The organism is Streptomyces sp. H27-H5, assembly GCF_026627505.1.
GTDB lineage: Bacteria > Actinomycetota > Actinomycetes > Streptomycetales > Streptomycetaceae > Streptomyces.
The window spans coordinates 1-48,160 of sequence record NZ_JAPNLK010000065.1 but is presented as its reverse complement, the minus strand read 5'-3'; the positions used below and the strand labels follow the sequence as shown (position 1 = coordinate 48,160).

Annotated in this window: 47 protein-coding genes; 20 read left to right on the top strand and 27 right to left on the bottom strand. The window is 72.4% G+C overall.

Features of this window, described 5'->3' with window-relative positions; all coding sequences use genetic code 11:
* Positions 1-713 precede the first annotated feature (713 nt).
* Positions 714-1,712, top strand: a complete 999-nt coding sequence (trpS, locus tag OTB19_RS28305; protein ID WP_267801328.1) for a tryptophan--tRNA ligase — start codon at positions 714-716, stop codon at positions 1,710-1,712.
* A 50-nt stretch (positions 1,713-1,762) separates the two neighbouring features.
* Here the strand turns inward: trpS and proC are convergent, their stop codons facing one another.
* The 5 genes from proC to OTB19_RS28280 all read right to left on the bottom strand — a co-directional run bounded on the left by proC (position 1,763) and on the right by OTB19_RS28280 (position 5,272).
* Positions 1,763-2,572, bottom strand: coding sequence for a pyrroline-5-carboxylate reductase (gene proC, locus OTB19_RS28300; protein ID WP_053677118.1), 810 nt, complete (start codon positions 2,570-2,572; stop codon positions 1,763-1,765).
* Between the two features lie 104 nt (positions 2,573-2,676).
* Positions 2,677-3,414, bottom strand: coding sequence for an ABC transporter permease (locus tag OTB19_RS28295; RefSeq protein WP_267801327.1), 738 nt, complete (start codon positions 3,412-3,414; stop codon positions 2,677-2,679).
* Positions 3,411-4,214, bottom strand: a complete 804-nt coding sequence (locus OTB19_RS28290) for an ABC transporter ATP-binding protein (RefSeq protein WP_267801326.1) — start codon at positions 4,212-4,214, stop codon at positions 3,411-3,413. The genes OTB19_RS28295 and OTB19_RS28290 overlap by 4 nt, the downstream gene beginning before the upstream one ends.
* Positions 4,215-4,294: 80 nt before the next feature.
* On the bottom strand, positions 4,295-4,825 hold the full coding sequence (locus tag OTB19_RS28285) for a hypothetical protein (protein WP_267801325.1): 531 nt from the start codon (positions 4,823-4,825) through the stop codon (positions 4,295-4,297).
* Between the two features lie 147 nt (positions 4,826-4,972).
* Entirely contained in the window at positions 4,973-5,272 is a 300-nt protein-coding gene (locus tag OTB19_RS28280) for a peptidase (RefSeq protein ID WP_267801324.1), read from the bottom strand.
* A gap of 106 nt (positions 5,273-5,378) precedes the next feature.
* Here OTB19_RS28280 and OTB19_RS28275 point away from each other — a divergent pair, with 106 nt between their 5' ends.
* Positions 5,379-7,544: a protein kinase domain-containing protein gene (locus tag OTB19_RS28275; RefSeq protein ID WP_267801323.1), complete on the top strand. Its 2,166-nt coding sequence runs from the start codon at positions 5,379-5,381 to the stop codon at positions 7,542-7,544.
* A gap of 34 nt (positions 7,545-7,578) precedes the next feature.
* On the opposite strand, the gene ilvD is transcribed toward OTB19_RS28275, so the two are convergent.
* From ilvD to OTB19_RS28255, 4 genes are all read right to left on the bottom strand, one after another.
* The gene (ilvD, locus tag OTB19_RS28270; protein ID WP_267801322.1) at positions 7,579-9,429 is read right to left on the bottom strand and encodes a dihydroxy-acid dehydratase; all 1,851 of its coding nucleotides are present in this window, start codon (positions 9,427-9,429) and stop codon (positions 7,579-7,581) included.
* Positions 9,430-9,566: 137 nt separating this feature from the next.
* Entirely contained in the window at positions 9,567-10,187 is a 621-nt protein-coding gene (locus tag OTB19_RS28265; protein ID WP_267801321.1) for a TetR family transcriptional regulator, read from the bottom strand.
* The gene (locus OTB19_RS28260; RefSeq protein WP_267801320.1) at positions 10,184-11,023 is read right to left on the bottom strand and encodes a sugar phosphate isomerase/epimerase family protein; all 840 of its coding nucleotides are present in this window, start codon (positions 11,021-11,023) and stop codon (positions 10,184-10,186) included. The genes OTB19_RS28265 and OTB19_RS28260 overlap by 4 nt, the downstream gene beginning before the upstream one ends.
* Before the next feature lie 181 nt (positions 11,024-11,204).
* On the bottom strand, positions 11,205-12,134 hold the full coding sequence (locus OTB19_RS28255) for a Ppx/GppA phosphatase family protein (RefSeq protein ID WP_267801319.1): 930 nt from the start codon (positions 12,132-12,134) through the stop codon (positions 11,205-11,207).
* Positions 12,135-12,197: 63 nt separating this feature from the next.
* Here OTB19_RS28255 and OTB19_RS28250 point away from each other — a divergent pair, with 63 nt between their 5' ends.
* Positions 12,198-13,025, top strand: coding sequence for a hypothetical protein (locus OTB19_RS28250; protein WP_267801318.1), 828 nt, complete (start codon positions 12,198-12,200; stop codon positions 13,023-13,025).
* A gap of 56 nt (positions 13,026-13,081) precedes the next feature.
* Here the strand turns inward: OTB19_RS28250 and OTB19_RS28245 are convergent, their stop codons facing one another.
* Complete coding sequence (locus OTB19_RS28245) at positions 13,082-14,830, bottom strand: BACON domain-containing protein (protein ID WP_267801317.1); 1,749 nt, start codon at positions 14,828-14,830, stop codon at positions 13,082-13,084.
* Positions 14,831-15,123: 293 nt separating this feature from the next.
* Between OTB19_RS28245 and radA the strand changes: the two genes are divergently transcribed.
* Complete coding sequence (gene radA, locus OTB19_RS28240; RefSeq protein WP_267801316.1) at positions 15,124-16,542, top strand: DNA repair protein RadA; 1,419 nt, start codon at positions 15,124-15,126, stop codon at positions 16,540-16,542.
* 184 nt (positions 16,543-16,726) lie between these two features.
* Positions 16,727-17,851 carry a DNA integrity scanning diadenylate cyclase DisA gene (gene disA / locus OTB19_RS28235; RefSeq protein ID WP_053678377.1) on the top strand — a complete coding sequence of 375 codons (1,125 nt, stop codon included), beginning with the start codon at positions 16,727-16,729 and terminating at the stop codon, positions 17,849-17,851.
* A 63-nt stretch (positions 17,852-17,914) separates the two neighbouring features.
* On the opposite strand, the gene OTB19_RS28230 is transcribed toward disA, so the two are convergent.
* A complete protein-coding gene (locus OTB19_RS28230) occupies positions 17,915-18,724 on the bottom strand; it encodes a hypothetical protein (RefSeq protein WP_267801315.1) in 810 nt (269 codons plus the stop codon).
* Positions 18,725-18,884: 160 nt separating this feature from the next.
* Here OTB19_RS28230 and OTB19_RS28225 point away from each other — a divergent pair, with 160 nt between their 5' ends.
* The 7 genes from OTB19_RS28225 (at position 18,885) to OTB19_RS28195 (ending at position 25,286) form a co-directional block, all read left to right on the top strand.
* Positions 18,885-19,493 (top strand): phosphatase PAP2 family protein, encoded by a 609-nt coding sequence (locus OTB19_RS28225; protein WP_267801314.1) that lies wholly within the window; start codon positions 18,885-18,887, stop codon positions 19,491-19,493.
* 29 nt (positions 19,494-19,522) lie between these two features.
* Positions 19,523-20,440, top strand: coding sequence for an A/G-specific adenine glycosylase (locus OTB19_RS28220; RefSeq protein WP_267801313.1), 918 nt, complete (start codon positions 19,523-19,525; stop codon positions 20,438-20,440).
* Between the two features lie 219 nt (positions 20,441-20,659).
* On the top strand, positions 20,660-21,220 hold the full coding sequence (locus OTB19_RS28215) for a SigE family RNA polymerase sigma factor (RefSeq protein WP_053678383.1): 561 nt from the start codon (positions 20,660-20,662) through the stop codon (positions 21,218-21,220).
* Positions 21,221-21,231: 11 nt separating this feature from the next.
* A complete protein-coding gene (locus OTB19_RS28210; protein ID WP_420716927.1) occupies positions 21,232-21,909 on the top strand; it encodes a hypothetical protein in 678 nt (225 codons plus the stop codon).
* A 13-nt stretch (positions 21,910-21,922) separates the two neighbouring features.
* On the top strand, positions 21,923-22,627 hold the full coding sequence (gene cseB, locus OTB19_RS28205) for a two-component system response regulator CseB (RefSeq protein WP_267801312.1): 705 nt from the start codon (positions 21,923-21,925) through the stop codon (positions 22,625-22,627).
* On the top strand, positions 22,624-23,937 hold the full coding sequence (gene cseC / locus OTB19_RS28200; RefSeq protein ID WP_267801311.1) for a two-component system sensor histidine kinase CseC: 1,314 nt from the start codon (positions 22,624-22,626) through the stop codon (positions 23,935-23,937). Before cseB ends, cseC begins: the two co-directional genes overlap by 4 nt.
* Positions 23,938-24,056: 119 nt before the next feature.
* Positions 24,057-25,286, top strand: a complete 1,230-nt coding sequence (locus OTB19_RS28195; protein WP_267801310.1) for a LamG domain-containing protein — start codon at positions 24,057-24,059, stop codon at positions 25,284-25,286.
* Between the two features lie 63 nt (positions 25,287-25,349).
* On the opposite strand, the gene OTB19_RS28190 is transcribed toward OTB19_RS28195, so the two are convergent.
* A complete protein-coding gene (locus tag OTB19_RS28190; RefSeq protein WP_267801309.1) occupies positions 25,350-25,976 on the bottom strand; it encodes a M23 family metallopeptidase in 627 nt (208 codons plus the stop codon).
* 702 nt (positions 25,977-26,678) lie between these two features.
* A complete protein-coding gene (locus OTB19_RS28185; RefSeq protein ID WP_267801308.1) occupies positions 26,679-29,204 on the bottom strand; it encodes an ATP-dependent Clp protease ATP-binding subunit in 2,526 nt (841 codons plus the stop codon).
* Positions 29,205-29,666: 462 nt separating this feature from the next.
* Here OTB19_RS28185 and OTB19_RS28180 point away from each other — a divergent pair, with 462 nt between their 5' ends.
* Positions 29,667-30,269, top strand: a complete 603-nt coding sequence (locus OTB19_RS28180) for an SCO3374 family protein (protein ID WP_267801307.1) — start codon at positions 29,667-29,669, stop codon at positions 30,267-30,269.
* Here the strand turns inward: OTB19_RS28180 and OTB19_RS28175 are convergent.
* From OTB19_RS28175 to OTB19_RS28155, 5 genes are all read right to left on the bottom strand, one after another.
* Positions 30,251-30,586: a histone-like nucleoid-structuring protein Lsr2 gene (locus OTB19_RS28175; RefSeq protein WP_267801306.1), complete on the bottom strand. Its 336-nt coding sequence runs from the start codon at positions 30,584-30,586 to the stop codon at positions 30,251-30,253. The genes OTB19_RS28180 and OTB19_RS28175 overlap by 19 nt on opposite strands.
* A gap of 176 nt (positions 30,587-30,762) precedes the next feature.
* A complete protein-coding gene (locus tag OTB19_RS28170) occupies positions 30,763-31,293 on the bottom strand; it encodes an amino-acid N-acetyltransferase (RefSeq protein WP_267801305.1) in 531 nt (176 codons plus the stop codon).
* A 10-nt stretch (positions 31,294-31,303) separates the two neighbouring features.
* Positions 31,304-31,792 carry a BlaI/MecI/CopY family transcriptional regulator gene (locus OTB19_RS28165; RefSeq protein WP_420716926.1) on the bottom strand — a complete coding sequence of 163 codons (489 nt, stop codon included), beginning with the start codon at positions 31,790-31,792 and terminating at the stop codon, positions 31,304-31,306.
* 171 nt (positions 31,793-31,963) lie between these two features.
* The gene (locus OTB19_RS28160; protein WP_266948012.1) at positions 31,964-32,131 is read right to left on the bottom strand and encodes a hypothetical protein; all 168 of its coding nucleotides are present in this window, start codon (positions 32,129-32,131) and stop codon (positions 31,964-31,966) included.
* Positions 32,132-32,144: 13 nt separating this feature from the next.
* Positions 32,145-32,762, bottom strand: a complete 618-nt coding sequence (locus OTB19_RS28155; RefSeq protein ID WP_267801303.1) for a hypothetical protein — start codon at positions 32,760-32,762, stop codon at positions 32,145-32,147.
* Between the two features lie 149 nt (positions 32,763-32,911).
* Here OTB19_RS28155 and OTB19_RS28150 point away from each other — a divergent pair, with 149 nt between their 5' ends.
* The gene (locus OTB19_RS28150) at positions 32,912-33,307 is read left to right on the top strand and encodes a hypothetical protein (RefSeq protein ID WP_267801302.1); all 396 of its coding nucleotides are present in this window, start codon (positions 32,912-32,914) and stop codon (positions 33,305-33,307) included.
* On the top strand, positions 33,304-33,615 hold the full coding sequence (locus tag OTB19_RS28145) for a winged helix-turn-helix domain-containing protein (protein ID WP_267801301.1): 312 nt from the start codon (positions 33,304-33,306) through the stop codon (positions 33,613-33,615). The genes OTB19_RS28150 and OTB19_RS28145 overlap by 4 nt, the downstream gene beginning before the upstream one ends.
* Before the next feature lie 88 nt (positions 33,616-33,703).
* On the opposite strand, the gene OTB19_RS28140 is transcribed toward OTB19_RS28145, so the two are convergent.
* The 7 genes from OTB19_RS28140 to OTB19_RS28110 all read right to left on the bottom strand — a co-directional run bounded on the left by OTB19_RS28140 (position 33,704) and on the right by OTB19_RS28110 (position 40,425).
* Positions 33,704-33,901 carry a DUF397 domain-containing protein gene (locus OTB19_RS28140; protein WP_267801300.1) on the bottom strand — a complete coding sequence of 66 codons (198 nt, stop codon included), beginning with the start codon at positions 33,899-33,901 and terminating at the stop codon, positions 33,704-33,706.
* A gap of 98 nt (positions 33,902-33,999) precedes the next feature.
* Entirely contained in the window at positions 34,000-34,752 is a 753-nt protein-coding gene (locus OTB19_RS28135; protein ID WP_267801299.1) for a GntR family transcriptional regulator, read from the bottom strand.
* A 198-nt stretch (positions 34,753-34,950) separates the two neighbouring features.
* Positions 34,951-35,760 carry a type III pantothenate kinase gene (locus OTB19_RS28130; protein WP_053678414.1) on the bottom strand — a complete coding sequence of 270 codons (810 nt, stop codon included), beginning with the start codon at positions 35,758-35,760 and terminating at the stop codon, positions 34,951-34,953.
* 3 nt (positions 35,761-35,763) lie between these two features.
* On the bottom strand, positions 35,764-36,717 hold the full coding sequence (gene nadC / locus OTB19_RS28125; protein WP_267801329.1) for a carboxylating nicotinate-nucleotide diphosphorylase: 954 nt from the start codon (positions 36,715-36,717) through the stop codon (positions 35,764-35,766).
* A gap of 44 nt (positions 36,718-36,761) precedes the next feature.
* Positions 36,762-38,492, bottom strand: a complete 1,731-nt coding sequence (locus tag OTB19_RS28120) for an L-aspartate oxidase (protein WP_267801298.1) — start codon at positions 38,490-38,492, stop codon at positions 36,762-36,764.
* The gene (gene panC, locus OTB19_RS28115; RefSeq protein ID WP_267801297.1) at positions 38,489-39,484 is read right to left on the bottom strand and encodes a pantoate--beta-alanine ligase; all 996 of its coding nucleotides are present in this window, start codon (positions 39,482-39,484) and stop codon (positions 38,489-38,491) included. Before panC ends, OTB19_RS28120 begins: the two co-directional genes overlap by 4 nt.
* The gene (locus OTB19_RS28110) at positions 39,481-40,425 is read right to left on the bottom strand and encodes a Rossmann-like and DUF2520 domain-containing protein (protein ID WP_267801296.1); all 945 of its coding nucleotides are present in this window, start codon (positions 40,423-40,425) and stop codon (positions 39,481-39,483) included. The genes panC and OTB19_RS28110 overlap by 4 nt, the downstream gene beginning before the upstream one ends.
* Before the next feature lie 97 nt (positions 40,426-40,522).
* Between OTB19_RS28110 and OTB19_RS28105 the strand changes: the two genes are divergently transcribed.
* A complete protein-coding gene (locus tag OTB19_RS28105) occupies positions 40,523-41,647 on the top strand; it encodes a threonine aldolase family protein (RefSeq protein ID WP_267801295.1) in 1,125 nt (374 codons plus the stop codon).
* A 116-nt stretch (positions 41,648-41,763) separates the two neighbouring features.
* Here the strand turns inward: OTB19_RS28105 and OTB19_RS28100 are convergent, their stop codons facing one another.
* A complete protein-coding gene (locus tag OTB19_RS28100; RefSeq protein ID WP_267801294.1) occupies positions 41,764-41,973 on the bottom strand; it encodes a hypothetical protein in 210 nt (69 codons plus the stop codon).
* Between the two features lie 164 nt (positions 41,974-42,137).
* On the opposite strand from OTB19_RS28100, the gene OTB19_RS28095 reads away from it, so the two are divergent.
* Entirely contained in the window at positions 42,138-43,262 is a 1,125-nt protein-coding gene (locus OTB19_RS28095; protein ID WP_267801293.1) for a DUF5937 family protein, read from the top strand.
* 186 nt (positions 43,263-43,448) lie between these two features.
* Positions 43,449-44,999 (top strand): M28 family metallopeptidase, encoded by a 1,551-nt coding sequence (locus tag OTB19_RS28090; RefSeq protein WP_267801292.1) that lies wholly within the window; start codon positions 43,449-43,451, stop codon positions 44,997-44,999.
* Between the two features lie 43 nt (positions 45,000-45,042).
* Here OTB19_RS28090 and OTB19_RS28085 read toward each other — a convergent pair whose 3' ends face one another.
* Positions 45,043-46,041, bottom strand: coding sequence for an SAM-dependent methyltransferase (locus OTB19_RS28085; RefSeq protein ID WP_267801291.1), 999 nt, complete (start codon positions 46,039-46,041; stop codon positions 45,043-45,045).
* Between the two features lie 107 nt (positions 46,042-46,148).
* On the opposite strand from OTB19_RS28085, the gene OTB19_RS28080 reads away from it, so the two are divergent.
* Together OTB19_RS28080 and OTB19_RS28075 are read left to right on the top strand one after the other, a co-directional pair.
* Positions 46,149-47,351 (top strand): sensor histidine kinase, encoded by a 1,203-nt coding sequence (locus OTB19_RS28080; RefSeq protein ID WP_267801290.1) that lies wholly within the window; start codon positions 46,149-46,151, stop codon positions 47,349-47,351.
* A 17-nt stretch (positions 47,352-47,368) separates the two neighbouring features.
* Positions 47,369-48,037, top strand: a complete 669-nt coding sequence (locus OTB19_RS28075) for a response regulator (protein ID WP_053678436.1) — start codon at positions 47,369-47,371, stop codon at positions 48,035-48,037.
* The last annotated feature ends 123 nt before the right edge of the window (positions 48,038-48,160 follow it).

The window sequence follows — 48,160 nt, the reverse complement described above, 5'->3', positions numbered from 1 at the left end:
TCAACTTTTGGCGTTGATTTTTGGCACGCTGTTGAGTTCTCAAGGAACGGACGCTTCCTTTGTACTCACCCTCTCGGGCTTTCCTCCGGGCGCTTCCTTCGTTCTTGCGTTTCCGACTCTATCAGAGCCAGTCTCGCTTGTTTTCCGCCTCCCAGGTTCTTCGCTTTCGCGTTTTCCCTTTCCGGCGAGTCCGACTCTATCAGAACCTTTCGGGCCTGACTCCCAGTCAGCGGGTTTCGCTGCTTGGGCTGTTGGGCCCTTGCGGCGAGTGAGACAGTAGCGGATTCCCTGTCCCCGAACCTAATCGGCGACTGCGTCCTGGAACGCGGATTCCTCATTCGCATATACGCATGAAAACGAGACGACAAAGTGCGTCGTTCGTTCGAATGTGTGTGATGCGGGATGGCTGTCCGGGGACCGACCGGGGTCGGCGCTCACTGCGGACAACTCGAAGAACCTTACGGACCGGGCCAAGGTGTGTCAACTCTGGGACAGGCGTCCCCCGGAGGGTTAGCCTGGCTCCCATGACCACGCATGCGCACACGCTCAACCTGTGCTGGTGGGCCGCCTGACGGCGGCCGACCCTCCACACGAGCACGCATGCGCTCACGGCCGCCGCCTCGGCGGCCGTTTCTGTTTCTCCCCTCCCGGGAGTGGCTCGGTCGCCCGACGCGGTGGCACCGACATGACAGCCACACAGCAGGGAGACGGACATGACGAGGATCTTCAGCGGGGTCAAGCCCACCGGGCATCTGACGCTGGGCAACTACCTGGGGGCCGTGCGGCAGTGGGTCGCCGCCGACCAGGAACCCGACGAGGCGTTGTTCTGCGTGGTCGACCTGCACGCGCTGACCGTGGAACACGACCCGGCGCGGGTCCGCCGGCTCAGCAGGCAGGCCGCGACACTGCTGCTGGCCTCGGGACTGGAACCGGCGAGGTGCACGCTCTTCGTACAGAGCCACGTGGACGAGCACACCCGGCTGGCGTACCTGCTGGAGTGCACCGCGACCGACGGGGAACTGCGGCGGATGGTCCAGTACCGCGAGAAGGCGACGCGGGCGCGGGACGCCGGGGAAGGGGTGCGGCTGTCGTTGCTCACCTATCCCGTGCTGATGGCGGCCGACATCCTCGCCTACGGGACGGACCAGGTGCCGGTCGGTGAGGACCAGCGGCAGCACGTGGAACTGACGCGGGACCTCGCGGTGCGGTTCAACCAGCGGTACGGGCACACCTTCGCGGTACCCGAGGCCACGCATCCCGTCGTGGCGGCGCGGGTCATGGACCTCCAGGATCCGACCTCCAAGATGGGGAAGTCCGGGGACGCCGGGCCCGGGGTGGTGTTCATGCTCGACGAACCGGCGGTGGTGACGAGGAAGGTGATGCGGGCCGTCACCGACAGCGGGGACGGCGGCGTGGTCCTGGACCGGGAGAACCGGCCCGGGGTCGCCAATCTGCTCGACATCCTCGCCGCCTGCACGGGCGGCGATCCCGCGGCGCTGGCCGACGGGTACCAGGGCTACGGGGCGTTGAAGCGGGACGTCGCCGAGGCGGTGGTGGAGAGGCTGCGGCCGGTGCGGGAGCGGCACGCCGAGCTGGCGGCCGACCCCGGTGGGGTGGAGAAGGTGCTGCGGGCCGGGGCCGAGCGGGCGCGCGGCCTGGCGCGGCCCGTGGTGGACCGGGCGTACCGGGCGATCGGGCTGTTGGAGCCCTGAAGGGCCCGCGGCGGTACGGGTCCCCCGCGCGGGGGACCCGTACCGCCGGGTCAGCTGTTGCCGGAGGCGAGCTCGCGGCTGCGGTCGCGGGCCGCTTCGAGGGCGGCGATCAGGGCCGCCCGTACGCCGTGCTTCTCCAGCTCGACGATGGCGTTGATGGTCGTGCCGGCCGGGGAGGTCACGGCCTCGCGGAGCTTGACCGGGTGCTCGCCGCTGTCGCGGAGCATCACGGCGGCTCCGATGGCGGCCTGGACGATGAGGTCGTGCGCCTGGGCGCGGGGCAGGCCGAGGAGGATGCCGGCGTCGGTCATCGCCTCGACGAGGAAGTAGAAGTAGGCGGGACCCGAGCCGGAGAGGGCGGTCGCGGCGTCCTGCTGCGACTCCGGAACGCGCAGGGTCTTGCCGACGCCGCCGAAGATCTCTTCGGTGTGCAGGAGGTGCGCGGCGGTGGCGTGGCTGCCGGCCGAGATGACGGACATGGCCTCGTCGACGAGGGCGGGCGTGTTCGTCATGACGCGGACGACCGGCGTGCCCGGGGCGAGCCGCTCCTCGAAGAAGGAGGTGGGGATGCCGGCGGCGCCACTGATGATCAGGCGGTCGGTGGGGACGTGGGGGGCGAGTTCTTCGAGGAGCTTGCCCATGTCCTGCGGCTTGACCGTGAGGATCAGGGTGTCGGCGCGCTTGGCGGCCTCGGCGTTGGTGACGGCCTCGACCCCGTAACGGGTGCGCAGTTCCTCGGCACGCTCGGGGCGGCGGGCGGTGACGAGGAGCTTCGCGGCGGGCCATCCGCCGCGGATCATCCCGCTGAGCAGGGCCTCGCCGATCTTGCCGGTACCGAGGACTGCGACTGTCTGGGTCATGCCCGATTCACCTCGCCGAACGATGCGTGCGTGGAGGCGTGCCGCCTCCACCTCCTCATCCTTGCACCCGGGGGCGTGGGGGCGAGGGGGTGTCCGGAGTGCGGTCAGGGGGTGCGGCGGCGCAGGGTGGCCGCGCCGAGGGCGAGGACGAGCAGGGCGCAGCCGGCCACGACGACGGCGTCGCGGAGGAAGTCGGCGGTCATGTCGGTGTGGGTGAGGACCTGGGTCATGCCGTCCACGGCGTAGGACATGGGCAGGACGTCGGAGAGCCCTTCGAGGACCGGCTGCATGGTGTCGCGGGGTGCGAAGAGTCCGCAGAGCAGGAGCTGGGGGAAGATCACCGCCGGCATGAACTGCACGGCCTGGAACTCGGACGCGGCGAAGGCGGAGACGAAGAGGCCGAGCGCGGTGCCGAGGAGGGCGTCGAGGAGGGCGACGAGCAGGAGCAGCCACGGGGAGCCGACGACGTCGAGGCCGAGGACCCACAGGGCGAGGCCGGTGGCGAGGAGGGACTGGACGATGGCCACGGCGCCGAACGCGAGGGCGTAGCCGGCGATGAGGTCGCCCTTGCCCAGGGGCATCGCGAGGAGGCGTTCGAGGGTGCCGGAGGTGCGCTCGCGCAGGGTGGCGATGGACGTCACGAGGAACATGGTGATGAGGGGGAAGATCCCGAGGAGGGAGGCCCCGACGCTGTCGAAGGTGCGGGCGCTGCCGTCGAAGACGTAACGGAGCAGGGTCAGCATCAGGACGGGGACCAGCAGCATCAGTGCGATGGAGCGCGGGTCGTGGCGGAGCTGGCGCAGGACGCGCGCGGCGGTGGCGAGGGTGCGGGCCGTGTTCACGAGTGCTGCTCCTGGGTCTCCCGGGCGAGGGCGTCGGCGTCGTCGACGAGGCGGAGGAAGCCCTCCTCGACGGTGGTGGAGCCGGTGCGGTCCCGCAGGGCGTCGGGGGTGTCCTGGGCGAGGATGCGGCCCTCGCGCATGAGGAGGAGGTCGTGGCAGCGTTCGGCCTCGTCCATGACGTGTGAGGAGACGAGGATCGTGGCGCCGCGGTCGGTGGTGAGGTCGTGGAAGAGGTTCCACAGGTCGCGTCGCAGGACGGGGTCGAGGCCGACGGTCGGTTCGTCGAGGACCAGCAGCTCGGGGGTGCCGAGCAGGGCGACGGCGAGGGAGACGCGGCTGCGCTGGCCGCCGGAGAGGTTGCCGGCGAGGGCGCCCGCGCGTCCGGTGAGGTCCACGTCGGTGATGGCGCGGGTGACGGTGGCGGCCCGGCGGTCGGCGGCGGCGCGGCCGGGGTCGAGGACGGCGGCGAAGTAGTCGAGGTTCTGCCGGACGGTGAGGTCGTCGTAGACCGAGGGCGCCTGGGTGACGTAGCCGATGCGGGAGCGCAGTGCGGGGTGGCCGGCGGGGCGGCCGAGGACGTCGAGGGTGCCGGTGACGTGGGCCTGGGTGCCGACGACGGCGCGCATGAGGGTGGACTTGCCGCAGCCGGAGGGGCCGAGGAGACCGGTGATGCGGCCGCGGGGGACGTCGAAGGCGAGGGCGTCGAGGACGGTGCGGGGGTGGCGTCCGGCGCCGCGGCGGACGGTGAGGCCGCGGGCGTGGACGGCGGCCGGGGCTCCGTCCGGCGAGTTATTCATCATGTGATGAATAATGCTCCCGGCTGTGCCGGGGCGTCAACCGGGCGGACGGGTGCGGGGTCCGGGTCCGGACCCCCGGTGGGTTACCGCTTGCGCTTGGGGCGGCGGGCGGCCGGGTTGCCGGTGCGCGAACCGCGGCGGCGGGCGAACTCGGCCTTCGCGCGCTCGTACTCGGTGCGGCGCAGCTTCTCGCCGGGCGCCTCGACGAGGCAGCGCAGGAAGTACGCGATGAGGGAGCCGATGAAACCGATCGTCTTCAGGCCCTTGAGCGCGGCCTCGTCGGACGAGGGGCGGGGGCGGGTCCCGAAGGACTCCCAGGTCTTGGCGAAGGCGATGGCACTGGCGATCGCGAAGAGGACGACGACGGAGATGCTGAGGAACGGACCGACGTCGCCGATCTCCAGCCCCTCGTAGGCCATGCGCAGCAGGAACGCGGCGGCGAAGGCGGTGACGAGCGAACCGGCGGCCATGCCGACGCGGCGCAGGGCGTAGCCGCCGTCGTGCTCGACCCAGGTGGTGCCGAAGAACTTGATCGGCTCGGGCTCGGGGCCGGGCGCCGCGGGGGCGGCGGGCGGGGTGGGCCGGCTCTGGTCTCGCTGGTCGTTGTCGCTCACACCGGCGATTATCCCCCGGCGGGCCGGCCGGGCCGGGTGCGTCTCACGTGGCGGGCGGGGCGGTCCCCGGGCCGGCACCGCCCGGGCACGGGGCCCGGCCGGCCCGGAGTCGTCCGGCGCTCGCGCGCGGCCGTGTCGATCGCGGTGTCAGCCGCACTGCCCCGTGACGTAGCCGTCGACACCCGTCTTCACGTACGCGTCGGAGACGAACTCGCCGTTGCCCACGCAGTCCCAGATGTCCGACGTCCCGTACGGACCCGAGACGGTCGTGCCCTCGCACTGGCAGCGGATCTGGACGTACGCGCCCAGCGGGAGCACCCGCGAGACCGAGTAGTTGGTGCCGGGGCCGCTGCGGACGTTGACGCGGTAACCGGGCGCCACGGGAAAGGTCGGGAAACCCGACCCGGAGAGGCTCTGAACCTGGCTTGAATCGTTCTCAACAGACATGCGGAAAGTCCCCCTTTGAGTGTTGCTCTGCGCAACGCGCGAAGGGTAGCAAGCCCTTGGAGATTCGCATGGGCCATCGACTAGGCTCCGGCGGGGGTGATGAGTGGTGCGTTCGCTGCGCGCGACGGACTGTGCGGGGTTTCCGGAGTACGCCGGGCAGTACCGGCTCGAATCCGTACTCGGCTCCGGCGGCATGGGCGTCGTCCACCTGGCCACGTCCGGCGCGGGGCTGAAACTCGCCGTCAAGGTGGTGCACGCCCAGCACGCGGTGGATCCGGAGTTCCGGGCGCGGTTCCGGCAGGAGGTCGCGGCCGCGCGGCGGGTGAGCGGGGCGTTCACCGCCCCCGTCGTGGACGCCGATCCGGACGCCGAGCGCCCCTGGATGGCCACCTCCTTCATCGACGCCCCGACGCTGTCCGAGCGGGTACGCGAACGGGTGCTGGACCCGGTCGAGTTGGTGCGGCTCGCCGCCGGGCTGGCGGAGGCCCTGCGGGACATCCACCGGGCCGGGGTGGTGCACCGGGACCTGAAGCCCAGCAACGTGTTGATGGCCCCGGACGGGGTGCGCGTCATCGACTTCGGGATCTCGCGACCGGCCGACAGCGACCTGCGGACGGAGACCGGGAAGCTGATCGGGACGCCGCCGTTCATGGCGCCCGAGCAGTTCCAACGCCCCCGGGACGTGGGCACGGCCGCCGACGTCTTCGCGCTGGGCGCGGTGCTGGTGTACGCGGCGACGGGGCGCGGGCCGTTCGACTCCGACAGCCACTACCTGGTGGCGTACCAGGTCGTGCACAGCGAGCCCGACCTGACCGGGCTGCCGGCGCGGCTGGTGCCGCTCGTGGCCCGGTGCCTGTCGAAGGAGCCGGAGGAACGGCCGACCGCCGACGAACTGATCACCGAGATGCGGGCGCTGGCCTACCCGACCTCCGAGGACACCCAGTCCTTCGTCCCCCGGCCCCGGCGGCCCGAGCGGGTCGAGGTGGGCGAGGTGGTCACGCACCGGCGGGAGCGCATCGGCACGGACCCCCCGGCCGACCCGCTCCCTCCCGGACGGCGCCCGAGGCCCCGGACCCGGACGGCCTTGGCCGCGGGAGTGGCGCTCCTGATCGGGGCGGGCGCGGTCGTCGGCCACCTGTACTCCGGATCGGACGGCGACGCGGCGGCCCGCGCGGCGGCGAGGAGTGCCGCCGCCTCGGAGGGGCGGCCCCCGGCCTTCGCCCCGTGGACCGCCTCGGTCGGTGAGCGGGGGGCGGGGCGGCGGACCGTGTCCTGCTCCGCGGACACGGCGGCCCTGTACTGCTCGGGGCCCGGGGTGGCCGCGGCGAAGCTGGACCCGGCGAACGGGTCGGTGCTGTGGTCCGTGCCGGGTTCCGCGTCGACGCGGTTGGCCGCGCGCGACAACACCCCTTCGCACGCGGGCGGGCTCGTCCTCGCGGTGGCATCGGGCAGTGAGGTGCTGGAGGCCCTCGACCCCGCGAGCGGGACGCGGCGCTGGCGCCACGAGCTGCCGGACGGTGCGCGTGTCGTGCCGGTCGGGGCACGGGTGTTGATCGTCGCGCCGAACGGGAACGTCGCGGCCCTGGACGCGGCGACCGGGGCCACCGGCTGGACGAAGCAGATCGGCGGTGTGGGTTCCGTCTGGACCGCCGGCCCGGGGCCTTCGGGGGAGCCGGTGCTGTACGTGTCGACGACGGACGGCGCGGGCGGTTCCACGCAGCTCTCCGAGGTGGACCCGGCGAGCGGATCGGTACGCCGCCGGGTGCGCGTACCGGGAATGCTGCAACCCGTCGGCGCGGCGCGCGGCGGGCTGTACCTGCTGGACAACGACGTGCGGACCGCGACGGAGGCGGTCGTGCGGGTCGACCTGGACACGTACGCCGTGCACCGGGTGCGGCTGGCGAGGCCGCTGTACGAGACGCAGGCGACGGTGAGCCCGGAGGGCGTCGTGTACGTCATCGGGACCGCGGGCGGGCTGGCGGCCGTGGGTCCGGTCAAGGAGGAGTGGCGGCTGGAGACGGGGGCGGCCGTCGCCTCGCGGCCGGTGTTCGCCGGCGGGCGGGTCTACCTGACGGCGGCCGACGGACGGCTGTTGGCCGTCGACGCTGCCGCCGGCCGGCCGGTCGGGCAGACGAAGCCGGGCGCGGGCGGCGGGCAGGGCACCTTCGCCGCCACCCTGGCCGCCCCGGTCGTCCGCGACGGCCGGGTGTACGCGTCGACACCCGACGGGACCGTCTTCGCCGTGGACGCGGCGAACCCCGCCGGGTGGTGACACGACCGGCGGGGTTCGGGGGGACTCGGCGGGCTCAGCCCAGGAGGGAGACGTCGCGGACCGCGCCCTTGTCGGCGCTGGTGGCCATGGCGGCGTAGGCGCGCAGGGCCGCGGAGACCTTGCGTTCGCGGTTCTTCGGGGCGTAGACGCCGCCGAGGGCCTCGCGGCGGGCGGCCAGGTCCTCGTCGGAGACCAGCAGCTCGATCGAGCGGTTCGGGATGTCGATGCGGATGCTGTCGCCGTCCTCGACGAGGGCGATCGTGCCGCCCGAGGCCGCCTCCGGGGAGGCGTGGCCGATGGAGAGGCCCGAGGTGCCGCCCGAGAAGCGGCCGTCCGTGACGAGGGCGCAGGCCTTGCCGAGGCCGCGGCCCTTGAGGAAGGACGTCGGGTACAGCATCTCCTGCATGCCGGGGCCGCCCCGCGGGCCCTCGTAGCGGATGACGACGACGTCGCCCTCCTTGATCTCCTTGCGGAGGATCTTGTCGACGGCCTCGTCCTGCGACTCGCAGACCACGGCCGGGCCCTCGAAGGTCCAGATCGACTCGTCCACGCCGGCGGTCTTCACGACGCAGCCGTCGACCGCGATGTTGCCGCGCAGGACGGCGAGGCCGCCGTCCTTGGAGTACGCGTGCTGGACGGAGCGGATGCAGCCGCCCTCGGCGTCGAGGTCGAGGGTGTCCCAGCGCTCGGACTGGGAGAAGGCGGTCGCGGAGCGCTTGCAGCCGGGGGCCGCGTGCCACAGCTCCATGGCGGTGTCGGACGCCGTGCCGGAGCGGGCGTCCCACTGCGCGAGCCAGTCCTCCAGGTTGTCGGAGTGCACGGAGGTGACGTCCTTGTTGAGGAGGCCGCCGCGGTGCAGTTCGCCGAGGATGGCGGGGATGCCGCCGGCCCGGTGGATGTCCTCCATGTAGTACGTGCCCCCGGGCGCCACGTTCGGCGCGACCTTGGACAGGCAGGGCACGCGCCGGGAGACGGCGTCGATGTCGGTGAGGTCGTACTCCAGGCCCGCCTCCTGCGCCGCCGCCAGCAGGTGCAGGATCGTGTTGGTGGAGCCGCCCATCGCGATGTCGAGCGCCATGGCGTTCTCGAAGGCCTCGCGGGTGGCGATGTTGCGCGGCAGGACGGACTCGTCGCCGTCCTCGTAGTAGCGCTTGGTGATCTCCACGACCGTGCGGCCGGCGTCCTCGTACAGGGCGCGGCGGGCGGTGTGCGTGGCGAGGACCGAGCCGTTGCCCGGGAGGGCCAGGCCGATGGCCTCGGCGAGGCAGTTCATGGAGTTGGCGGTGAACATGCCCGAACAGGAGCCGCAGGTCGGACAGGCGTTCTCCTCGATCCGCAGCACGTCCTCGTCCGAGACGTTCTCGTTGGCGGCGTCGACCATGGCGTCGATCAGGTCGAGCTTGCGGACGGTGCCGTCGACGAGGATGGCCTGGCCGGCCTCCATCGGACCGCCGGAGACGAAGACGACCGGGATGTTGAGGCGCATGGCGGCCATCAGCATGCCGGGGGTGATCTTGTCGCAGTTGGAGATGCAGATCAGGGCGTCGGCGCAGTGCGCCTCGACCATGTACTCCACGCTGTCCGCGATCAGGTCGCGGGAGGGCAGGGAGTACAGCATGCCGCCGTGCCCCATGGCGATGCCGTCGTCGACCGCGATGGTGTTGAACTCGCGCGGGATCGCGCCCGCCTCGCGGATGGCGTCGGAGACGATCCGGCCGACCGGCGCCAGGTGGGTGTGCCCGGGGACGAACTCGGTGAAGGAGTTGGCCACCGCGATGATCGGCTTTCCGATGTCCGCGCTCGCTACGCCCGAGGCGCGCATCAGCGCACGTGCGCCTGCCATGTTGCGGCCGTGGGTGACGGTGCGGGACCTCAGCTCGGGCATCGGGTTCACTCCCCATGAGTGCGGCGGCGCCGGAGAGGCCTGCCGCGACTGTGGATATGGCTGTTTACGAGGCTACGCCTCTCGCCCGCGATGCGGACACGGTGTCCGCATCTCGGGACGGCCGGCTCAGCTTTCGGTCACTGTTCGGTGAGGTAGCGCTGGAGGGTCGGGGCCACGAGGGCGACGATCTCCTCCGGGTCGGCGGACGCGAGGGGCTCGATCTGGACCACGTACCGCAGGATCGCGATGCCGATCATGTGCGAGGCCGCCAGCTCGGCGCGGAAGGTGGGGTCGGGCACGTCGAGGTCGGCGGCGACCCGCTCCAGGACCCGGCGCAGGATCAGCCGGCGCAGTACGGCGGCGGCGGCCTCGTGGGTGAGGGCGGAGCGGATCACGGCGAGGAGCGGGGCGCGGGTGGCCGGGTTCTCCCAGATGCCCAGGAAGTAGCGGGCCAGGCGCTCGCCGATGCCGTCCGGGCCGGAGCCGACGATCTGCGGGACGACCAGGGCCGGCTCCAGGCTGACCTCGATGGCGGCGGCGAACAGGTCGTCCTTGCTGCCGAAGTAGTGGTGCACCAGCGCCGGGTCCACGCCGGCCGCCTTCGCGATCCCGCGTACGGAGGTCTTGTCGTAGCCGCGCGCCGCGAACTCCGAACGGGCCGCGAGACGGATCCGCTCCTGCGTGCCGGGGCCGTCGTCGGCCTCGTCCTGGCGGGGGCGACCGGGGCCGCGGCGGGGCTTGCCGACCGGGTCCGTCATGGCCGGCGGGCCGGGCTGTCGCTGGTCGCGGCCGCGAGGTGCTGCCGCGTGAAGGCCAGGGCCTCGGCCAGGTCGGCCTCGCGCTCCGCGGAGGACATGGCCCGGCGGGTGTTGACCTCGATGACGACGTGACCGTCGAAGGAGGTACGGGCCAGGCCGCGCAGCAGTTCGGCGCAGGGCTGGGTGCCCCGGCCGGGGACGAGGTGCTCGTCCTTCGCGGAGCCGTTGCCGTCGGCGAGGTGGATGTGGGCGAGCCGGTCGCCCATCCGGTCGATCATCGCGTTGGCGTCGGTGCGGGCGGTCGCGGTGTGCGAGAGGTCCACCGTGAAGTGCCGGTAGTCGTCCTTGGTGACGTCCCACTCGGGCGCGTACGCGAGCATCTCGCGGTCGCGGTAGCGCCAGGGGTACATGTTCTCGACGGCGAACCGGACGTCGGTCTCGTCGGCCATGCGCCAGATGCCGGAGACGAAGTCGCGGGAGTACGCGCGCTGCCAGCGGAACGGCGGGTGCACGACCACCGTGCCCGCGCCCAGTCGCTCGGCCGCGGCCTGGGCGCGCCGCAGCTTCGTCCAGGGGTCGGTCGACCAGACGCGCTGGGTGATCAGGAGGCAGGGGGCGTGGATCGCGAGGACCGGGACCCCGTGGTGGTCGGAGAGCCGGCGCAGGGCGTCGATGTCCTGGCTGACCGGGTCCGTCCAGACCATGACCTCGACGCCGTCGTAGCCGAGGCGCGCGGCGATCTCGAAGGCGGTCGCCGTGGACTCCGGATAGACGGAGGCGGTGGAAAGGGCGACCTTGGGCCTTGGGGTCGGGGTCTTGGGGCGGGGTTCTGCCACGGGGACAGGTTACCGATGCCGGTGACCCGGCCGGGCGGGGTGGGGGGATCCGCCCGGTTCGGGCCCCCGGGGCCCCGGCCCGACAGGGCCGCGCACGGGCTCGGGCCGGTACGACCGGTGGCGCCGCGCACGGGCTCGGGCGGTGCCGGTCACCGGTCCGGACGGGAGAACCGGTCACCGGTCAGGACGGGAGGTGGTCCAGGCGGCGGAGGATGACGCCCTCCCGCAGGGCCCAGGGGCAGATCTCCAACTCCTCGACGCCGAGGAGGTCCATCGTGCCCTCCGCGACCAGCGCCCCGGCCAGGAGTTGTCCGGCGCGGCCCTCGGAGACGCCCGGGAGGGTGGAGCGCTGTGCGGTGGTCATCGCCGCCAGGCGCGGGACCCACTCCTCCAGGGACTTGCGGGTCAGGTCGCGCTGGACGTACAGCCCGTCGGCCGAGCGGGCCGCGCCCGCGATGCGGGCCAGCTGCCGGAAGGTCTTGGACGTCGCGACCACGTGGTCCGGTGCTCCGAAGCGGCTGAACACACTCACCGAGCGGGCGATCTGGGCCCGGGCGTGCCGGCGCAGCGCCCTCACGTCGGCCGGGTCGGCGGGGTCGCCGGGGAGCCAGGCCGAGGTGAGGCGGCCGGCGCCCAGCGGGAGGGACACGGCCGCGTCGGGTTCCTCGTCGATGCCGAACGCGATCTCCAGCGAGCCGCCGCCGATGTCGAGGACCAGCAGCTTGCCCGCCGACCAGCCGAACCAGCGCCGGGCGGCGAGGAACGTCAGTCGCGCCTCGTCCTCGCCGCTGAGGATGGGCAGGTCGAGGCCGGTCTCGGCCTTCACCCGGGCCAGGACCTCGTCCGCGTTCGTGGCCTCGCGCACGGCGCTGGTCGCGAAGGGCAGCAGGTCCTCGCAGCCCTTGTCCTCGGCGGCCTGCACGGCGTCGCCGAGGACCGAGACGAGGCGCTCTATGCCCTCCGGGGTGACCGCGCCGTGCGTGTCGAGGAGTTCCGCCAGCCGCAGTTCCACCTTGTGCGAGTGGGCGGGCAGCGGGCGCGCGCCGGGGTGCGCGTCCACCACCAGCAGATGGATCGTGTTCGAACCCACGTCAAGGACACCGAGTCTCATACGGGGAAACGCTACTGGTCCTGTCGCGTGGGGGTGGAGTAAGGGGCGCTTAGGCTTGGGTTTGTGCCAAATACGAAGAAGGCCAACAAGTCCCGCCCCAAGTCGAAGAAGGCCAAGGGCGGCGAGTCCCCCACGGTCTCCGGTGACGAGAAGGGCCTCGACTTTCCCCGGGCCTGGGTGGAGTTCCCCGACCCCGCCGACGACGAACAGATCTTCCGCTGCGACCTGACCTGGCTGACCTCGCGCTGGACGTGCATCTTCGGCAGCGGCTGCCAGGGCATCCAGGCCGGTCGGGCGGACGACGGCTGCTGCACCCTCGGCGCGCACTTCTCCGACGAGGACGACGAGAAGCGCGTCGCGGAGAACGTGGCCCGCCTCACGCCGGAGCTGTGGCAGTTCCACGACGTGGGCACCGAGTCCGGCTGGGTGCAGGAGGACGAGGACGGCGAGCGGCAGACCCGCCGCTGGGAGGGTTCGTGCATCTTCCAGAACCGGCCCGGCTTCGCCGCGGGCGCCGGTTGCTCGCTGCACATCCTGGCGCTGCGCGAGAAGCGCGAGCCGTTGGAGACCAAGCCCGACGTGTGCTGGCAGTTGCCGATCCGCCGGACGTACGAGTGGATCGACCGGCCCGACGACACGCGGGTCCTCCAGGTGTCGATCGGCGAGTACGACCGGCGCGGCTGGGGTCCGGGCGGTCACGACCTGCACTGGTGGTGCACGTCGGCCACGTCCGCGCACGGGGCCGGTGACCCGGTGTACGTGTCGTACCGCCCCGAGCTGACGGAGCTGATGGGCAAGGAGGGGTACGAGGCGCTCGTGGCGCTGTGCGAGGCGCGGCTGGCCTCGCTGCTGCCGATGGCCCCGCACCCCGCGGATCCGCCGAAGGCGTAGCACCGGCCGGCCGCCGGGCCGGGAAGGCGGCGCGCCCTGCGCCCGGGGGGCGGCGGTCAGGAGGCCGGGGCCGGCGGGTCGGTGGGCGGCGTCGGGGAAACCGTTCCTTCTGACTCGGTCGGCGTCGGGGTCGGCGTGGGAGTCGGGGTCTCCGTGGGCGTCGGCGTCGGGGTGGGCGTCGGCGTCGGGGTCGGCGGCGTGGGAGTCGGCCTGGGGTGCGCCGGGGAGGTCGGCGGTCCCCCGGTCGGCGGCGGGGCGGGCCGGCCCCGGCCCTGGATGGCGACGACCGCGCCGGACGGGTCCACCCCGACCCGGGCCGACCAGGCGCCGACGGGCTGGGCGGCGGCGTCCACGGTGATCCGCAGGGTGACCGATTCTCCGGGGGCCAGGGTGCCCGCGGTCTGGCCGGCCCGCAGCCAGGGCGCGTCGGACCACAGACGCCAGTCCACGGGGGCGCCGCCGGACGCGCTGAGCGTGAGCAGGGTGGTGGAGCCGCGCGTCGTGGCGGACACGGTGAGCCGGCCGGGGGCTCCCGGGCGGTCCGATTCCGGGGAGGCCGGCGCGCCGGAGCTGATGACCTCGACGGAGACGTCGGGTGCGGCGGTACCGGGGGCGAAGCCCGGCCCGTCGCCGGTGTGGGCGGTGTTGCCGGTGTTCTCGTACGAGGCGAGCAGCCGCCCGCCGGCCGGGGGCGGCGGGACGTCGGACTCGCTGGCCGAGATGCGGGTGGCGCCGCCGCCGGCGGGTTCGCCGGTGGTGGGGGCGCCCCGGTAGGCCGCCCAGAGGGCCAGTACGGGCGCGGCGACGACGGTGGCGACGACGGTCGTGGTGACGGCGCGGGCCCGGAACCGGTCGCGGCGGGCCGCGCGGTCCTTGGGGTCCATCGGGAAGCCGGTCCGGTCGAAGCGGGGGCCGGGGCCGCCGCCGCGCCGCCCGGAGCGCAGCATCGCCGCGCGGACGGCGGTGCGGGGCGCCGGTACGAGCGGGAGCGCGGCGGGGTGGATGCCGCCGGTGCCGGGCCAGGGGCCGCCTGCGCCGACGCGTTCGGCGGCGCGACGGCAGCGCGGGCAGTCGTCGACGTGGCGTACGAGTTCGGCGCGCAGCGGGGTGGAGAGGAGGACCCGGGGGTCTCCGTCGTCGCCGGTGAGCCGGGACACGGCCGGGCAGTTGCCGGTCTCGACGACGGCGAGCGCGGCGCGGGTGCGTTCCACCTCGCAGGCGGCGGCGGAGAGGAGTTCGCGGGCGGCGGCGGGCGGGGTCCCGAGGACGGAGGCGAGTTCGGGGACGCCGAGGCGGTGGCGGACGGCGAGTTCGAGGGCCTCCCGCTGCTCGGGCGTGGTGCCGGCGGCCTCGGGCCAGGCGAGGCGGGCCAGTTCGGTGCGGCGGTAGGCGGACACGTCGAGGGTTCCGGGTCCTCCCGGCGCACGCTCGGTGTCGGTGTGCTCCGGCGTACGACGGGCGCTGTGCGCCCCCTGTCGCGCGCGCCGCTGCTCGGCGAGCCGGCGCAGGCAGCCCCAGCGGGCGAGCGCGTACAGCCAGGCGCGGCGCTCGCCCTCGTCGGGGCAGCGGCCGGGGTGTCGTTCGGCGGCGGCCAGGGCGTCTCCGAGTACGTCGGTGGCGGTGTCGTGGTCGCAGAGCACCGAGAGGCAGTAGGTGAACAGGCCGTCGAGGTAGGGCTCGTGGCGGAACGGGGGAGGCTGTTCGCCGGCGCGTTCCTGTCCTCCGCGTCCCTCTGAAGGCGTGCGCCCGTGCGCCCGGTGTGCGCCGGTGCGCGATGAGGGGGGTCCCTGGTTGCTGCTGTTCACCTGGCGACCGTAGGCGGCGCGCCGGTGACGCCCCGGAAGCCTTCAGCAGTTTTAGCCCTTACGGGTGAACGGATCGGCCCCGTGCTGACAGCCGCCCTGACGCCGTGACCGACGAACCCGGACGAGGCGGACGGGGGCGAGCGGGCGGGGGCGGGCGAGACCGGCGGAGGAGACGGGGCGCAGGAGACGGGGCGGCCTGAGCGGTCGCCGCGGGGGCGCGCGGCCGGGCCCCCGCCGAGGCTTCGCGGGGCACGACCGGCGGCGGTGTCGGTGGCGGCGGCTACGGTGGGCGCATGGCAGCCCGCACATCTCGTTCATCCGCCAAGGACCGGCCGTCCTACCGTTGTACCGAGTGCGGCTGGACGACCGCGAAATGGCTCGGGCGGTGTCCCGAGTGCCAGGCGTGGGGCACCGTCGAGGAAATGGGCGCTCCCGCCGTGCGGACCACCGCGGCGGGTCGGGTCTCGACCGCGGCCGTGCCGATCGGCCAGGTCGACGTCAGGACGGCGACCGCGCGCAGCACGGGCGTGAGCGAGCTGGACCGGGTCCTCGGCGGCGGTCTCGTGCCCGGTGCGGTCGTGTTGTTGGCGGGCGAGCCGGGCGTGGGCAAGTCGACGCTGCTGCTGGACGTCGCCGCGAAGGCGGCCGACGCCGACCACCGGACGCTGTACGTGACGGGCGAGGAGTCGGCGAGCCAGGTGCGCCTGCGGGCGGACCGGATCAAGGCGCTCAGCGACCACCTGTACCTGGCCGCGGAGACCGATCTGTCGGCCGTGCTGGGTCACCTCGACGCCGTGAAGCCCGCCCTGCTGATCCTGGACTCCGTACAGACCATCGCCTCGCCCGAGATCGACGGCGCGCCCGGCGGCATGGCCCAGGTCCGCGAGGTCGCGGGCGCGCTGATCCGGGCGTCCAAGGAACGGGGCATGTCCACGCTCCTCGTCGGCCACGTCACCAAGGACGGGGCGATCGCCGGGCCCCGGCTGCTGGAGCACCTGGTCGACGTCGTCCTGAGCTTCGAGGGCGACCGGCACGCGCGGCTGCGCCTGGTGCGCGGCGTGAAGAACCGGTACGGGACCACCGACGAGGTCGGTTGCTTCGAACTCCACGACGAGGGGATCACCGGGCTCGCCGACCCGAGCGGGTTGTTCCTGACCCGGCGCGCGGAGGCGGTCCCCGGGACCTGCCTGACGGTGACGCTGGAGGGCAAGCGGCCCCTGGTCGCCGAGGTGCAGGCGCTGACGGTGGACTCGCAGATCCCCTCGCCGCGCCGGACCACGTCGGGCCTGGAGACCTCCCGCGTCTCGATGATGCTGGCGGTGCTGGAGCAGCGCGGCCGGATCACCGCGCTGGGCAAGCGGGACATCTACAGCGCCACCGTGGGCGGGGTGAAGCTGACCGAGCCGGCCGCCGACCTGGCGATCGCGCTGGCGCTGGCCTCGGCCGCGAGCGACGTGCCCCTCCCGAAGAACCTCGTCGCCATCGGGGAGGTCGGTCTCGCGGGCGAGGTGCGCCGGGTGACGGGGGTCCAGCGGCGGCTCGCCGAGGCGCACCGGCTCGGGTTCACGCACGCGCTGGTGCCGAGCGACCCCGGCAAGGTGCCGGCGGGCATGAAGGTGATCGAGGTCGCGGACATGGGCGACGCGCTGCGGGTCCTGCCGCGCGGGCGCTCGCGGACCCCGGCCAAGGAGGGCGCGGCCGACCGGTCGTAGGCCGGTCCGGCCGCCGGGCGGGGGGCGGGCTTTGCCCGGTCGGGAGCGCGTGCGGGGGTTCGCCCCGTAGGGTCCGGGGACGAGGCGGGCCAAGGCTCGGCGGGCGCACAGGCCGCGCCGGTAGACTTTGTGCTGGTCCGCCCGGCCGTACGCAGGCGGCGCAACCCGCGACCGGAGGAGTGCAGTGGCAGCCAAGGACGGGGCAGCAGCATCCGGGAAGTCGGGCGCGAGCTCCAGGCAAGAGGCCATGATGCGTGCCTCACTGAGCGCGGTCGCACCTGGTCAGCCCCTTCGGGACGGCCTGGAGAGAATCGTCCGAGGCAACACCGGTGGCCTGATCGTTCTCGGGATGGACAAGAACGTCGAGGCGATGTGCACCGGCGGTTTCGTGCTGGACGTGGAGTTCACCGCGACCCGGTTGCGCGAGCTGTGCAAGCTCGACGGGGCGCTCATCCTGGACAAGGACATCACCAAGATCCTGCGGGCCGGCGTGCAGCTGGTCCCGGACGCGTCCATCCACACGGAGGAGACGGGCACCCGCCACCGCACGGCCGACCGCGTCTCCAAGCAGTGCGGGTTCCCGGTGGTGTCGGTGTCGCAGTCGATGCGGCTGATCGCGTTGTACGTGGACGGTGAGCGGCGGGTCTTGGAGGAGTCCGGGGCGATCCTGTCGCGGGCGAACCAGGCGCTGGCCACGCTGGAGCGGTACAAGCTGCGGCTCGACGAGGTCGCGGGCACGCTGTCCGCGCTGGAGATCGAGGACCTGGTCACGGTCCGCGATGTGACGGCGGTCGCGCAGCGGCTGGAAATGGTCCGCCGGATCGCGACGGAGATCGCCGAGTACGTGGTCGAACTGGGCACGGACGGGCGACTGCTGTCCCTGCAACTGGACGAGCTGACGGTCGGCATCGAGCAGGAGCGGGAGCTGGTGATCCGGGACTACGTTCCGGAGCCCACGGCGAAGCGTTCCCGCACGGTGGACGAGGCGCTGCCGGCGCTGGACGCGCTCACGCATCCGGAACTGCTGGAGCTGGCGATCGTCGCGAAGGCCCTGGGGTACACGGGGTCGCCGGAGACGCTGGACTCGGCGGTGTCCCCGCGGGGCTACCGGCTGCTGGCGAAGGTGCCGCGGCTGCCCGGGGCGATCATCGAGCGGCTGGTGGAGCACTTCGGCGGGCTTCAGAAACTGCTCGCCGCGAGTGTGGACGACCTGCAGACGGTGGACGGCGTGGGCGAGGCCCGGGCGCGGAGCGTCCGCGAGGGCCTGTCGCGACTGGCGGAGTCCTCGATCCTGGAGCGGTACGTCTAGTGCTGTTCGGATCGTGTCGGTCCGGCCGCCGGGTGTCCGAACCCCGGCGACCGGACCGGCGCGTCAGTCCTGCTTGAGGACGAACGAGGTGCGGGCCACCGGCAGGCCGGGGGACTTGACCTCGACCACGTAGGTGTCCGCGGTCGCGGCTCCCGCGGGCGGCGTCTGGCACTGGTCCGCGGCGCTGAACCGGCGGTCCCATTCCAGGGTCGGCGCCTTGATCTCGCTCTGCGCGGCCAGCCGGAAGAAGACGTTGCCCGCCCCGGTCGGGCAGTCCGTCGAGGACCAGACGGCCTTGGGGTTGCTCGCCTGAGTGATCGTCAGGACCGCCTGCTTCGGGCCGAGGTCGACCTTGCAGGTGGTGCCGGAGACGTTGCGGGCGATCAGTTCGAGACGGGGTTTCTCGTTCGCCTCGTACTCGTTCTTCTCGCTCTTGACCTCCCACTGCACCGCGGACGGCGCGCACGTCGGCAGGGGCGAGTCGGCCGGGACCTGGCTCGCGACGCCGCCCGGGGCGGAGTTGCCGGAGCCGCCGCCCGCGCCGCCGCTCGGCTCGCCGTTCTTGCCGGCGCCCGCCGTGCCCGCGTCGGAACCGGAACCGGAGCCTGAGCCGGCGGACCCGGTCCCCGACTCGGCGCGCCCGCCCGGGGCCTGACTGATCGCCGGCCCGGAGCCGGAGGGGCCGGGGGTGATCGGCGCGACGGGATCTCGCCCGCCTTCGCCCTTGCCGTTCGTACTGGACTTCACCCCACCGGAGCTGACGGTCCATACGGCGAGGAGCGCGAGGAGCGCGAAGACGGACGCCAGCACAGCCCTCCGTCGCCAGTAGATGGAGGAGGGGAGCGGCCCGACCGGATTGCGCAGAGATCCCACGAGCGGAACCTTACGAGAGTTCGCGCCGCGATCAGTGCCCCACATGCCGGGCGGCGGGCTTGATTTGCCGATGATCATCCTGCGGGACCAGTCCGAACCGATCGGAACCGGCCAGGGTGCTGACACGACCGCGACATCTCATTGAGTACGGTCTGTGATCATGGACAGCTCCGACCTCTACAGAGACATCACCGACTTCGCCCACACCACGCCCCCCTGGGTGCGGTCGGCGTCCGAGGCCTGGACGGAGTACGGACTGTTCGCGTTCGGTCTGCTCTTCATAGCCGTCTGGTGGCGTGCCCGCGGGCAGGCCGCCCCCCGTGCGATGGCGCTCGCGGTCCTCGCGCCGCTCGCCACCGCGGTCGCGTACGTCGCCTCCGAGCTGGTGAAGTCGACCGTCGACGAGGACCGGCCCTGTCGGACGGTGGCCGGGGCGGCCGCGTCGCTGATCCCGTGCCCGGAGTACGGCGACTGGTCCTTCCCCAGCAACCACTCCTCCATCGCGGGCGCCGCCGCCGTCGCGCTGGCCCTGGCCGTCGGCCGGCTCGCGCTGTTGACCGTGCCGCTCGCCCTGTTGATGGCCTTCTCCCGGGTGTTCGTCGGCGTGCACTTCCCGCACGACGTGGCGCTGGGCCTGCTGCTCGGCGGATCGCTGGCCGCCCTGTTCGTGCTCGCCCTCGCCGGTGCGATCAGTAGGATCACCGCCACCATGCGGGCCAGTGGCATCCGGCCCGTGCTGTGGTTCACCGGTCCGGGCCCCGCGCGGTAGGGACGAAACGTGTCAGGATGCCGTCTGCCATGACTGCATCCACCACTCCTTCCCCCGACGTCTCCCACGCACTGCACTCCCCCGTGATCGCGTGGTTCGACGAGCATGCCCGCGACCTGCCCTGGCGCCGCCCCGAGGCCGGCCCCTGGGGCGTGATGGTCAGCGAGTTCATGCTCCAGCAGACCCCCGTCAACCGGGTCCTGCCGGTGTACGAGCAGTGGCTCGCCCGCTGGCCGCGACCCGCCGACCTGGCCGCCGAGGCGCCCGGCGAGGCCGTGCGCGCCTGGGGCCGCCTCGGCTACCCCCGCCGGGCCCTGCGCCTGCACGGGGCGGCCGTCGCGATAACGGAACGCCACGGCGGCGACGTGCCGCGGGATCACGCGCAGCTGCTCGCCCTGCCCGGGATCGGCGAGTACACGGCCGCCGCGGTGGCCTCCTTCGCGTACGGGCAGCGCCACGCGGTGTTGGACACCAACGTCCGCCGGGTCTTCGCCCGCACCGCCGGCGGGGTCGAGTACCCGCCGAACGCGACCACGGCCGCCGAGCGGCGCCTCGCGCGGGCCCTGCTGCCGCCGGACGAGGAGACCGCGGCCCGCTGGGCGGCGGCCTCGATGGAGCTGGGCGCGCTGGTGTGCACGGCCAAGAGTCCGGACTGCGCGCGCTGCCCGGTCGCCGGGCTGTGCGCGTGGCGCCTCGCGGGGAAGCCTGCGCACGACGGGCCGCCGCGCCGCGGGCAGACGTACGCCGGTACCGACCGTCAGGTGCGGGGCAAGTTGCTCGCCGTCCTGCGGGAGGCGGTCGGCGCGGTTCCGCAGGCGGTGCTGGACACGGTCTGGGACGAGCCGGTGCAGCGGGCCCGCGCGCTGGACGGGCTGGTGTCCGACGGTCTGGTCGAGCCGCTCCCCCAGGGGATGTACCGACTTCCGCAGGGGCCGGCCCGCACCTGATCCGACCCGTTGATCCACTGCGCGGGGGACCCGGCTCGAAGCTGACTCGAAGATTCCGCTTGGCGCCGGGAAACCGCAGCTCAAAGACGCTGTTACACAATCTACGGGTGTCCGTGCGTCCACCGAAGGCTGACCCGCACAGTGCCGTGACAACGCCTCCGTACCTTCGAATCCGTAAGACAGCGGTGGCGGGTTGGGACGGAACGGAGGCGGTCTGAGATGGCGCACGGCGAGGTACTCGAATTCGAGGAGTACGTACGCACCCGGCAGGACGCGCTGCTGCGCAGTGCCCGGCGCCTGGTCCCGGACCCCACGGACGCCCAGGACCTCCTCCAGACGGCCCTCGTCCGCACCTACGGCCGCTGGGACGGCATCGCCGACAAGTCCCTGGCCGACGCCTACCTCCGCCGCGTCATGATCAACACGCGGACCGAGTGGTGGCGGGCCCGCAAGCTCGACGAGGTGCCCACCGAGCAGCTCCCGGACGCCTCCGTCGAGGACGGCTCCGACCAGCGCGCCGACCGCGCCCTCCTCATGGACATCCTCAAGGTTCTGGCGCCCAAGCAGCGGAGCGTCGTGGTGCTGCGACACTGGGAGCAGATGAGCACCGAGGAAACGGCCGCGGCGCTCGGCATGTCGGCGGGAACCGTGAAGAGCACCCTGCACCGCGCATTGGCCCGACTCCGGCAGGAGCTGGAGAGCCGGGACCTCGACATGCGCGCGCTGGAACGCGGTGACCACACCATCCGGTACGAGGGGCGGGAGCGGTGCGCGGCCTGAACGGCCCAGGCTTGAGCGGCAGAAAGTCGCTGGTGTTGGTGTCGGCGGGGACGGTCGTCCTCGCCGGCACAGCGCTGTTCGCCGTCGGTTGTGCCACCGGTGGCACGGGCCTGCGCGACGGCGGTCCGGCCCGCACCGAATCCGTGGCGAAGACCGGTGCCCCGGTCGGCCCGGCCCCCTCCGGCGGGGACCACGCACCGGCGACCTCGGACACCCCCGCGGGCAAGCCGACCAAGGTGGACCCGGTCGCGCTGTTGAAGGCGGACCCGAAGGTCAGCCCGGAGATCAAGCGGGACCTGAAGCCCTGCGCGGGCCGGGAGTACCCGGTCGACGTGAGCTACGGGAAGGTCACCGGCAGCCCCGCCGTGGACATCGTCGTCAACGTGCTCTCCTGCGCCGACGCCCTGGGGCGCGGCTCGTACGTGTACCGGGCGGACAACGGCACGTACGAGAATGTCTTCTCGGACGAACAACCGCCCGTCTACGCGGAGATCGACCGGGGGGACCTGGTGGTCACCAAGCCGGTGTACGGCAAGAGCGACACGCTCTCGTACCCGTCCGGCGAGGACGTGATCACCTACCGCTGGAGCGGCGAGAGGTTCACCGAGCAGGACCGTGTCCACACGGACTACAGCAACGTGGTCGACGGCGGCGGCCAGCCCGCCCCGGCCATCTCAGCGAAGAACTGAAGCGAGGCTCCGGATGGCCGAGACCCATGTGCTGTTCGTGGAGGACGACGACGTCATCCGCGAGGCCACGACCCTGGCGCTGGAGCGCGACGGGTTCGTGGTGACCGCCATGCCCGACGGATTGTCGGGCCTGGAGTCCTTCCGGGCCGACCGCCCCGACATCGCGCTGCTCGACGTCATGGTGCCCGGGATGGACGGCGTCAGCCTGTGCCGGCGCATCCGTGACGAGTCCACCGTGCCGGTGATCATGCTGTCGGCGCGTGCCGACTCCATCGACGTCGTACTGGGCCTGGAGGCGGGCGCCGACGACTACGTCACCAAGCCCTTCGACGGGTCGGTCCTCGTCGCCCGGATCCGCGCCGTGCTGCGCCGCTTCGGCCACGCGGGCGGCCCGAACGGCGGCGCGTCGGACGACGACGACGCCGACGAGCGCGGGGTGCTGGCCTTCGGCGACCTGGAGGTCGACACCGAGGGCATGGAGGTGCGCAAGGCGGGTGCCCCGGTGGGTCTGACGCCGACCGAGATGCGGCTGCTGTTGGAGTTCTCCTCGGCGCCCGGCACCGTGCTGTCGCGCGACCGGCTGCTGGAACGGGTCTGGGACTACGACTGGGGCGGCGACACCCGGGTCGTGGACGTCCACGTCCAACGGCTGCGCACCAAGATCGGACAGGACCGGATCGAGACGGTCCGAGGCTTCGGATACAAGCTGAAGGCATGAGGCGGTTCACACTCCGTACCGGGATCCGCTGGAAGATCACCCTCGCCATCGCCGCCGTCGGCGCGCTGACGGCGGTGGCGTTGAGTCTGGTGGTGCACAGTGCTGCCCGCGTGTCGATGCTGGAGAGCGCTCGCGAATCCCAGCTGGAGCGGGTCCAGTTCCTCGCCCGCAGCGTGGACGCCGGTCGCAAGCCGATGATGGGCGCCAAGCTCAACGACCCCGAGTTGCCGATCGAACTGAGGCAGAAGGTCCAGTCCGGACGACGCGGCACCTTCATTCAGGAGAACACCCGGCGCGTCCCCGAGGTGTGGGCGGCCGTACCGCTCGGCAACGGACAGGTGCTCTCCCTGCACCTGCCGTTCAAGGAGAGCGCCAACATGGTGCGCGACCTGGACCGGGCCCTGATCGTCGGCTCCCTCGCCGTGGTGGTGGGCGGTTCGGCGCTCGGGGTGCTCATCGGCGGGCAGATCTCGCGCCGGCTGCGCAAGGCGGCCACCGCCGCGCAGCGGGTGGCGCACGGCGATCCCGAGGTCCGGGTGCGCGACGCGGTGGGCGGAGTCGTTCGCGACGAGACGGATGACCTGGCGCGGGCCGTGGACGCCATGGCGGACGCGCTCCAGCAGCGGCTGGAGGCCGAGCGGCGGGTGACGGCGGACATCGCGCACGAGCTGCGGACCCCGGTGACGGGCCTGCTCACGGCGGCGGAACTGCTGCCCCCGGGACGGCCGACCGAGCTGGTGCGCGACCGGGCGCAGGCGATGCGCGCGCTGGTCGAGGACGTGTTGGAGGTGGCCCGGCTGGACAGCGCCTCGGAGCGGGCCGAGTTGCAGGACGTGGCGCTCGGGGAGTTCGTCAGCCGCCGGGTGGCGTCGCTGATGCCGGACGCGTCCGTACGCGTCGTCGCGGACGAGATCGTGAGCACCGACCCGCGCCGGCTGGAACGGATCCTGGGCAACCTGCTGGCGAACGCCGCGCGGTACGGGCGGTCGCCGATCCAGGTCGACGTCGAGGGCCGCGTCGTACGGGTCCGCGACCACGGACCGGGCTTCCCCGAGGCCCTGTTGCGCGAGGGGCCGAGCCGCTTCCGGACCGGGTCCACGGACCGGGCCGGGGTGGGCCACGGGCTGGGTCTGACCATCGCGGAGGGTCAGGCGCGGGTGCTGGGCGCCCGGCTGACGTTCCGTAACGTGGCCGCGCCGGGCGGCGCGGACAGGCAGGGTTCGGCGGCCGGGGCGGTGGCGGTGCTGTGGCTGCCGGAGCACGCGCCGACGGCGACGGGGAGCTTCCCGATCCTCAAGCCCCAGAGCTGAGTCGGGCGTCGTCGCGACCCGGGGCACGAGGGGCCGGCGGCGGCGCCGACCGGCGATCGCGACCGTATCGGGACCCTCGGCCGTTCGCTCCGCCGGGCTGATGTTCTAGCATCCGTGGCATGACCGACGGTACGAACCCCCCGAACAATCCGCAGCCCGAGCAGCCCGCCCCGGGGAGCGGTGGCTACGGGTTCCCGCCGGGAGCGCCCGCGTCCGGTGGCTACGGATTCCCGCCCGGGCCCCCCGCGTCGGGTGGCTTCGGCCCCCCGCCGGGAGCGGACCAGGACGGCGGGTACGGCTACCCGCGGCAGCCCGGACCGCAGCAGGCGAATCCGTACCGGCAGGATCCCGGGATGCCGGGACCGTACGAGGCGCCGCCCGCGTCGTGGCAGCAGGGCGGGGCGTTCCCGGGCCCGGCGTCGGAGCCCGAGCCGTTCCGGCAGCGGTCGGACCAGCCGGACTGGGACGCGCTCGCCGATCGTTCGGCGTCGGAGCGGCGCAGGAAGCGGGTGTGGGTGGTCGTCGGCACGGTGACCGTGCTGGCGCTGCTCGCCGGTGGTGGAACGTTCCTGCTGCTGGGTGGCGGCGACGGGAAGGCCGACGACAAGCCGACGGCGTCCGCCTCGGACTCGCCCGCGCCCTCGCAGAGCGGGGTCAAGAACCCGATCGATCTCACGCCCACGGTCGCGGGTGACCCGACGACCGTGCGGGACCAGATCGGCAAGGCGAACCTGAAGATGGGGCCCGAGGCCGCAGTCTTCCCGATCGACAAGCGGCACGAGATCCGCACGAAGGGCAACGCGAACTCGTTCGCCGAGTCGCAGCAGCGCGTCGTGGACCCGTCGAAGAGCTTCACGGTCTCGGCCCGGCTCTGGAACCGCTCCCCCAAGGGACAGCAGATCGCGGTGAGCCAGGGCAACGAGAAGTCGTTCTCGTTCGAACTGGGTCTGGACGAGGTGAACGGCAAGCCGTCCTGGATCTTCCGAGTGCAGACCGGCACGCCGGGCGCGAACGCCAGCACGACGACGGTCACGGGCACGAGCGCGAAGATGGAGAAGACCTTCTCGGAGCTGACGGGCACCTACGACGCGGAGAAGAAGGTGATCGCCCTGTACGTGAACGGCAAGCGGACGGGCGAGGCCCCGGTTCCCGCGGACATCTTCCCCGCCCCGGGCCCGCTGCAACTGGCCCGTTCACGCCACCAGGATCAGTGGGTGTCGCCCTGGCAGGGGGCCATGGACAGCCTGCGGGTCTACGACGCGGCGCTTCCGCAGGAGCGGATCGACGCCCTCAAGCCGGGCAAGCTCGACCCGATGGTCACGCCGACCGGGTCGTGGCTGCTGTTCTGAGCCTTCGCGAGCCGCCCGGTACGGCGGGGGGTCGGACGCCGGTCGCCCGGCGTCGTCGGCGTGTCAGACGGTGACGCCGACCTGACGCAGGAAGCTCACCGGGTTGATGGCCGAGCCGTAGTTCGGGGTGGTGCGGATCTCGAAGTGCAGGTGCGGACCGCTGGAGTTGCCGGTGTTGCCGGACAGGGCGATCTGCTGGGCGGCCGAGACCTTCTGGCCGATCTTGACCTGGATCCGCGAGAGGTGCGCGTACTGGGAGTACTTGTTGTTCGCGTGCTTGATCACGACGGCGTTGCCGTACGCGGGACCGTCGCCGCCACCGTTGGGGCCGGCCTTGACGACCACACCGGAGCTCGCGGCACGGACCTTGGTGCCGACGGGAACGGCGAAGTCCTGACCGGAGTGCTTGTGCGACCACATGTTGCCGCCCTTGCCGTAGGTCGCGGACAGGGTGTAGCCGGAGACCGGCTTCTTCCAGGAACCGGCCGACTTCGCGGCGGCGGCCGGCTTGGCCGCGGCGGCCTGGGCCTTGGCCTGGGCGGCGACGAGGCCGGGGGTGCCGTTCAGAGCGGTCTGCGCCTCGCCGGCGAAAGCGGCGGTCGTTCCGGCACCGAGGGCCAGTGCGGCACCGAGGCCGGTGGCGGCGAGGGCGATACGGGTACGACGGGTGCTGACGCGCTTCGCGGACATGTGTGGACCTCCGGGGCCGGGAACAAGGGCAATAAGCGACCCGGCACGCTGAGCGGGTGCCGGGCGAACTTGCTCCACCTTGGTAACCCGAGCCCCCCGGCTTCCTCAAACGTCCTCATTACTACGTCGACTCGTAGGTGCGAGGGGGGTCGAGAGGACTGTTGACCCGGCGATTACTGGCCCAAGGGAGGGGGCAAAACGGACACTGGATCTACGAAAGGTCCTAGTAGGTCCGATTTACCCTGTGTGGCTTGTCACCGGCCACGGAGGCCCCGCCCGCCCTCATCGAGACCCAGGTCACGCCCTGCGGCCCACCCGAAACCGCCCCGAGAGCACCCGAAGCACCCCCCGGGCCCTCGCTCGAACCCGCCACCGTCACACGCGCGCGAGCCCACCCGACCGACCCGCCCGGTACCCGCGGGACCGCACGGGCCCGGCAGCCCGGGTACGGGCTCGGGAGGGCGGTACGGACCCGGGTAGGGCGGGAGGGCCCGAGAGGGCGGGACGGGGGCCCCGCGCGGCGCCCCGGGCCCGCACGTACCCGCACGGCCACGCCACAACCCCGCCCGCGCCGCACAGGGCCCCGGGTGTCCGCTCCCCCGCCCCGCGTCCACGCCACGCCCCGCAGGGCCCGGGTACGCGAAAGGGGCGGCCCCGGAACCTTTCGATTCCGGGGCCGCCCCTTCGTACGGCGGTCAGGCCTCAGGCGCCCTTGGAGAGGTCCGGGCCGGAGCCCGTGGCCTCGATCGGGGGAAGGTCCGAGATCGGAGTCTTCTCCTCGCCGCGGAAGGTGAACTTGGCGGCCTCGCCCTCACCCTCCACACCCACGACCACGATGTGACCGGGACGCAGCTCGCCGAAGAGGATCTTCTCCGACAGCATGTCCTCGATCTCGCGCTGGATCGTCCGGCGCAGCGGGCGCGCACCCATGATCGGGTCGTAGCCGCGCTTGGCCAGGAGCTGCTTCGCGTCACCGCTGAGCTCGATGCCCATGTCGCGGTCCTTGAGGCGCTCGTCCACCTTGGCGATCATCAGGTCGACGATCTGGATGATGTCTTCCTGCGTGAGCTGGTGGAAGACGACCGTGTCGTCGACACGGTTGAGGAACTCGGGCCGGAAGTGCTGCTTCAGCTCTTCGTTGACCTTCGCCTTCATCCGGTCGTATCCGGTCTTGGTGTCGCCTTGGGCCGCGAAGCCCAGGTTGAAGCCCTTGGAGATGTCCCGCGTACCCAGGTTGGTCGTCATGATGATGACCGTGTTCTTGAAGTCCACGACCCGGCCCTGGGAGTCGGTCAGACGACCGTCCTCCAGGATCTGGAGAAGGGAATTGAAGATATCCGGGTGCGCCTTCTCGACCTCGTCGAAGAGGACGACGGAGAACGGCTTCCGGCGGACCTTCTCGGTCAGCTGGCCGCCCTCTTCGTAGCCCACGTAGCCGGGGGGCGAACCGAAGAGACGGGAAACCGTGTGCTTCTCGCTGAACTCCGACATGTCGAGGGAGATCAGCGCGTCCTCGTCGCCGAAGAGGAATTCGGCGAGCGTCTTGGACAGCTCGGTCTTACCGACACCGGACGGGCCGGCGAAGATGAACGAGCCACCGGGACGCTTCGGGTCCTTCAGACCCGCACGGGTCCGTCGGATCGCCTGCGAGAGGGCCTTGATGGCGTCCTTCTGACCGATGACGCGACGGTGGAGCTCGTCCTCCATGCGCAGGAGTCGCGAGGACTCCTCCTCGGTCAGCTTGAACACCGGAATGCCGGTCGCGGTCGCGAGGACTTCGGCGATGAGCTCGCCGTCGACCTCGGCGACGACGTCCATGTCGCCGGCCTTCCATTCCTTCTCGCGCTTGGCCTTCGCCGCCAGCAGCTGCTTCTCCGAATCACGGAGGGAAGCCGCCTTCTCGAAGTCCTGGGAGTCGATGGCCGACTCCTTGTCGCGACGCACGTTCGCGATCTTCTCGTCGAACTCGCGGAGGTCCGGCGGCGCGGTCATCCGACGGATGCGCATCCGGGAGCCGGCCTCGTCGATCAGGTCGATCGCCTTGTCCGGGAGGAAGCGGTCCGAGATGTACCGGTCGGCCAGGGTGGCCGCCTGCACGAGGGCCTCGTCCGTGATGGAGACGCGGTGGTGGGCCTCGTAGCGGTCGCGCAGCCCCTTGAGGATCTCGATCGTGTGGGGGAGGGAAGGCTCCGCCACCTGGATCGGCTGGAAACGGCGCTCCAGCGCCGCGTCCTTCTCGAGGTGCTTGCGGTACTCGTCCAGCGTCGTGGCGCCGATGGTCTGGAGCTCACCACGGGCCAGCATGGGCTTCAGGATGCTGGCGGCGTCGATCGCGCCCTCGGCGGCACCCGCACCCACGAGGGTGTGGAGCTCGTCGATGAACAGGATGATGTCGCCGCGGGTGCGGATCTCCTTGAGCACCTTCTTGAGGCGCTCCTCGAAGTCACCGCGGTAGCGGGAACCGGCGACCAGTGCACCCAGGTCGAGGGTGTAGAGGTGCTTGTCCTTGAGCGTCTCGGGCACCTCGCCCTTGACGATCGCCTGGGCCAGGCCCTCGACGACGGCGGTCTTGCCGACGCCGGGCTCGCCGATGAGGACCGGGTTGTTCTTGGTCCGGCGGGACAGCACCTGCATGACCCGCTCGATCTCCTTCTCGCGCCCGATGACCGGGTCGAGCTTGGATTCGCGAGCCGCCTGCGTGAGGTTGCGGCCGAACTGGTCGAGGACGAGCGAGGTCGAGGGGGTGCCCTCGGCCGGGCCGCCTGCCGTGGCCGACTCCTTGCCGCCTCCGGAGTAGCCGGAGAGCAGCTGGATGACCTGCTGCCGGACCCTGTTGAGATCGGCGCCCAGCTTCACGAGGACCTGGGCGGCGACGCCCTCGCCCTCGCGGATCAGGCCGAGCAGGATGTGCTCGGTGCCGATGTAGTTGTGGCCGAGCTGGAGGGCCTCTCGGAGCGAAAGCTCCAGGACCTTCTTCGCCCGCGGGGTGAAGGGGATGTGGCCGGACGGGGCCTGCTGCCCCTGACCGATGATCTCCTCAACCTGCTGGCGAACAGCCTCGAGCGAAATCCCGAGGCTCTCCAGGGCCTTAGCGGCGACACCCTCACCCTCGTGGATCAAGCCCAGGAGGATGTGCTCGGTGCCGATGTAGTTGTGGTTGAGCATCCGGGCTTCTTCCTGAGCCAGGACGACAACCCGCCGCGCGCGGTCGGTGAACCTCTCGAACATCGTTTATCGCTCCTCAGAGCGGTCGGGCAGTTCGGGGTCGGTCCCCGCCCTGTCCTTCCGCATGCTAGTCCCGCGGGGCGGGACAGCTCATTCCAACTGCCGACATCCGTCCGCGGCTCACCCTCACGTCCGCGGGAAAACCCGGCCGTAAGTGCCGACAACTGCTCCAACCCGATGGTGCGAGACGATGTTCCCGCAGGCCAGGCAGATACCCGTCACACGTGTACGCCGATGGCGAACGGAAGCCGGTCGGAGACCCTTCAAATCAGCGTGTCGCCCCGATCCACTAGGAATGTCTTACCCGTGGGGACTGACACTCCATGCGGCCGGAGACGGTTCCCTCCGCTACGGGCGAACACGGTTCCGTCTCCGAATGTGGGACTCCGCCCCACGGACGTTTACGTTCCGCATTGTGTCCGCCGCGCTGCGTAACTCCAGGGCGCTTCCGGAGTTGCTCCGGTCATGGCCCACAACGCCGAGACCGTCCCCCAGCCGCGCTCCCCGTCCGAGGAGGACGCGTACGTCTCCTGGTACGGGCGGGTGCTCGGCTGGACCCTCGCGGGCGGGCCGCCCGCCCAGCTGGTCACCGGGACGCGGTTCGACGTGCTGGAGCTGCCGGCCGACGCGGGTGGCCGACTGCTGCGCAGGCCGGTCGACACCGGTCCGGTGGCCGTCATGGGACGCAGGATGCGCTTCCTGGTGGCCCCCGGCAGCGCCGAGGAGCTGGACGGGCTGCTCGACTGGCTGGAGTGGGGTCCGGTGGCCCTGGATCTGACCGCCCTGGGTGCGGGTGGCCGGATCACCGCCCCCGTGCCGCCGGGGCGGCCACAGGGAAGTCCTCGGGGGGCCGCCGTGTGGCTGCGGCCCCCCGAACAGGGGTGCGAGGCGTTCCTGCCGTCCCTGCCCGGTACCGGACAGGGCGCCGGGGCCGGCCGACGGAGCACCGGACCCGATCTCGTACGTCTGGTCGCCGCGGCGGCCACGGAGTGCCACCGGGCACGCCTGCGGCGACGCGCGGCCCCCGCGAGGCCCGTCGGCGCCGTGGGTCAGCCCCGGTTCTCGTAGGCCTCGCGAATGTCGGCGGGGACACGGCCGCGGTCGTTGACCGTCAGACCCTGCGCCTTCGCCCACGCACGGATTTCCGCGGTGTCCGGGTTGCCCGCCGAAACGGCGGCGCGGCCCTTGGCGCGTCCCGCGGCGGCACGGCCACCGGTGCGGCGGCCACTCTTGGTGTAGGGCTCGAGCAGGCCGCGGAGCTTTTCAGCGTTGGCGGCGGTGAGGTCGATCTCGTAGGTCTTGCCATCCACAGCGAACGTCACGGTCTCGTCCGCCTCGCCACCGTCGAGGTCGTCGACAAGAAGGACCTGAACCTTCTGTGCCACCGGATTTCCTTTCATCGAAAATGCAGTACGCGGAAAGGAAACCGCTTTTGCCTGGAAAACACAAACCCCCGCCGAGAGGTTCAGGACGTCAACAGGGCGGGAAACGTACGCGATTCGGACATAGGCCACAGGCGGGCGGAGCCCCGTAAAAGCGGCCGAGATCGATCCGCCATCGATCAGAGGTGCAGAAGCATCCGACTGTTGCCCAAGGTGTTCGGCTTCACTCGTTCGAGACCGAGGAACTCGGCGACCCCCTCGTCATAGGAACGCAGGAGCTCCATGTAGACATCGGTCTCGACCGGAGTCTCGCCGATCTCGACGAAGCCGTGGTTCGCGAAGAAGTCCACTTCGAAGGTGAGGCAGAAAACCCGGCTCACGCCGAGCAGGCGGGCCGTCTCCAACAACTTGGCCAGTACCCGATGTCCGACACCGGCGCCCTTCAACTCGCGATCCACCGCAAGAGTGCGCACTTCCGCAAGGTCTTCCCACATGACGTGCAGAGCGCCACAGCCCACCACCTGGCCGTCACCGACGCGTTCCGCGACCCAGAACTCCTGGATGTCCTCGTAAAGGACGACGGGGGCTTTGTCGAGCAGGATCCGTTGCTGCACGTACTGGTCGAGCAGGCGTCGTAGCGCGGGAACATCGCGGGTGCGTGCGCGGCGGATCGTCACGGTATTTGCTTCTGCGGCGGAAAACTCTCCCATGCGGGGGACGCTATCGCCCCGGCTCGGTGCCGCGCTCGCCGGAGTCCTCTTCGGGGCGCGGGTCTTCCGGGGCTTCCCCGGGCTTCGCGCCTTCCCCGGCTTCCGGCTGTTCCCCGGGTTCCGGCTCTTCCCCGGCTTCCGGGACTTCCCGGGGTTCGGGGGCGGCGGCCTCGCCGTCGTGACCGACGATGCGCACGGCGTCACGGAGCGCTTCGCGCTGTTCCGCCGACATCATGCCGAAGAAGGCCACGAGAGCGGCCGCGGGGTTGTCGCTGGTGGACCAGGCCTCGTTCATCAGTGCGGCCGAGTAGGCGGGCCGGGTGGAGACCGCGGTATATCGATAGGCGCGGCCTTCGGCTTCCCGTCGGACCCAGCCCTTCTGATGGAGATTGTCCATAACGGTCATGACCGTGGTGTACGCGATGGACCGTTCCTGCTGGAGGTCTTCCAGGACTTCCCGAACGGTGACTGGGCGGTTCCACTGCCACACCCGTGTCATCACTGCGTCTTCGAGTTCTCCCAAGGGGCGAGGCACAACAGCACGATAGTGCGGGTTGTGCGGAATTGCCCGACCATTCGGCCGGCAACGCGCGACGAACCGGCGTCGGGCAACAAAATGGGGCGTACGGCCCGCAGGCCGTACGCCCGTCCCCGAGGCTTTCGCCCGGGGTTACTTCCCGGGCTGCCGGGTGGCCTCGGCGGAGGCGAGCACGGCGTCCACGGCCGCGTCCTCCTTCGCCTTGTTGGCACCGCCCTGGCTCTTCACGATCGTCACGACGAGAGCGATGAAGAACGCGGCCATCACGATGGGGGGCACGAGCGCGGAAACGTAGTCCATGCCCCCAGCCTAGCTACCCGGCGGCGCGGCCGTCCGCCGGGGGCCGGCCCGGCGCGGCGGGCTTCCGGCGGGGCGGGAAGACCTCCCCGGGGGTCGGAATGGGCCGCTCCCGCTCGGGGCGCGGCTGCTCCCCGGGGGCCGGGGTCGGCGCGGGCTTCGGTTCGCCGCCCCGTTCGTCCTCGCGTCCGCCGGCGAGGGCCAGCAGGCGGGTCCGGGGGGCGGGAGCCGTGCGCAGCCGGCGGCGCACGGAGCGCTCGGCGACCGACTGGGCCCGCTCCAGCACGGCGGCGGCGAGCGGGTTGGGGCGCAGGGCCCGCAGGGCCGCGAGGTCATCGGGCACCGGCTGGTAGCCGGCGGCCAGGGCGTCCTGGAGCAGCTCCAGATAGCCGGAGAGGCTGCCGGGCAGGGCGTCTCTGTAGCGGGCGAGGTCGGCGAGGAGGAAGTCTCTGAGCCTCTCCGCCTCGGCGACCGCGTCGTCCACCGACGCCGCGAGGCGAAGGCAGGCCTGGACCTCGACGGCCGCGAGCGAGGCCGTGGAGGACTGGAGGGCGTGGGCGAGCGAGCGCCTGAGCACGTGCAGCTCGGCAGCACTGAACGCCATGCCGCCGCGGGATCCGTAGGGCGTGGGCATGGGCCGAAGATACGCGCTAATCGGACTAAATCCCCTTAATTAGGGCGATTGCGGCGCGGCGGGATCGGTACGTGCCAATGTGGAAAGTACGCGCCACTCTGGAAAGGAAGCGGCGGCCGTCGGGCGCCGCCGGCCACGAGGGGGACACCGTGAGCGAGTACGCCGAGGCCAAGCGGATGGAGACGGCGGCGCTGCTGAGCAGTGGCTGGTACGCGCGCTACCTGTGGGTGTTCGCGGTGGGGCAGTTGGTCCTCGTACCGGTGTCCCTCCTCTGGCACGGGGCCGGTCAGGCCGTCGTCTTCACGCTGGCCAACACGCTGCTCGTCGGCGGGCTGAGCGTGTACGCGGCGCGGCAGCGGGTGGTCCGGCGCGGGTTCGGCCTCAAGCACGGGCTGGTCATCGGTACCTGGGGCGCGGTGTTCGGGGCGGCCGTGGTGCTGGGCACCGGGGTCTTCCGGGACGACCCGGCGTTCACGGTCGTGGCCGCGGTGGCGTGCGCGCTGCCCGCCGCCGTGGGCGCGATGACCGAGAGGCGGGCCGCGTGAGCACGGAGAAGCAGGGCGCCCATCCCCGGCACGGGCTCGCGCCGCTGTTGAACGCGCCCGTGCGGCTGTCGGTGACGGCGGCGCTGGCCGCGGTCGACAAGGCCGAGTTCGGTTTCGTGCGCGACCTCGTGGAGGTGTCCGACTCGGTGCTGTCCAAGCAGGTGGCGGCGCTGGAGGAGGCGGGCCTGGTGGCCGTCGCCAAGGGCCGGGTGGCCCGCCGCCCGCGGACGTGGCTCTCGCTGACCCCGGAGGGGCGGACCGTCTACCGGCGCCACCTGGATGCCCTGCGGGCCATCGCGGGGCATTAGGCCGTCTCTTTCGGATCTTGCCGGGGCCGCGGCGCCCGGCAAGATCCGAAAGAGACGGCCTGGCGGGCCCGGGGCGCGTCCTGCGGCCTCAGCCCTCGGCGTCCGCCTTGACGCCGTCCAGGAACGCGGCCCAGGCGGCGTGCGTCGTGGCCATCACGAGGTGGGCGGGGTCCGAGCGGTCGGCCACCCGGACCAGGGTGCCGGGGGCGGCGGAGACGTACACGCAGTTGACGCCGTCGTCGCAGTGGGACGACTTCTGCCAGGTGGGGCGAGCGGTCGTGGTCATGGTGTCTCCTCCGACGGAAACGGGGTCACGGTGCCTGTCGTGGGCCGACCGTAACCCCCGCCGGGGCACACTTCGGCCATTTCCGTGGAAGTTCCCGCTCACTCGATCGGAAACGCGTACGCGATCTCGTACCGGGAATCGGGGATGACCAGGTCGGCGGTCTCCACCGGGCGGCCGTCCGAGTCCAGGTACGTGCGCTCGATCTCGGTGATGAGCGAGCCGACGCTGATGCCCAGCAGGTTGGCCTGTGCCTGGTTGGCGCGCGACGGACGCGGTATCTCCAGCACCGAGGCGACCGTGATGCCGATGGACCGCATGCGCGCGACCACGCCGGCCCCGCGCATCTCCCCGTCCTCCGGCAGGACGACCGGGGTGTCTGCGGTGAGGGCCATCGGCTCCCAGGACTGGGACAGTTCGGCGGGACTGCCGTCGGCCATGAACTCGTAGCGGGTCATCACGCACGGGTCGCCGGGGGCGATGGCGAGGCGGGCCGCGATGTGGTCGGGGGCCGGGGTGTGGGCGACGGTCCGGGCGTCCCAGGAGGCCGCGAAGCCGTGTTCGAGGGCCTCGGCGCGGAAGGCGTTGCCCGAGTTCGGTACGCGGCGGCGGGTGCGCACCATGCGCATCCGGCGGCGCGGGGTGCGCACGAACGTCCCGGATCCGGCGCGGCCTTCGAGGAGGCCCTCGATGATCAGCCGTTCCAGGGCGCGTTGGGTGACGCTCTGTCCGACGGAGTACTCGGCGGCGAACCGCGACCGCGAGGGGAGCTTGTCGCCGACCTCCCACTCGCCCGCCTCGATACGGGCCCGAAGGGCGTCGACCACCTGCAAGTACGGTGATTCACGGGGCATTTGGACCATCCTGGAGCGTCGCAAACACGTGCGTCCGACGCCGACAAAGCTAATGCATCAGGTTGAACCCGACGCGTCAGCGTGACGGCCGGTGAAGCGCCGCGACGAGGAAGGACGGCGCGGGGCCGCGAGGGGCGACGGGAAAGGCCCCGGCCGGGTGGGCGGGGGCCTTTCGTCACGCGTCGTCGCGCCGCGCGTTCACTCGAAGTTGGGCGCGTTGCGCTCGTAGACCAGCCGCAGCCCGATCAACGTCAGCCAGGGCTCGTGGTCGTCGATCACCGAGGCCTCGCCGAGGACGATCGGCGCCAGGCCGCCGGTGGCGATCACGCGGACGTCGTCCGGGTCGCCGGTGGGGCCGGCGAGCTCCTTGGCCATCCGGTTCACGATCCCGTCGACCTGGCCGGCGAACCCGTAGACCACGCCCGACTGCATCGCCTCGACCGTGGACTTGCCGATGACGTTGCGCGGGCGGGCCAGCTCGATCTTGCGGAGCTGGGCGCCGCGCACGCCGAGGGCCTCCATCGAGATCTCGATGCCCGGGGAGATCACCCCGCCGACGTACTCGCCCTTCGCGGACACCGCGTCGAAGGTGGTGGCCGTGCCGAAGTCGACGACGATCGCCGGTCCGCCGTAGAGCTCGACGGCCGCGACCGCGTTGATGATGCGGTCCGCGCCGACCTCCTTCGGGTTGTCCATGAGGATCGGCACGCCCGTCTTGATGCCGGGCTCGACCAGCACGGCCGGCACGTCGCCGTAGTAGCGGCGGGTGACCTCGCGCAGTTCGTGCAGCACCGAGGGGACCGTCGAACAGATCGCGATGCCGTGGATGCCGTCGCCCAGCTCGGTGCCGAGCATCGGGTGCATGCCCATCAGGCCCTGCATCAGGACGGCCATCTCGTCGGCCGTCCTGCGCGGGTCGGTGGAGATGCGCCAGTGCTCGACGATCTCGTCACCGTCGAACAGGCCCAGCACCGTGTGGGTGTTGCCCACGTCGATGGTGAGGAGCATCGGTTACACCGCCTCGCGGAGGTCGAGGCCGATGTCCAGGATCGGCGAGGAGTGGGTGAGCCCGCCGACGGCGAGGTAGTTCACGCCGGTCTCGGCGTAGGCGCGGGCGGTGTCCAGGGTCAGCCGGCCGGAGGACTCCAGGACGGCGCGGCCGGCGACCAGCGCGACGGCCTCGGCGGTCTGCTCGACGGTGAAGTTGTCCAGCAGGATCAGGTCGGCGCCCGCGTCCAGGACCTCGCCGATCTGCGCGAGGGTGTCGACCTCGACCTCGATCGGGACGTCGGGGAAGGCCTCGCGGACGGCCGTGAACGCCTGGGCGACGCCGCCCGCCGCGACCACGTGGTTGTCCTTGACCAGCGCCGCGTCCGACAGCGACATGCGGTGGTTGACGCCGCCGCCGCAGCGGACCGCGTACTTCTCCAGCGCGCGCAGGCCCGGAGTGGTCTTGCGGGTGTCGCGGACCTTCGCGGACGTGCCGTCCAGGACGTCGGCCCAGCGGCGGGTGGCGGTCGCGATGCCCGACAGCCGGCACAGGATGTTCAGGGCGCTGCGCTCGGCCGTGAGCAGGTCGCGGGTACGGGCGCGGACGGACAGCAGCACCTCGCCCGCCTTGACGGTGTCGCCGTCCTCGGCGTGCCGCTCGACCTCGAACGCCTCGGTGCAGACCACCGAGAACACGGCCTCGGCGATCCGCAGGCCGGCCACGACGCCGTCCTCGCGGGCGATGAAGTCCGCGACGGCCTCGGCGTCCTCGGGCACGGTGGCGACGGTGGTGACGTCGACCCCGCCGTCGAGGTCCTCGGACAGCGCCATGTGCGCGATGTCCTCGACCTCGATCGGGTCCAGCCCGGCGTCCGCGAGGAGCTCGGCGAGCGCCGGGTCCAGGCCGGACTCCTCGCCGTCACCGCAGGCGCAGTCGTCGCCGCAGCCGCCCTCGGCCTGTCCCAGGAGGGGCAGTTCGTCGTGCGCGGTGCGGTCGGTGTCTTCGTGCTCGTGCGTGCTCACGCTTGCTGCTCCTGGCTGAGGGGGTGGGAAACGGGCGGGAAGTCCGCCGAGTCGGTGGGGGTGACGACCAGCGCCCGCTTCTCGGTCGCGGACAGTCGGACGACCAGGTGGCGGCGCCAGTGGGCGTCGTCGCGGTCGGGGTGGTCCTCGCGCCAGTGGCAGCCGCGGGTCTCCTCGCGGCGCCGGCCGGCGGCGACCAGGACCCGGGCCACGCACAGGAGGTTCGTGGCCTCCCAGGTGTCCACGCCCGGTTCGGCGGTCTTGCCGTGCGCATCGAGGTTGTTCAGGGCGGCCGCGTACAGGTCTTCGAGGGCGGCGGCGGCCGTGGCCAGGGACTCCGCGGAGCGCAGCACGCCCGCGCCGTCCGTCATGATGCGCTGGATCTCGTACCGGGCCTCGGCGGGCTGGAGCGGGCCGGTGGCCGGCACGGGGATGCCGGGTCCGTTGCCCGCGAGCGGCCGGCGGGCGATGTCGTCCGCGATCCGCTCGGCGAAGACCAGGCCCTCCAGCAGGGAGTTGGAGGCCAGCCGGTTCGCGCCGTGCACGCCGGTACAGGCGACCTCGCCGCAGGCGTACAGGCCGGGCACCGTGGTGCGGCCGTGCAGGTCGGTGCGTACGCCGCCCGACGCGTAGTGCGCGGCCGGGGCGACCGGGATGGGCTCGGTGACCGGGTCGATGCCGTGGGAGCGGCAGGCGGCGAGGATCGTGGGGAAGCGCTGCTCCCACATCTCGGCGCCGAAGTGCCGGGCGTCCAGGTACATGTGCCGGGTGCCCTGTTCCTGCATGCGGCGCATGATGCCCTTGGCGACGATGTCGCGGGGGGCGAGTTCGGCCAGTTCGTGCTGTCCGACCATGAAGCGCACGCCGTCCGCGTCGACGAGGTGGGCGCCCTCGCCGCGGACGGCCTCGGAGACCAGCGGCTGTTGTCCCTCGGCGTCGGCGCCGAGGAACAGCACCGTCGGGTGGAACTGGACGAATTCGAGGTCGGAGACCTCGGCGCCGGCGCGCAGCGCGAGGGCCACCCCGTCGCCCGTGGACACGGACGGGTTGGTGGTGGCCGAGAAGACCTGGCCCATGCCGCCGGTCGCGAGGATCACGGCGGGGGCGTGGACGGCGCCCACGCCGTCGTGCTGCCCCTCGCCCATGACGTGCAGGGTGACGCCGGCGGTGCGGCCCTCGGCGTCCTGGAGCAGGTCCAGGACGAGCGCGTTCTCGACGGTCTCGATGCCCGCGTCCTGGACGGCCTCCACGAGGGCCCGGGAGATCTCGGCGCCGGTGGCGTCGCCGCCGGCGTGCGCGATCCGGCGGCGGTGGTGGCCGCCCTCCCGCGTCAGCTCTATCTCCCCGGTCTCGGCCGAGGTGTCGAAGACGGCGCCGGTCGAGATGAGGCGTCGTACGGCGTCCGGCCCCTCGGTGACCAGCAGCCGGACGGCGGCCTCGTCGCACAGGCCCGCGCCCGCCACCAGGGTGTCGTCCAGGTGCTGCTCGGGGGTGTCCCCGTCGCCGAGGGCGGCGGCGATGCCGCCCTGGGCCCAGCGGGTGGATCCGTCGTCGAGCCGGGCCTTGGTGACCACGACCGTGCGGCGGCCGGCGGCGGCGCAGCGCAGCGCCACCGTCAGGCCCGCCACGCCCGAGCCGACGACGACGACGTCCGCGTCGAGGGACCAGCCGGGGGCGGGGGCGTGCAGCCGTATGCCGGTGCCGGCGGCACTTCTGCCAGTGCTCACGAGTGTGCTCCGAACTCCAATGGGATGTTGTCGATCAGCCGGGTCGCGCCCACCTTGGCGGCGACGGCCAGCACGGCCCGTCCCGTGAACCCGGGGCCGATGTCGGTGAAGTCCTGGGGGTCGACCAGCGCCAGGTAGTCCAGGGCCAGCGGTGGGTCGTGCCGGCCCGCGTCCTCCAGGACGTGTCGGGCGGCGGACCGTACGGCGTCGGGCAGGCCGGAGCCGGCCGCGGAGACGGCGTGCGCGTCGGCGGAGGCGCGGATCTCGCCGAGCCGGGCCAGGGCAGTGGCGCGTTCGTCGCTGGCCGGGGAGGCCTCGGCGCGGGCGCGCAGCGCGGCCTGGGCGGCGAGGCGGTCGCGGCCCGCGAACAGGGCGCGGGACAGGGCGAGGGCCGTGCGGCGTTCCGCCGGGGAGAGGTAGCGGTTGCGGGAGGACAGCGCGAGGCCGTCGTCCTCGCGGGCGGTGGGTACGCCGACCACCTCGACGGGGAAGTTCAGGTCGGTCACCATGCGCCGGATCAGGGCCAGTTGCTGGGCGTCCTTCTGGCCGAAGAGGGCCAGGTCGGGGCGGGTGAGGTGGAGCAGCTTCGCGACGACGGTCAGCATGCCGTCGAAGTGGCCGGGGCGGGTGGCGCCTTCGAGGCGGCCGCCCATGGGGCCGGCGGTGATCCGGACCTGGGGGTCGCCGCCCGGGTAGACCTCGTCCGCGGCCGGGGCGAACACCGCGTCGGCGCCGGCGTGGGCGGCGATGCGCAGGTCGGCGTCCAGGGTGCGGGGGTAGCGGTCGAGGTCCTCGTTCGCCCCGAACTGGAGGGGGTTCACGAAGACGGTGACGACGACCTGGCCGTCGGCGCCGGCGAGGTCGCGGGCCGTGCGGATCAGGGAGGCGTGGCCGTCGTGCAGGGCGCCCATGGTCATGACGACGGCGCGGCGGCCGGGGCGGGCGAGGCCGTGCAGTTCCCCGGCGGTGTTCAGGAGCAGGGGGCCGGTCATCGGCGTTCGCCCTCCGGGCCGACGCCGTCGCCGCCGTCGGCGAGCACGCCCAGCAGGTCCTCGGCGAGTTCGGGCTTGAGCAGGCCGTGCGCGAGGGCCCGGTCGGCGGTGGTGCGGGCCATCGCCAGGTAGCCGGCGACGGCTCCGGGGGCGTGCCGGCGCAGTTCGAGGACGTGGGCGGCGACGGTGCCGGCGTCACCGCGGGCGACGGGGCCGGTGAGGGCCGCGTCGCCGGAACGCAGGGCGTTGTCGAGGGCGGCGCCGAGGAGCGGGCCGAGCATCCGGTCGGGGTGTTCGACGCCGGCCGTGCGCAGCAGTTCCATCGATTGGGCGACCAGGGTGACCAGGTGGTTCGCGCCGAGGGCGAGGGCCGCGTGGTAGAGCGGACGGCTCTCCTCGGCGATCCACTCGGGCTCGCCGCCCATCTCGATGACCAGGGCCTCGGCGGCGAGCCGCAGCTCCTGGGGGGCGGTGACGCCGAAGGAGCAGCCGGCAAGGCGCTGCACGTCGACCTCGGTGCCGGTGAACGTCATCACGGGGTGCAGGGCCAGCGGCAGGGCGCCCGCGCGGCGGGCGGGGTCCAGCACGGCGGTCCCGTACCGCCCGGAGGTGTGGACGAGGAGCCGGCCGGGGCGGATCGCGCCGGTCTCGACGAGGCCCTCGACCAGGGAGGGGAGTGCGTCGTCGGGGACGGTGAGCAGGACCAGCTCGGCCCGCTCCAGGACCTCGGCGGGCGGTACGACGGGCACGTCGGGCAGCAGTCGGGCGGCTCGCCGGCGGGACGCCTCGGACACTCCGGACACGGCGACGGGGCGGTGTCCGGCCTGCTGGAGGGCGCGGGCCAGCGCGGGGCCGACCCGGCCGGCGCCGACGACGCCGACGGTGAGCCGTGCGGGGCGGTCCGACGGATCCCTGGGCTCCGTCTGAAGGGGTGCGTTCACGCGGGGAATGCCTTCCGTTCCAGTCCGCGGGGGGTACCGGACGATACGCCGCCATGCTAGCCCCTGGGCGTGTCGGCCGGTCGGCGATGATCGGGGCATGACTGCTGATGAAGACCGTACGAAGCGGCTGGTCGCGGCGTGGCGCGGAGCGGGTCGGACCCTCTCGCGGAGCCTGCTGGAGCCGACGGTGGGCGAGCTGCTCGCGGCCCTGCCGCAGGCGGCGGCCGCCGACCCGGACGAGCCCGCCGACGTGTACGGCGACGGGGTGGTGGCCAGGCTGGAGGAGCGGGTCGCCGAGCTGCTGGGGACGGCGGACGCGGCGTTCTTCCCGTCGGGGACGATGGCGCAGCAGATCGCGCTGCGGTGCTGGGCGGGACGTACCGGGAACCCGGTGGTGGCCCTGCACCCCATGGGCCATCCGGAGCTGTGGGAGGGCGGGGCGCTGTCGGTGGTCTCGGGGTTGCGGACGGTGTACCCGACGCGGGACCCGAGGCAGCCCACGCCGCAGGAGGTCGCGGAGGTCGCGGAGCCCTTCGGCACGTTGATGCTGGAGCTGCCGCTGCGGGACGCGGGGTTCCTCCTGCCGACGTGGGAGGAGTTGACGGCGCTGGTGGACGCGGCCCGGGCGCGGGACGCGGTGGTGCACTTCGACGGGGCGCGGCTGTGGGAGTCCACGACGCACTTCGGGCGGCCGCTGTCGGAGATCGCGGGGCTCGCGGACTCCGTGTACGTGTCCTTCTACAAGTCGCTCGGCGGCCTGAGCGGCGCCGCGCTGGCGGGGTCCGCGGAGCTGGTCGCGGAGGCGCGGGTGTGGCGGCACCGGTACGGGGGCCAGATCTTCCGGCAGTTCCCGCAGGCGCTGTCCGCGCTGGCGGGGCTGGAGCGGGAGCTGCCGCGGCTGCCGTCGTACGTGGAGCGGGCGCGGATCGTCGCCGGGGCCCTGCGGGAGGGCTTCGCGGCGGCCGGGGTGCCCTGGTTCCGGGTCCATCCGGAGGAGCCGCACACGCACCAGTTCCAGGTGTGGCTGCCGTACGACGCGGACCGGCTGACGGAGGCGGGCCTGCGGCAGGCGGAGGAGACGGGGACGGTGCTGTTCCGCCGCTGGTCGGCGGAGGGGCCGCCGGGGCTGTCGATGGCGGAGCTGGAGGTCACGGAGCCGGGGCTGGAGTGGACCGGGGCCGATGTCCGGGCGGCGGTGGCGGACTTCGTGGCCCGCTTGTAGCGGGCGGGACGGCAGGCGGCCGGGCGGGCGGTCCCAGGGGGCTGGAGGGGGCCGCTTCACCGGCCCGGCGGGCTCCCGGCCTGCCCGGCTGCCGAGCCCTCGGCCGCCCGGCCCGGTCAGCAGGAGCGGGGTCGGGAGAAGAGCCGGCGGACGGCCCGGGTCAGCCGGTGGTGGGCGGGGCGGCCGGCGAGGACCGCGTGGAAGCGGGCCCGGTCGCGGGCCTCGCGGATGACGGCCACGTCGTCACGGCCGGGCGGCGGCGGCATGGGCGTCCCGTGCTGGGAGGCCCGGTAGGTGTCGAGGAGGTACTGCTCGATCGCGCTCATGGCTCCACCCTCACCCCCTCGGCCGCACCCGTCCCGTCGATTGACGCTCCTCGTCAATCGAACCGGATTCCGCCCGGTGAGCGGCCTGAAGGACGGCTTCCCGTGCGCCGGTCCGACGCCCCCCGGCGCACGCCCGGCCGACCCGCACCCGACAGAATGGGGCGATGAGCGTCACCATCGACATCGCCGGGCTCCCCGCGGAGCGGATCGCGTTCGCGCCCTCCCCGCTCGCCGAGCTCTGCATGGCCCTGCACGCGCTCTCCCAGCCCGCGCACCACCCCGGGCTCCAGTCGTGGGCGAACGCCACGCGGGCCGGCCTCGACCCCTCCCTCGCCGATCGGCTGCTGGAAGCCGACTTCATGTGGCGGAGTTCGTTCTCGGACGTGTTCATGCCCTTCGCCGGGGTGCCCGGCGGCTCGGGCCTGCCCGCCGGGACGCTGGCCGAGGAACTCGACGTACTCGACCGGCTCGACGACGAGCGGTTCGTGATCGCCGCCCTGGAACACTGCTGGCTGGCCCTCTACAACGAGGGCGGGGTCGCCTCCCCGCTCCACGACGCGGCCTCGCGCGCCAAGGCGTTGGAGACGGCCGCCGCGCGCGGGCCCCGCCAGTTGCAGTTCTCGCTGCGCCTGTTGGACGACACCGCCGCCGTGCGGGTGTGGATGCGGCGGCTGCTGGAGGACTGCCACGAGGCGTTCTTCGGCGAGGTCTGGCGGCGGATCGGCCCGCAGCAGGCCGCGGACGCGCGCCACAAGGCGGAGGTGTTGCGCCACAAGGGGTTGCCGGCCGCGCTGCGGGAGGTGTCGTCGGCGTTGAGTCTGGACCGGTCCGGGACCACGATCACCGCCGACAAGATGGTCAACGGTTCGGCGACCGCCACCGATCCCCGGGTGGGTCGGGGGCTGGTCTTCGTACCGACCCACTTCGGCTGGCCGCACCTGCTGGTCCTGCATGCCCCGGGCTGGCGGCCGGTGGTCCACTATCCGCTCGGCTCGCCCGAGTTGGCTTCCGCGCCCGGTTCGGTGGAGCTGCTCCGGCGGCGCATGGAGGCCCTGGCGCACCCGATGCGGATGATGCTGTGCCGGAGCCTGGCCCGCGGGCCGTACACCACCAGCGAGCTGGCCACGGTCTACGGCATATCCGCCCCCGAGGTGTCCCGCCACCTGTCGGTGCTCAAGAAGGCCGAGCTGCTGCACACGCACCGTCAGGGGCGTTACGCGCAGCACCAGTTGGACGTGACCGCGGTGGCGCGCCTCGGATCCGACTTCATGGAAGGCATCCTCCGGTAGGTCCGGACCTGCGGACAGTGGCCGATTAACACCGGCGCAGTTTCACCGATATACGGAATTCATAAACCGGAATCAGTGAAAACTCTGGCCAGAGTGGCCCCTTGCTGTTTAACGTGCGATCACCACTCCCCCTCGCGCACCGTGCGACACCACACGTATGCCTGCACTTGTCGTGAAAGGACCTTCATGCCCTCACGCCGTATAGCCGCAGCCACTGCCGCCTTGGCCGCCGTGGCTCTCGTCTCCCCGCTGCTCCTCGCCGGTCCCGCCGGTGCCACCGGCCCCCAGAGCGACGCCGCCAAGGGCGACGCGTTGGCCAAGAAGCTGGTCAAGGAGGCGACGGGCAAGGGCGCCCACAACCACCTGAAGGTCTTCCAGTCGATCGCCGACTACAACAAGGGCACCCGGGTGGCCGGTTCCAAGGGCCACGTGCAATCCGCCCAGTACGTCGAAGCCGTGCTGCGCGCGGCGGGATACAAGGTCACGAAGAACGAGTTCGACTTCGTGTATGTCGAAACCATCTCGGAAAAGCTCACCGTGAACGGCGACGCCGAACGCGACGTTCCGATCAACCTGATGACGTACACCGCGAGCGGCCCCGAGGAAGGCATCACGGCGCAGCTCGCCGTCGCCCCCGTGGACGCCGACGGCACGAACGGCTGCGAGCCCGCCGACTTCGCCTCCAACACCTTCACCGGCAAGATCGCCCTCGTGAAGCGCGGCGGCTGCACCTTCGCGGTGAAGCAGGCGAACGCGGCGACGGCCGGCGCGGTCGGCGCGGTCATCTACAACAACACCGAGGGCGCGCTGAACGGCACCCTGGGCGCCGCGGACGCGGGCAAGGTCCCGACGGGCGGCGTGACCCAGGCGGAGGGCGAGAAGCTCGCCGCCGAGGCGGCCGCCGGTCCGGTGTCGATCACCCTGGACATCCGCGAGTTGCGCGAGAACCGCAAGACGTACAACGTCGTCGCCGAGACGCGGGGTGGCGACGAGAACAACACCGTCTTCCTGGGCGCGCACCTGGACTCGGTCTCGGAGGGGCCCGGCATCAACGACAACGGATCCGGCTCGGCCGGCATCCTCCAGGTCGCACAGCGCCTCGCGAGCAGCCAGACGAAGATCAAGAACAAGGTCAAGTTCGCCTGGTGGTCGGCGGAGGAGTTCGGCCTGCTCGGCTCCGAGGCGTACGTGGCCGGTCTGACGGACGCGCAGAAGAAGCAGATCAAGCTCTACCTGAACTTCGACATGATCGCCTCGCCGAACGCCGCCTACTTCGTCTACGACGGCGACGACTCGGACAAGGTCGGCTCGGGCCCCGGCCCCGAGGGCTCCGCGCAGTTGGAGAAGGGCATCACCGACTTCCTCGACGCGCAGCGCATCCCGCACGAGGGCTCGGACTTCACCGGCCGCTCGGACTACGGCCCGTTCATCGAGGCCGGCATCCCGTCCGGTGGTACGGACACGGGCGCCGAGGGCATCAAGACCGCCGAGCAGGCCGCGAAGTTCGGCGGTCAGGCCGGGGTCGCCTACGACGTGAACTACCACGGCAAGGGCGACGACATCAACAACATCGACCAGAAGGCGCTCGACATCAACGTCGACGTCATCGCGAACGCGGTCGGCCACTACGCCTACGACCTGGCCCCGCTGTCGCAGCCGGTCGTCTCGAAGCCGAGCACCGGCTCGGGCAACGGCGGGGGTCTGCGCCCCGGGCACGACCACCACACGGAGCGGTAGCACGCGGTCGGGAGCGGATGAGGTGGGAGGGGTCGGGATCCCGTCAGGGCGTCCCGGCCCCTTCGCCGTGCCCGGCCGGCCAGGGCGCGATGCCGACCGGCTGGACCAGCCAGCCGAAGTCGCCCAGGCCTCCGCGCGCGGTGAGTTCCGCCGCCTCGCCCGCCGCCGACAGGGCGCGGACGTACGCCACCGGGTCCGTCGAGGCCAGGGCCAGCGGTGGCCGGCCGCCCGAGACCCCGAGGAGCGCCAGGGCCCGGCGCTGCGTGAGCAGGGTCGCGCCCGGTCCCGCGCAGGCGTCCAGCGCGACGTGGGCGGTGACGTCGCACCCGCCGTCCGGGACCGGGGGGACCTCCCGGCCCGCGCGGAAGCCGGTGAGCGTGCCGAACGGGGGCCGGGCCTCCCGGGTGTGGGCGTAGTCCACCGCCACCGCCAGGCCCCGCTCCAAGGTCGCGGCGGCCGCCGCCCAGGCCTCGTCGCGGGACCGGCCGATCTCGGCCCGGCCCGCCCCGGGCCACCACCGCTCCAGCCAGGCCCGGTCCGCCTCCTCCAGGGGCCCGCCGGGGCTCTCCGTGCCGTCGGGCGCGACCGTGACGTAGCGGCCGTCCTCGGCGATCTCCAGCGGCACGTTGTCCAGCCACTCGTTGGCGAACAACAGCCCCGTCGTCCGTTCGGGCGGTACGGGGACCCAGTGGATCCGGGGGTCCAGCCCCTCGGGCCGGGCCGCGCGCTCGACGGCGTACGGACGCACCCGTGCGGCCGCATCCGGGGGCAGGGCGGCCAGCACCCCGGTGAGCAGTTCGCCGCGCCCGGCCCCCATGTCGACCAGGTCCAGCCCCCGAGGGCGCCCGAGGGCCTCGTCCACCGCGAGGAGGAGCCGGGCGACGGCTCCCGCGTACAGCCGCGAGGCGTGCACGGAGGTGCGGAAGTGCCCCGCGGGACCCGGGCCGCCGGGACGTGTGTAGAAGCCGTCGGGGCCGTACAGCGCGGCCTCCATCGCCGACCGCCAACGGACCGGAACCGCGCGTTCGCCCTGAGTGCTCATCGACCCAAGGCTAGGCTCACCCTCCACCTTCGGGTGTACTTCATCCCTCAACGGATCGCCCCTCTGGTTGACTCCAGCACCTATCCGCTTTGCCTACTCTGGGTTACGTGCAGCGTCTCTACGACTTCCTCCGCAGACACCCGACGGGCGTCGACAGCTTCTGGGCTGCGCTGCTCTTCGGGGTCTCTCTGCTGGAAGTCGCCAACAGCGGTCTGAGCAGCACCGCCACCCGCCTGATCGCCGTCCCCTCGGTGATCGCGATGAGCGCGGTGGTGGCCCTGCGCCGCAAGTGGACCGTGCCGATGTTCTGGCTGGCCGTCGGCACCGGCGTCTACCAGTTGCTGACCCGCACCGATCCACACCTCGGCGACTTCGGGATGCTGATCATCCTGTACACGGTCGCGGCCTCCGCGGACGTCTCGCGCCGGCTGTCCCGGGTGGCGTTCGGCATCGGGCTGACCGCGTCCCCCCTGTACTTCCTGCGCTTCCACGTGGACCGGGGCGAGACCGGCGACAACGTCATCGGGGCGCTCTTCGCCGTCGTGCCCTTCGCCCTCGCCTGGGTACTCGGCGACTCCGTGCGCACCCGCCGGGCCTACTACGCCCAGCTCGTCGAACGCAACCAGCGCCTGGAGAAGGAGCGCGAGGCCCAGGCCAAGGCGGCCGTCACCACCGAACGCGCCCGGATCGCCCGCGAGCTGCACGACGTCGTCGCGCACAACGTGTCGGTGATGGTGGTGCAGGCCGACGGCGCCGCGTACGTCATGGACGTGGCCCCGGAACAGGCCAAGGAGGCCCTCCAGACCATCTCCGGCACCGGCCGGCAGGCACTGGCCGAGATGCGGCGACTGCTGGGCGTGCTGCGCACCGGCGAACCGCAGGAGTCCGAGGACTACGTGCCGCAGCCGGACGTGGAACAGATCGAGGTCCTGGTCGAGCAGGTACGGGCCGCGGGCCTCACGGTGGACTTCGAGGTCGAGGGCGCCCCCCGCCGGCTGCCGAGCGGGGTCGAACTGACCGCGTACCGGATCGTGCAGGAGGCGCTGACCAACACGCGCAAGCACGGGGGCCCCGGGGCGAGCGCCAGCGTCCGGCTGGTCTACTTCGACGACGGGCTGGGCCTGCTCGTGGAGGACGACGGCCGGGGCGCGGCCCACGAACTGTACGAGGACGGCGGCGCCGACGGCGCCGGACACGGGCTGATCGGCATGCGGGAACGCATCGGTATGGTCGGAGGCACCCTGGACGCGGGCCCGCGTCCAGGCGGCGGCTTCCGGGTCAGCGCACTGCTCCCGCTCAAGAAGAGATGACGAGGACGAGGTAACCGATGTCCATCCGAGTGATGCTGGTCGACGATCAGGTGCTGCTGCGCACCGGCTTCCGAATGGTGCTGGCCGCCCAGCCGGACATGGACGTGGTCGCCGAGGCCGGGGACGGCCTGGAGGCGCTGGAGGTGCTGCGGGCCACGAAGGTGGACGTGGTGCTGATGGACGTCCGGATGCCGCGGCTCGACGGGGTCGAGGCGACCCGGCGCATCTGCGAACCCGAGGAACACCCCAAGGTCATCATCCTGACCACGTTCGACCTGGACGAGTACGCGTTCTCCGGGCTGAAGGCCGGCGCGAGCGGCTTCATGCTCAAGGACGTCCCGCCGGCGGAACTGCTGGCCGCGATCCGCTCGGTGCACAGCGGCGACGCCGTCGTCGCCCCGTCCACGACCCGGCGCCTGCTGGACCGCTTCGCGCCGATGCTGCCGACCACGACGGCGGAGCCGCGGAACAAGGACGTGGAGCGGCTGACCGAGCGCGAGCGCGAGGTCATGCTGCTGGTGGCGCAGGGCCTGTCGAACGGCGAGATCGCGGCGCGACTGGTCCTCTCGGAGGCCACCGTCAAGACGCACGTGGGCCGCATCCTGACGAAGCTGGGCCTGCGCGACCGGGTACAGGTCGTGGTCCTGGCGTACGAGACGGGGCTGGTCCGCGCCGGCGGCCTCTAGTGCAGCGCGTTGCAGGTCCTTTTCCGGTTGGGCGGGTTGGGTGCGGTCACGCCTCGTGGTCGGCGAGGTGGACGATGGCGGCGGTGTCGAAGGCGTCGTTGGGGTGGCCGATGTCGGTGCCGG

Coding starts and splice junctions, on each gene's coding strand:
- trpS (WP_267801328.1), top strand. CDS start 714: ATGACGAGGATCTTCAGCGGGGTCAAGCCCACCGGGCATCTGACGCTG.
- proC (WP_053677118.1), bottom strand. CDS start 2,572: ATGACCCAGACAGTCGCAGTCCTCGGTACCGGCAAGATCGGCGAGGCC.
- OTB19_RS28290 (WP_267801326.1), bottom strand. CDS start 4,214: ATGATGAATAACTCGCCGGACGGAGCCCCGGCCGCCGTCCACGCCCGC.
- OTB19_RS28280 (WP_267801324.1), bottom strand. CDS start 5,272: ATGTCTGTTGAGAACGATTCAAGCCAGGTTCAGAGCCTCTCCGGGTCG.
- ilvD (WP_267801322.1), bottom strand. CDS start 9,429: ATGCCCGAGCTGAGGTCCCGCACCGTCACCCACGGCCGCAACATGGCA.
- OTB19_RS28265 (WP_267801321.1), bottom strand. CDS start 10,187: ATGACGGACCCGGTCGGCAAGCCCCGCCGCGGCCCCGGTCGCCCCCGC.
- OTB19_RS28255 (WP_267801319.1), bottom strand. CDS start 12,134: ATGAGACTCGGTGTCCTTGACGTGGGTTCGAACACGATCCATCTGCTG.
- radA (WP_267801316.1), top strand. CDS start 15,124: ATGGCAGCCCGCACATCTCGTTCATCCGCCAAGGACCGGCCGTCCTAC.
- OTB19_RS28225 (WP_267801314.1), top strand. CDS start 18,885: ATGGACAGCTCCGACCTCTACAGAGACATCACCGACTTCGCCCACACC.
- OTB19_RS28220 (WP_267801313.1), top strand. CDS start 19,523: ATGACTGCATCCACCACTCCTTCCCCCGACGTCTCCCACGCACTGCAC.
- OTB19_RS28215 (WP_053678383.1), top strand. CDS start 20,660: ATGGCGCACGGCGAGGTACTCGAATTCGAGGAGTACGTACGCACCCGG.
- cseB (WP_267801312.1), top strand. CDS start 21,923: ATGGCCGAGACCCATGTGCTGTTCGTGGAGGACGACGACGTCATCCGC.
- cseC (WP_267801311.1), top strand. CDS start 22,624: ATGAGGCGGTTCACACTCCGTACCGGGATCCGCTGGAAGATCACCCTC.
- OTB19_RS28195 (WP_267801310.1), top strand. CDS start 24,057: ATGACCGACGGTACGAACCCCCCGAACAATCCGCAGCCCGAGCAGCCC.
- OTB19_RS28190 (WP_267801309.1), bottom strand. CDS start 25,976: ATGTCCGCGAAGCGCGTCAGCACCCGTCGTACCCGTATCGCCCTCGCC.
- OTB19_RS28185 (WP_267801308.1), bottom strand. CDS start 29,204: ATGTTCGAGAGGTTCACCGACCGCGCGCGGCGGGTTGTCGTCCTGGCT.
- OTB19_RS28180 (WP_267801307.1), top strand. CDS start 29,667: ATGGCCCACAACGCCGAGACCGTCCCCCAGCCGCGCTCCCCGTCCGAG.
- OTB19_RS28170 (WP_267801305.1), bottom strand. CDS start 31,293: ATGGGAGAGTTTTCCGCCGCAGAAGCAAATACCGTGACGATCCGCCGC.
- OTB19_RS28165 (WP_420716926.1), bottom strand. CDS start 31,792: ATGACACGGGTGTGGCAGTGGAACCGCCCAGTCACCGTTCGGGAAGTC.
- OTB19_RS28160 (WP_266948012.1), bottom strand. CDS start 32,131: ATGGACTACGTTTCCGCGCTCGTGCCCCCCATCGTGATGGCCGCGTTC.
- OTB19_RS28155 (WP_267801303.1), bottom strand. CDS start 32,762: ATGCCCACGCCCTACGGATCCCGCGGCGGCATGGCGTTCAGTGCTGCC.
- OTB19_RS28140 (WP_267801300.1), bottom strand. CDS start 33,901: ATGACCACGACCGCTCGCCCCACCTGGCAGAAGTCGTCCCACTGCGAC.
- OTB19_RS28135 (WP_267801299.1), bottom strand. CDS start 34,752: ATGCCCCGTGAATCACCGTACTTGCAGGTGGTCGACGCCCTTCGGGCC.
- OTB19_RS28130 (WP_053678414.1), bottom strand. CDS start 35,760: ATGCTCCTCACCATCGACGTGGGCAACACCCACACGGTGCTGGGCCTG.
- panC (WP_267801297.1), bottom strand. CDS start 39,484: ATGACCGGCCCCCTGCTCCTGAACACCGCCGGGGAACTGCACGGCCTC.
- OTB19_RS28105 (WP_267801295.1), top strand. CDS start 40,523: ATGACTGCTGATGAAGACCGTACGAAGCGGCTGGTCGCGGCGTGGCGC.
- OTB19_RS28100 (WP_267801294.1), bottom strand. CDS start 41,973: ATGAGCGCGATCGAGCAGTACCTCCTCGACACCTACCGGGCCTCCCAG.
- OTB19_RS28095 (WP_267801293.1), top strand. CDS start 42,138: ATGAGCGTCACCATCGACATCGCCGGGCTCCCCGCGGAGCGGATCGCG.
- OTB19_RS28090 (WP_267801292.1), top strand. CDS start 43,449: ATGCCCTCACGCCGTATAGCCGCAGCCACTGCCGCCTTGGCCGCCGTG.
- OTB19_RS28085 (WP_267801291.1), bottom strand. CDS start 46,041: ATGAGCACTCAGGGCGAACGCGCGGTTCCGGTCCGTTGGCGGTCGGCG.
- OTB19_RS28075 (WP_053678436.1), top strand. CDS start 47,369: ATGTCCATCCGAGTGATGCTGGTCGACGATCAGGTGCTGCTGCGCACC.